At 30.5% G+C, this 57,671-nt stretch carries 65 protein-coding genes (1 of these 65 running past the window's edge); 39 read left to right on the top strand and 26 right to left on the bottom strand.

Annotation, left to right across the window (positions count from 1 at the left end; genetic code table 11):
- Positions 1–298: 298 nt before the first annotated feature.
- Positions 299–1,276: a hypothetical protein gene (locus tag HN587_03295; GenBank protein ID MBT7902863.1), complete on the top strand. Its 978-nt coding sequence runs from the start codon at positions 299–301 to the stop codon at positions 1,274–1,276.
- Positions 1,277–1,302: 26 nt separating this feature from the next.
- On the opposite strand, the gene HN587_03300 is transcribed toward HN587_03295, so the two are convergent.
- The 6 genes from HN587_03300 to HN587_03325 all read right to left on the bottom strand — a co-directional run bounded on the left by HN587_03300 (position 1,303) and on the right by HN587_03325 (position 4,266).
- A complete protein-coding gene (locus tag HN587_03300) occupies positions 1,303–1,653 on the bottom strand; it encodes a hypothetical protein (GenBank protein ID MBT7902864.1) in 351 nt (116 codons plus the stop codon).
- A 29-nt stretch (positions 1,654–1,682) separates the two neighbouring features.
- Positions 1,683–2,261, bottom strand: coding sequence for a hypothetical protein (locus HN587_03305; GenBank protein MBT7902865.1), 579 nt, complete (start codon positions 2,259–2,261; stop codon positions 1,683–1,685).
- Between the two features lie 5 nt (positions 2,262–2,266).
- Entirely contained in the window at positions 2,267–2,632 is a 366-nt protein-coding gene (locus tag HN587_03310) for a hypothetical protein (protein ID MBT7902866.1), read from the bottom strand.
- A 13-nt stretch (positions 2,633–2,645) separates the two neighbouring features.
- Complete coding sequence (locus HN587_03315; protein ID MBT7902867.1) at positions 2,646–3,134, bottom strand: hypothetical protein; 489 nt, start codon at positions 3,132–3,134, stop codon at positions 2,646–2,648.
- Positions 3,135–3,158: 24 nt separating this feature from the next.
- A complete protein-coding gene (locus HN587_03320; GenBank protein ID MBT7902868.1) occupies positions 3,159–3,482 on the bottom strand; it encodes a hypothetical protein in 324 nt (107 codons plus the stop codon).
- Positions 3,483–3,630: 148 nt separating this feature from the next.
- Complete coding sequence (locus HN587_03325) at positions 3,631–4,266, bottom strand: hypothetical protein (protein MBT7902869.1); 636 nt, start codon at positions 4,264–4,266, stop codon at positions 3,631–3,633.
- Positions 4,267–4,485: 219 nt separating this feature from the next.
- On the opposite strand from HN587_03325, the gene HN587_03330 reads away from it, so the two are divergent.
- The 8 genes from HN587_03330 (at position 4,486) to HN587_03365 (ending at position 9,909) form a co-directional block, all read left to right on the top strand.
- On the top strand, positions 4,486–4,833 hold the full coding sequence (locus HN587_03330; protein ID MBT7902870.1) for a hypothetical protein: 348 nt from the start codon (positions 4,486–4,488) through the stop codon (positions 4,831–4,833).
- 58 nt (positions 4,834–4,891) lie between these two features.
- Positions 4,892–5,617, top strand: a complete 726-nt coding sequence (gene psmA, locus HN587_03335; GenBank protein ID MBT7902871.1) for an archaeal proteasome endopeptidase complex subunit alpha — start codon at positions 4,892–4,894, stop codon at positions 5,615–5,617.
- Positions 5,618–5,642: 25 nt separating this feature from the next.
- Positions 5,643–6,380: a ribosome assembly factor SBDS gene (locus tag HN587_03340; protein MBT7902872.1), complete on the top strand. Its 738-nt coding sequence runs from the start codon at positions 5,643–5,645 to the stop codon at positions 6,378–6,380.
- A gap of 115 nt (positions 6,381–6,495) precedes the next feature.
- Entirely contained in the window at positions 6,496–7,200 is a 705-nt protein-coding gene (locus HN587_03345) for an RNA-binding protein (protein MBT7902873.1), read from the top strand.
- 12 nt (positions 7,201–7,212) lie between these two features.
- Complete coding sequence (locus HN587_03350; GenBank protein MBT7902874.1) at positions 7,213–8,040, top strand: exosome complex exonuclease Rrp41; 828 nt, start codon at positions 7,213–7,215, stop codon at positions 8,038–8,040.
- On the top strand, positions 8,037–8,816 hold the full coding sequence (locus tag HN587_03355) for an exosome complex protein Rrp42 (GenBank protein ID MBT7902875.1): 780 nt from the start codon (positions 8,037–8,039) through the stop codon (positions 8,814–8,816). The genes HN587_03350 and HN587_03355 overlap by 4 nt, the downstream gene beginning before the upstream one ends.
- A 151-nt stretch (positions 8,817–8,967) precedes the next feature.
- Positions 8,968–9,219 carry a DNA-directed RNA polymerase subunit K gene (locus HN587_03360; GenBank protein ID MBT7902876.1) on the top strand — a complete coding sequence of 84 codons (252 nt, stop codon included), beginning with the start codon at positions 8,968–8,970 and terminating at the stop codon, positions 9,217–9,219.
- Between the two features lie 39 nt (positions 9,220–9,258).
- On the top strand, positions 9,259–9,909 hold the full coding sequence (locus tag HN587_03365) for a TVP38/TMEM64 family protein (GenBank protein MBT7902877.1): 651 nt from the start codon (positions 9,259–9,261) through the stop codon (positions 9,907–9,909).
- A gap of 10 nt (positions 9,910–9,919) precedes the next feature.
- On the opposite strand, the gene HN587_03370 is transcribed toward HN587_03365, so the two are convergent.
- The 5 genes from HN587_03370 to HN587_03390 form a co-directional block, all read right to left on the bottom strand.
- Entirely contained in the window at positions 9,920–10,693 is a 774-nt protein-coding gene (locus tag HN587_03370; GenBank protein MBT7902878.1) for an alanyl-tRNA editing protein, read from the bottom strand.
- A 75-nt stretch (positions 10,694–10,768) separates the two neighbouring features.
- Entirely contained in the window at positions 10,769–11,494 is a 726-nt protein-coding gene (locus tag HN587_03375) for a hypothetical protein (protein ID MBT7902879.1), read from the bottom strand.
- A 52-nt stretch (positions 11,495–11,546) separates the two neighbouring features.
- Positions 11,547–13,487 carry an adenylate/guanylate cyclase domain-containing protein gene (locus tag HN587_03380; protein ID MBT7902880.1) on the bottom strand — a complete coding sequence of 647 codons (1,941 nt, stop codon included), beginning with the start codon at positions 13,485–13,487 and terminating at the stop codon, positions 11,547–11,549.
- A 30-nt stretch (positions 13,488–13,517) separates the two neighbouring features.
- Positions 13,518–14,393: a hypothetical protein gene (locus tag HN587_03385; GenBank protein ID MBT7902881.1), complete on the bottom strand. Its 876-nt coding sequence runs from the start codon at positions 14,391–14,393 to the stop codon at positions 13,518–13,520.
- Positions 14,394–14,514: 121 nt separating this feature from the next.
- Positions 14,515–15,189: a hypothetical protein gene (locus HN587_03390; GenBank protein ID MBT7902882.1), complete on the bottom strand. Its 675-nt coding sequence runs from the start codon at positions 15,187–15,189 to the stop codon at positions 14,515–14,517.
- Positions 15,190–15,379: 190 nt separating this feature from the next.
- Between HN587_03390 and HN587_03395 the strand changes: the two genes are divergently transcribed.
- The 8 genes from HN587_03395 (at position 15,380) to HN587_03430 (ending at position 22,722) form a co-directional block, all read left to right on the top strand.
- A complete protein-coding gene (locus tag HN587_03395; GenBank protein MBT7902883.1) occupies positions 15,380–15,922 on the top strand; it encodes an HIT family protein in 543 nt (180 codons plus the stop codon).
- A 151-nt stretch (positions 15,923–16,073) separates the two neighbouring features.
- Positions 16,074–16,607: a hypothetical protein gene (locus tag HN587_03400; GenBank protein MBT7902884.1), complete on the top strand. Its 534-nt coding sequence runs from the start codon at positions 16,074–16,076 to the stop codon at positions 16,605–16,607.
- Positions 16,608–16,610: 3 nt separating this feature from the next.
- Positions 16,611–17,975: a B12-binding domain-containing radical SAM protein gene (locus HN587_03405; GenBank protein MBT7902885.1), complete on the top strand. Its 1,365-nt coding sequence runs from the start codon at positions 16,611–16,613 to the stop codon at positions 17,973–17,975.
- A 17-nt stretch (positions 17,976–17,992) separates the two neighbouring features.
- Positions 17,993–18,691 (top strand): dephospho-CoA kinase, encoded by a 699-nt coding sequence (locus HN587_03410; protein ID MBT7902886.1) that lies wholly within the window; start codon positions 17,993–17,995, stop codon positions 18,689–18,691.
- A gap of 125 nt (positions 18,692–18,816) precedes the next feature.
- On the top strand, positions 18,817–19,803 hold the full coding sequence (locus HN587_03415) for a radical SAM protein (protein ID MBT7902887.1): 987 nt from the start codon (positions 18,817–18,819) through the stop codon (positions 19,801–19,803).
- Positions 19,796–20,875, top strand: coding sequence for a DUF3419 family protein (locus HN587_03420; GenBank protein ID MBT7902888.1), 1,080 nt, complete (start codon positions 19,796–19,798; stop codon positions 20,873–20,875). Before HN587_03415 ends, HN587_03420 begins: the two co-directional genes overlap by 8 nt.
- Positions 20,869–21,897: a hypothetical protein gene (locus tag HN587_03425; protein ID MBT7902889.1), complete on the top strand. Its 1,029-nt coding sequence runs from the start codon at positions 20,869–20,871 to the stop codon at positions 21,895–21,897. Before HN587_03420 ends, HN587_03425 begins: the two co-directional genes overlap by 7 nt.
- A 33-nt stretch (positions 21,898–21,930) precedes the next feature.
- Positions 21,931–22,722: a class I SAM-dependent methyltransferase gene (locus HN587_03430; GenBank protein MBT7902890.1), complete on the top strand. Its 792-nt coding sequence runs from the start codon at positions 21,931–21,933 to the stop codon at positions 22,720–22,722.
- Between the two features lie 10 nt (positions 22,723–22,732).
- On the opposite strand, the gene HN587_03435 is transcribed toward HN587_03430, so the two are convergent.
- Positions 22,733–23,590, bottom strand: coding sequence for a hypothetical protein (locus tag HN587_03435; GenBank protein MBT7902891.1), 858 nt, complete (start codon positions 23,588–23,590; stop codon positions 22,733–22,735).
- Between the two features lie 211 nt (positions 23,591–23,801).
- On the opposite strand from HN587_03435, the gene HN587_03440 reads away from it, so the two are divergent.
- The 3 genes from HN587_03440 to HN587_03450 are packed head-to-tail and all read left to right on the top strand — an operon-like array spanning position 23,802 to position 26,269.
- The gene (locus HN587_03440) at positions 23,802–24,668 is read left to right on the top strand and encodes a hypothetical protein (protein ID MBT7902892.1); all 867 of its coding nucleotides are present in this window, start codon (positions 23,802–23,804) and stop codon (positions 24,666–24,668) included.
- A 2-nt stretch (positions 24,669–24,670) separates the two neighbouring features.
- Entirely contained in the window at positions 24,671–25,159 is a 489-nt protein-coding gene (locus HN587_03445; GenBank protein ID MBT7902893.1) for an NUDIX hydrolase, read from the top strand.
- Positions 25,160–25,192: 33 nt separating this feature from the next.
- Entirely contained in the window at positions 25,193–26,269 is a 1,077-nt protein-coding gene (locus tag HN587_03450) for a hypothetical protein (GenBank protein ID MBT7902894.1), read from the top strand.
- A 46-nt stretch (positions 26,270–26,315) separates the two neighbouring features.
- Here the strand turns inward: HN587_03450 and HN587_03455 are convergent, their stop codons facing one another.
- Entirely contained in the window at positions 26,316–26,843 is a 528-nt protein-coding gene (locus tag HN587_03455; GenBank protein ID MBT7902895.1) for a hypothetical protein, read from the bottom strand.
- Positions 26,844–26,955: 112 nt separating this feature from the next.
- Here HN587_03455 and HN587_03460 point away from each other — a divergent pair, with 112 nt between their 5' ends.
- From HN587_03460 to HN587_03485, 6 genes are all read left to right on the top strand, one after another.
- Positions 26,956–27,150 (top strand): hypothetical protein, encoded by a 195-nt coding sequence (locus HN587_03460; GenBank protein ID MBT7902896.1) that lies wholly within the window; start codon positions 26,956–26,958, stop codon positions 27,148–27,150.
- A gap of 202 nt (positions 27,151–27,352) precedes the next feature.
- A complete protein-coding gene (locus HN587_03465) occupies positions 27,353–29,131 on the top strand; it encodes a 2-oxoacid:acceptor oxidoreductase subunit alpha (protein ID MBT7902897.1) in 1,779 nt (592 codons plus the stop codon).
- The gene (locus tag HN587_03470) at positions 29,128–29,985 is read left to right on the top strand and encodes a 2-oxoacid:ferredoxin oxidoreductase subunit beta (GenBank protein MBT7902898.1); all 858 of its coding nucleotides are present in this window, start codon (positions 29,128–29,130) and stop codon (positions 29,983–29,985) included. The genes HN587_03465 and HN587_03470 overlap by 4 nt, the downstream gene beginning before the upstream one ends.
- Before the next feature lie 72 nt (positions 29,986–30,057).
- Entirely contained in the window at positions 30,058–30,927 is an 870-nt protein-coding gene (locus HN587_03475) for a TIM barrel protein (protein MBT7902899.1), read from the top strand.
- Positions 30,928–31,065: 138 nt separating this feature from the next.
- Positions 31,066–32,586, top strand: a complete 1,521-nt coding sequence (locus HN587_03480; protein MBT7902900.1) for a ribulose-bisphosphate carboxylase — start codon at positions 31,066–31,068, stop codon at positions 32,584–32,586.
- Between the two features lie 134 nt (positions 32,587–32,720).
- Positions 32,721–33,428 (top strand): hypothetical protein, encoded by a 708-nt coding sequence (locus tag HN587_03485; GenBank protein MBT7902901.1) that lies wholly within the window; start codon positions 32,721–32,723, stop codon positions 33,426–33,428.
- A 120-nt stretch (positions 33,429–33,548) separates the two neighbouring features.
- On the opposite strand, the gene HN587_03490 is transcribed toward HN587_03485, so the two are convergent.
- Both HN587_03490 and HN587_03495 read right to left on the bottom strand, forming a co-directional pair.
- A complete protein-coding gene (locus HN587_03490; protein MBT7902902.1) occupies positions 33,549–34,856 on the bottom strand; it encodes a GTPase in 1,308 nt (435 codons plus the stop codon).
- 55 nt (positions 34,857–34,911) lie between these two features.
- On the bottom strand, positions 34,912–35,634 hold the full coding sequence (locus tag HN587_03495) for an endonuclease III (GenBank protein MBT7902903.1): 723 nt from the start codon (positions 35,632–35,634) through the stop codon (positions 34,912–34,914).
- 119 nt (positions 35,635–35,753) lie between these two features.
- Between HN587_03495 and HN587_03500 the strand changes: the two genes are divergently transcribed.
- The 3 genes from HN587_03500 (at position 35,754) to HN587_03510 (ending at position 38,975) form a co-directional block, all read left to right on the top strand.
- Complete coding sequence (locus HN587_03500) at positions 35,754–36,404, top strand: HAD family phosphatase (protein MBT7902904.1); 651 nt, start codon at positions 35,754–35,756, stop codon at positions 36,402–36,404.
- Between the two features lie 146 nt (positions 36,405–36,550).
- A complete protein-coding gene (locus HN587_03505) occupies positions 36,551–38,284 on the top strand; it encodes an aminoglycoside phosphotransferase family protein (protein ID MBT7902905.1) in 1,734 nt (577 codons plus the stop codon).
- A 1-nt stretch (position 38,285) separates the two neighbouring features.
- Complete coding sequence (locus HN587_03510; protein ID MBT7902906.1) at positions 38,286–38,975, top strand: HAD-IA family hydrolase; 690 nt, start codon at positions 38,286–38,288, stop codon at positions 38,973–38,975.
- Positions 38,976–39,023: 48 nt separating this feature from the next.
- On the opposite strand, the gene HN587_03515 is transcribed toward HN587_03510, so the two are convergent.
- The gene (locus HN587_03515; protein ID MBT7902907.1) at positions 39,024–39,953 is read right to left on the bottom strand and encodes a hypothetical protein; all 930 of its coding nucleotides are present in this window, start codon (positions 39,951–39,953) and stop codon (positions 39,024–39,026) included.
- 241 nt (positions 39,954–40,194) lie between these two features.
- Here HN587_03515 and HN587_03520 point away from each other — a divergent pair, with 241 nt between their 5' ends.
- Together HN587_03520 and HN587_03525 are read left to right on the top strand one after the other, a co-directional pair.
- The gene (locus tag HN587_03520) at positions 40,195–40,899 is read left to right on the top strand and encodes a hypothetical protein (GenBank protein MBT7902908.1); all 705 of its coding nucleotides are present in this window, start codon (positions 40,195–40,197) and stop codon (positions 40,897–40,899) included.
- A gap of 53 nt (positions 40,900–40,952) precedes the next feature.
- A complete protein-coding gene (locus HN587_03525) occupies positions 40,953–41,765 on the top strand; it encodes an RNA ligase family protein (protein ID MBT7902909.1) in 813 nt (270 codons plus the stop codon).
- A 70-nt stretch (positions 41,766–41,835) separates the two neighbouring features.
- Here HN587_03525 and udk read toward each other — a convergent pair whose 3' ends face one another.
- Complete coding sequence (gene udk, locus HN587_03530) at positions 41,836–42,477, bottom strand: uridine kinase (protein MBT7902910.1); 642 nt, start codon at positions 42,475–42,477, stop codon at positions 41,836–41,838.
- Positions 42,478–42,902: 425 nt separating this feature from the next.
- Between udk and HN587_03535 the strand changes: the two genes are divergently transcribed.
- From HN587_03535 to HN587_03545, 3 genes are all read left to right on the top strand, one after another.
- Entirely contained in the window at positions 42,903–43,061 is a 159-nt protein-coding gene (locus tag HN587_03535; GenBank protein MBT7902911.1) for a DNA-directed RNA polymerase, read from the top strand.
- Between the two features lie 5 nt (positions 43,062–43,066).
- A complete protein-coding gene (locus HN587_03540) occupies positions 43,067–43,231 on the top strand; it encodes a hypothetical protein (GenBank protein ID MBT7902912.1) in 165 nt (54 codons plus the stop codon).
- Between the two features lie 254 nt (positions 43,232–43,485).
- The gene (locus tag HN587_03545) at positions 43,486–44,028 is read left to right on the top strand and encodes a hypothetical protein (protein MBT7902913.1); all 543 of its coding nucleotides are present in this window, start codon (positions 43,486–43,488) and stop codon (positions 44,026–44,028) included.
- Here HN587_03545 and HN587_03550 read toward each other — a convergent pair.
- Positions 44,025–45,278 carry a hypothetical protein gene (locus HN587_03550; protein ID MBT7902914.1) on the bottom strand — a complete coding sequence of 418 codons (1,254 nt, stop codon included), beginning with the start codon at positions 45,276–45,278 and terminating at the stop codon, positions 44,025–44,027. The genes HN587_03545 and HN587_03550 overlap by 4 nt on opposite strands.
- A 98-nt stretch (positions 45,279–45,376) precedes the next feature.
- On the opposite strand from HN587_03550, the gene HN587_03555 reads away from it, so the two are divergent.
- Complete coding sequence (locus HN587_03555; GenBank protein MBT7902915.1) at positions 45,377–45,943, top strand: epoxyqueuosine reductase QueH; 567 nt, start codon at positions 45,377–45,379, stop codon at positions 45,941–45,943.
- A 199-nt stretch (positions 45,944–46,142) separates the two neighbouring features.
- The gene (locus HN587_03560) at positions 46,143–46,553 is read left to right on the top strand and encodes a hypothetical protein (GenBank protein ID MBT7902916.1); all 411 of its coding nucleotides are present in this window, start codon (positions 46,143–46,145) and stop codon (positions 46,551–46,553) included.
- Here the strand turns inward: HN587_03560 and queA are convergent.
- From queA to HN587_03595, 7 genes are all read right to left on the bottom strand, one after another.
- Positions 46,550–47,560, bottom strand: coding sequence for a tRNA preQ1(34) S-adenosylmethionine ribosyltransferase-isomerase QueA (gene queA, locus HN587_03565; protein ID MBT7902917.1), 1,011 nt, complete (start codon positions 47,558–47,560; stop codon positions 46,550–46,552). The two genes, HN587_03560 and queA, sit on opposite strands and share 4 nt — an antisense overlap.
- 28 nt (positions 47,561–47,588) lie before the next feature.
- Positions 47,589–48,770: a hypothetical protein gene (locus HN587_03570; protein ID MBT7902918.1), complete on the bottom strand. Its 1,182-nt coding sequence runs from the start codon at positions 48,768–48,770 to the stop codon at positions 47,589–47,591.
- Between the two features lie 85 nt (positions 48,771–48,855).
- Complete coding sequence (locus HN587_03575; protein MBT7902919.1) at positions 48,856–49,203, bottom strand: hypothetical protein; 348 nt, start codon at positions 49,201–49,203, stop codon at positions 48,856–48,858.
- A gap of 147 nt (positions 49,204–49,350) precedes the next feature.
- Positions 49,351–50,028, bottom strand: a complete 678-nt coding sequence (locus tag HN587_03580; protein ID MBT7902920.1) for a hypothetical protein — start codon at positions 50,026–50,028, stop codon at positions 49,351–49,353.
- A 79-nt stretch (positions 50,029–50,107) separates the two neighbouring features.
- On the bottom strand, positions 50,108–51,184 hold the full coding sequence (locus HN587_03585) for an FHA domain-containing protein (protein ID MBT7902921.1): 1,077 nt from the start codon (positions 51,182–51,184) through the stop codon (positions 50,108–50,110).
- A 124-nt stretch (positions 51,185–51,308) separates the two neighbouring features.
- Positions 51,309–51,818 (bottom strand): hypothetical protein, encoded by a 510-nt coding sequence (locus HN587_03590; protein MBT7902922.1) that lies wholly within the window; start codon positions 51,816–51,818, stop codon positions 51,309–51,311.
- 10 nt (positions 51,819–51,828) lie between these two features.
- On the bottom strand, positions 51,829–52,476 hold the full coding sequence (locus tag HN587_03595) for a hypothetical protein (protein ID MBT7902923.1): 648 nt from the start codon (positions 52,474–52,476) through the stop codon (positions 51,829–51,831).
- 269 nt (positions 52,477–52,745) lie between these two features.
- Here HN587_03595 and HN587_03600 point away from each other — a divergent pair, with 269 nt between their 5' ends.
- The 3 genes from HN587_03600 to HN587_03610 all read left to right on the top strand — a co-directional run bounded on the left by HN587_03600 (position 52,746) and on the right by HN587_03610 (position 56,493).
- Positions 52,746–53,108 carry a hypothetical protein gene (locus HN587_03600; protein ID MBT7902924.1) on the top strand — a complete coding sequence of 121 codons (363 nt, stop codon included), beginning with the start codon at positions 52,746–52,748 and terminating at the stop codon, positions 53,106–53,108.
- A 241-nt stretch (positions 53,109–53,349) separates the two neighbouring features.
- Positions 53,350–55,233: a hypothetical protein gene (locus HN587_03605; GenBank protein MBT7902925.1), complete on the top strand. Its 1,884-nt coding sequence runs from the start codon at positions 53,350–53,352 to the stop codon at positions 55,231–55,233.
- Between the two features lie 276 nt (positions 55,234–55,509).
- The gene (locus tag HN587_03610) at positions 55,510–56,493 is read left to right on the top strand and encodes a hypothetical protein (GenBank protein ID MBT7902926.1); all 984 of its coding nucleotides are present in this window, start codon (positions 55,510–55,512) and stop codon (positions 56,491–56,493) included.
- Positions 56,494–56,540: 47 nt separating this feature from the next.
- Here the strand turns inward: HN587_03610 and coaD are convergent, their stop codons facing one another.
- Positions 56,541–57,671, bottom strand: partial view of a pantetheine-phosphate adenylyltransferase gene (coaD, locus tag HN587_03615; GenBank protein MBT7902927.1) — the 3' portion only. 45 nt of this gene lie beyond the right edge of the window; 1,131 of the gene's 1,176 nt are visible here — the last part of the coding sequence; the start codon falls outside the window, past its right edge — the gene reads right to left on this strand; it ends in the stop codon at positions 56,541–56,543.

Raw genomic sequence — 57,671 nt, forward strand, 5'->3', positions numbered from 1 at the left:
AAGCTGTTAATGTGTCATTAGATACTGAAGAATAAAAAAGCAAAAAAGTAAATTTTCAATACTATGTTAATTGTCACCAATTTCTCATTTTCATTGATCATAAATTTACAAACTTTACAGTTTAAATTTTTTTTATAATTGTTTTTATCAATTCTATTTTATTATAATTATTCAAATGGTTAATATTTGGCCAATCAACAATATCGAGGATCAAATAATGGTTACCACTCGCAAATACTCCTTAAGCAAAACATTTATAAATGCCTGCACCTAAATCGACTATGTTGAGGTTGAATTTATGGCACATAGGCACGCAGCAGTACAAATGCATGAAATATTAGGAGCATTTACGCCAGATAAATTAACCCCCCAACAAAGAGCATTAGTTCTAACAATTTTTCACGAAAATCCCAATCAATTAAATTGTTTTGAATGGGTTGATGAACCAAATGGACAAAAAAGACAACCACCAGTTAATGAATTCCAATTAGAAACAGTTCTTACTCGTTTTGAAAATGATCCTGCAAATATTACTCATTTGTGGAATGAAGCAATTAGTTGGATTTTTGAACCTGAACGTCAACAAAGATATCTCAAAAGATCATTAGACTTTGAAGTTATTCTCGATCATAAATTATTCCCCTGTGAAGGAGATCACGTTAAAAAAGGAATTCCTTTGTGGCTTCCCGATGGATATACTGACATGGGTCAAAAAGAAGATGATTTTTATAGAGGAGATCGAGAAAAATTTAGGTTCAGAAAAGTTGAAGGAGAAGTAAGAAATTATCTAATTGCAGCAAAACAATTTGCAATTGAAAATTTATTCGAATTAGGAGTTCAAGGTGGCGAACACAAAGTTGTTCAACTAATTAATCAATATATCAATGACCGCATCCAATATGATGGTTGGTTTGTGACGAGAAAAGCAAGAGATGTAGGCAACAAAACAGTTTGTTTTAATGATTTGCGTGCAGAGGGAATGGACGATCAAACAATTCATAAAGCAGTATGTAGACACAAAGCAGTTATTTTTCAATTAATGTGTCAAGCAGCAGGAATAAAAAGTAGTCTCGTTAAAGGCAACATGTATTTGGATGCACCCCATTCAAGACATGCTTGGAATGAAGTAACTCTTGATGGTACAGTTTATACAGCAGACGTTACAAATCCGACTGAGGGAAAATTAACTTTGTATGCGTCAGGAGATGAAGTATTCAAAATGATGTATGAAACAACTGCCCCAGATAGAAATAATTATAAAATTAAATGGAGTTAAAATATTTAGAAATAAAAATTTAATTATTATTCTAATCCAAATGCTTTTTCTACTAACTTATCTAAAGGATGACAATTAATTCCTTGTGGAGATTCATCATCTTTAATAATATAAGCTCCAGATTCTTCTCGATCATAAATTCCAACATACCTTCTCGAATTAGATTTTACTGAAATAGTTCCTTGAGAGGGTGTTCCTCCAGCGTAGCCAAACAAGATTTTTTCTTGACGATCTAACGCAGACCAACCTCCTGCCATATTTTTTTTTAACACATATATTTTGCTTGCACACAAAAAAGTATATCTTTCTGCAAGTGGATCTACAGTTAAAAAAGATATTTTTGGTCCAAATTCGTCGGTAACTTGTTCATCATTCATATTTTTCACCTGTAAATAAATTAATCATTTTATTCTGTTCTCACACATTGTTCAATAAGATATTGTAGTGGATGAACTGGTTCAATTGTTGGCGCAAGATTTTTTAAATTCGAAACTGCCACAACATATTCTCCTTTTGAATCCTCGGCATAGGTTATTGCCATATCTGGACGAGAATTAACATATATTCCGCCTAATTTTTTAAAATTAGTTCCTTCAATAAAATCCATTTGACTGTCAGGATCTGGTCTATTATGAACTATGGTCTCCCCGGTCATATAAGTTGTAGTTGAAGTTATGCGTGCAGGCTTAAGTTTAGTCTCAATTTCTGGCACGAATCCTGTGAGATAACCCAATTCTTCTTCGCCAGATAATAAACTCCATTCAAAATATTGGTGCTCACTTAACGAAGTAACATCTAGTTGTAAAACAAAATTTTGTCCACCTCTTTCAAATTTGAATCTATGTTCGAAAAGTTCTGCAACTGTAAAATCCAATCTTTGTTCATTGCCCGTTTCTGTTAATTCGCAACCTTGCATTTCACTTGATAACCAACTGAGAGCAAGTGCATTCTTAACTGAATCACTTAAAAATTTTCTTCGCATCATTTTTTTTATACTCTCATTTCTAAAATTATTGGTGGTCTTTCTCTTTCACCTGCTGGTTGTGCATCGTAAGCTTCCATTAAATGATCTAAAGGATGCTCAGTTATTACATCTGCAATTAAATAGCTACCATCAGGTTGAATTGTATATGTTCCTAAGTTATTAGTATACTTAGATCCTAAAAAAACATTTCCTCCTCGAGCAGATCCAACAACGCTTCCAACAATAGCACCTTCTAAAGTGTGCACTTCTAGCACTCTTTCATTGTTTCCAGTTAATTCATATTTTTGTCCTTCAAATTCAAATTCATAGTTTCTTCGAACTGGATCGACATGTGTAAATTTTACTTTTGGTCCTTCTTCTTTATTCATCATTTTATTTTTCCTCCTAAAAAGTAGATTCTCCTTCAACCAATTTTTGCCACTCAAAAAAAAGCATTTTTTCTCTAGAATCTAGTAATCTAATTTGTGGGACATCATATTGGATGCACACGTATTCCCCTTCGGAAGCCACTGCTGCAGACATATGTTCAATTTCAAAAACTTCCTTTTCTTGTTTGCCCAAATAATCTCTTGAAGCAGCAACATATAATCCGGTGATGCAATAACTATAAACTCGGTCCAATTCATATCCAAAACTATTCAGAGATTTTGTCAACCTTTTATCCATAGACTGAGCAACTAAGTTTTGAGAATTAGTTCCACGCGCCATTGTATCGTCAAGAGTTAATCCATTTTCATTTAATAATTTTTTAAGTTTTCTTTGAACTTGATTCATTGGTCCTGCACAACCTTGTGCTATGTGTGCTAATCCTGCAAGGCCAGTTAATGTAAGTGCAAATTCTCCTGCGTCTTGTAAAAATTGTCTTCTTGTCATTTTTTTATTCTCCTAAATTTAATTTTATGGATCATTAAGTCGATCAGAAATATCTTCTAATTTTTTTTCAATCATATCCAATCTAGATGATAATTCTAATTGTCTGTCAGTAAATTCTACAGTTATGTCTGCATTATAAGCAGATTTTAACGCACTAGCGACGGCATAAAATAGGGCCAACGCACCAATGTGGGGAAAACTTAAGTCTTGTTGGGTAATTTGATACATTCCTTCAATAAGACAACAAAACTGAACTCCGCTAAATCCCATATTTGCTAAAGCGTAAGATTTACTTGAGTTATTATTTTGTTTAATCATCGATTGTGAATTTTCATTTTTGTAAGTCATTTTTTATTTACCTCTAAAACATAATCTAATTAAAATAATGACCATTACTAAGTAATGAAAAAGAACTAGTATTATATACTAACCAATATTTGTTATATAACTAAATAGAATAATTTAATAGAATATATAGAATTAAAATTTAATGCAATTATTTTTGGCCTGCTTTGTACCCTCGAGTCAGCCCATCAACAAATTCTCGTGGATTTTCTACGCACTCTTCACGTTCATAACCATATGTTTTCAAAACAATTTCAAACAAATCTCTTTTTGAACCAGGAATAAAATGTGCCGCATCAATTAATTTAACTACAGGCATATCCTCGTCAGACGCAAGTATGTTTCCGTCATGAGGTTCTTCAGTAAAAAGTCCAGTTTTCCCATAAGTAAATCCCATGGCATAACCAATTTGAAAAGCTAATGCTGATTGAATTTGATCATAACGAGGCGATTTCTTAACATCACTCATCATTTTTTGAGGTAATCTCTCCATCGCAAAAAGTCTATCTAAACTGGATTCATAGAAAAATTTAGGTTCTGGAAAAAAGTCTCCCGCATTTGCATGAAGCTTTTTGAGTAATTGGAATTCACCATAAAGATCATAGTCTTCTGAACGCGGACAAGCAATTGCCAATAACTCAGTTGGCCCATCATCAATTGAAAAAACCACTTTATTCATCCCAAAATCAGAAAGAAGAGTTATTTCATCAGGAGACACATCTCTTTTCAGCGGTTCTTTTAATAAAACTGCAATATGTTCCATCATCAAAGTATAGAGTTGAGACATAATTTAATGATTTTTTTTAATGATTTATAAACTTTTGCATATTGTAACCATCAACCAGTGGCGAATAACTAACACTTATTATAAATATATTATAAAGAACCGTAAGCTTTATAAATGACTCTAAGATGTATAACATTCGCGAGAGATAAGAGAAATAGACGGAACAAGGTATTTCTCAGTTGATATAAGGCCGAAAACCTATTTGAACAGAAAAGAAAGATGAAACCGCTTTTACCGAGCTTAAGAGAGAAAAAAAGATACATCGTATATGAAATAATCTCGGATAAGCCTATTAAAGACGTAAAAAGCATTTCTAAAGCATTTTGGCGAGTTTTTTCTGGATTCTTAGGTGAATTAGGGTGTTCCGAAGCAGGTATTATACTACTTGAAGACAAATATAATAAAAAAAATCAGAGAGGATTGATACGAGTGGCAACTAAGTTTGTAGATAAATTAAAAGCAAGTCTAGCAGTTGTAGAACAAATCGATAACGAAGATGTTATTGTAAAAACTATTGGATCTTCAGGAACACTAAAAAAAGCTGAAGGAAAATATATTGCAGCGTAAAAATAATATTTAAAATTTTTAATGATAAAACATTTAATTTCAAAGGAGGAAAATAAAAATGCAACCAATGAATCATCAAATGATGGGATATGATCGTGCGATTACCATGTTCAGTCCTGACGGACGTTTACTCCAAGTAGAGTATGCTAAAAAAACAGTTAAACAAGGAAGTACTGCTATTGGTATGATTTGTAATGATGGGGTTTTACTAGTTACTGATAAAAGAATAGTTGATCCTTTAGTTGTAGCAGATGCTGTTGAAAAAATATTTCAAATTGATGCACACGTTGGTGCTACTGCGTCTGGAATTCTTTCTGATGCAAGAGTTTTAGTTGAAAGAGCTCAACTTAAAGCACAACAACACAGAGTAACTTATGATTCTCCAATTGATATTCTTTCAATTGTTAAAAACATGTGTGACTTAAAACAAATCTGTACTCAAAGTGGAGGATTAAGACCTTTTGGTGTTTCTCTTCTTGTTGCAGGAATTGATCCTACTGGAAAACCAAAATTATTCGAAACAGATCCTACAGGAACTTTTTGGGAATATTATGCAGTAACAATTGGTGAAGGAGAAGAAGGAATTCAAGAAATTCTACATAAAGATTACAAAAAAACACTTTCTGTTGAACAAGGCTTACAATTAGCAATTAAAGCTATGAAAAAAGTCCTTGACGATAATTTTAATTCAGATCGTCTTGATGCAGCATTTATTAAAATCGCTGATAGAAAGTTTACAAAGTTTACTAAAAAAGAACTTGAAAAAGTTCTTAAAATAAAATAATTTTTTTATTTTTTAGGTGATAATGATGAGTGGTGGAAGACCAATAAGTTGTGATAAAGAACGTGTTTCGTTCAACCTAGCAAGATTAAGAAAAGGTGGAGAAACATTTGAAATTGTTATTGATGCTGATTTAGCTATTGCATACAAATATGATAAAACCGGCGACATTAAAGAAGTTTTAAAAGGAGAACAAATTTTTGCAGACGCAAAAAAAGGTGAACTAGCATCAGAAACTGCTATGAATTCAATATTTAATTCTCGTGAACCATTAAAAGTTGCAGAGATAATTCTAAGTACTGGAGAAATACAATTAACTCAAGAACATAGAGAAAAACTTAGAGAAATAAAAAGAAGAAGAATTGTTGAAATGATTCGTAGAGATGCAATTGATCCTAAATCAAAATTACCTCATCCCGCAGTAAGAATAGAAAATGCTATGGAAGAGGCAAAAGTTAAGATCGACGAATTTAAACGTGCAGAGGAACAAGTTGAAGATATTGTTAAGAAACTTAGAGTAATCATTCCGATTAAGTTTGCTAAATTAGTTCTTAAAATTCATGTTCCACCACAATTTGCACATCAAAGTTTCGGAACTTTGAAAAATTTTGGATCATTACTTCAAACAGTTTGGGGTAGTGATGGAAGTCTTGTTGTGAAGTTAGAAATTCCAGCAGGGCTTCAAGAAGAGTTATTAGATAAACTAAATAACTCAACTCATGGTTCAATAACCGTGGATATTGTTGATGAAAACAATTCCAACTAAAATATTAAATAAAAAAAATAAAACAAGATTGAACTAAATGAGAGATATATTAGTTACGTTAAAGAAATAAAGTGATGAACGAAAGATATACAAGAATATACAAAGGTGAATACATATGAGTGAATTATTAATTCAAGACAAAACAGTGGTTGTTCCCGGCGAAGTATTAGCTAATGGGATGGATTACCTTCCTTCCTTTGGAACATACCGAGAAAACGATAGAATTTTTGCAGGTAGATTAGGACTTCTAAATATTGATGGAAAAGTTCTAAAAATTCTCCCTTTAAGCGGTAAATACTTACCAAAAAAAGGAGATACAATTATTGCTTGCACAACTGAAATCCTAATGAATGGATGGAGAGTTGACACAAATAGTGCATATGAAGCAGTATTAACAGTTAAAGAAGCATCATCTGACTTTATTGAAAGAGGAGCAGATTTAACAAAATATTTTGACATTGGAGATTACATGATGACTAAAGTTGTTAACGTAACTTCACAAAATTTAGTTGATATTTCTATGAGAGGCCCTGGTTTAAGAAAACTTACTGGTGGACGTTTCATTAAAGTAAATACTCACAAAGTACCAAGAATTATTGGTAAACAAGGTTCAATGGTAACTTTAGTTAAACAATTTACTAATTGTAGAATACTAGTTGGACAAAACGGAGTAGTTTGGATTAAAGGAGACGATCCTAGCGACGAATTACTTGCAGTAACAACTATGAAGAAGATTGAGAAAGAAGCTCATCTTCCTGGTTTAACTGATCGTGTCAAAGAATACTTAGAAGGTTTAAGACCTGACAGAAAAAACGTATAAACGGTGATAACTATGGTAGCATTAAAAAGAATTGATGGAAGAAAAGATTCCGAAGATATCCGACCAATGGAAGCAAAAGCAGGAGTAATTCCTCGAGCTGATGGTTCCGGATGGTTTAAGATTGGAAAAACTGAAGCATACGCAGCAGTTTATGGTCCAAGATCATTATTTCCCAAATTTCTACAAGATCCAGAAAAAGGAGTATTAAGATGTAATTATAACATGATGCCATTTTCAGGAAGTGGAGACAGAGTAAGACCTGGTCCTAGTAGAAGAAGTAAAGAAATTTCAATGGTTACAAAAAACGCTCTACTCCCAGTAATTGATTTGAGTGAATTTCCTAACTCTGTTGTTGATGTTTTTATTGAACTTCCTCAGACAGATGCAGGTAGTCGTTGTGCAGGAATTTGTGCAGCAGCAATTGCTCTTGCAGATGCGGGAATTGCAATGAAAGATTTAGTTGCAGCAGTAGCAGTGGGTAAAGTTGGGGATGATTTAGTTGTAGATCTAGATTATGCTGAAGAAGCATTTGAAGGTGGCGCAACAGACATGGCAATAGCTTATACCAATATTTCTAAAGAACTTACTTTATTCCAAATGGACGGTTCCGTTACAAAAGATGAAGTAGCAAAAGTTTTAGAAATGGGTAAAGGAGCTTGCGATAAAATTAATGCAATTCAAAAAGCAGCACTTAAGAAAAGATTTGAGTGTACTGAAAAAAATTGCAGTGCAAAAAAAGTTGCTAAAAAAGCAGAACCAAAAACTGAAAAACCAAAAGTTGAGGCACCTGTAACTGAGCCAAATGCAAAAACCGATGATTTAGGAGGTGAAGCACAATGAATGGTGAATTAAGACAAGAAGTAAGAAAGTTATTACAACAGGATACTAGACTTGATGGTCGTAAACATAACGAAACAAGACCTATAAGTATTGAATTCGGAGTTACAAGAAACGCTGAAGGAAGTGCTAAAGTAACAATTGGGGAAACAGTAGTAATATCTGGTGTAAAAATGGAAGTTATGAAACCTTATCCTGACACACCTAATAAAGGTAGTATGATGGTTAATTGTGAATTATATCCTATGTCAAGTCCAGAGTTTCAATCAGGACCTCCTGACATTCATTCAATTGAACTTGCTAGAATTACTGATCGAGGAATTCGTGAAAGTGAAGCTATTGATTTCAAAAAATGGTGTATTGTCGAAGGTGAAAAATCTTGGATGTCAATAGTTGATGTATGTACTATTAATGATTCAGGAAATTTATATGACGCAGTAGCACTTGCTGCAATGGCAGCTTTGCTTGACGCAAAATATCCTGGATTTGATGGTGAAAAGATCGATTATAAAACAAAAACTGATGAGAAACTTCCAATTGATAAGATTCCAGTAACAGTTACTGTTTTTAAGTATGGAGATAATATTCTTGTGGATCCAGCATTCCAAGAAGAAAAAGTTTATGATTCCAGACTTACAGTTAGTATTTTAGAAGATGATTCTATCTGTTCTTTCCAAAAAGGCGGAGCAGGAGCAGTTTCAACTGAAGAATTACTAAGTATGATCGATCTAGCAATAGTAACATCAAAACAGTATAGAAAATTATTGCCTAAAGTTTAAATTAACTTTAAAACATAAGAAATTAAGGCATAATTTTTTAAATTTTTTCCTATTTTTTTATATTTTAATAATCTTTTATCATAAATACACGTAAACTTAATTAAAATTTATTTATTAAAGATTAATTATGAACCAATCATAAGGTGATTAAATGGAAAGAAAACATGTTAAAGTTGAATTAACTGAAAAAATCACTCGTTTTGAAAAAGCGAGAGTTTTAGGAAGTAGAGCTTTACAAATTGCTATGGGTGCTCCTTTTTTAATTAAATTAACGCAAGAAGATCTTGAAAAAATCAAATACGATCCAATCGAGATTGCAAAGATTGAACTTGATAAAGGTTTAATTCCTATGACAATTTTAAGACCATTACCTTCTACAGTTAAAGAAGAGAAGAAAAAATAAGTTTAATTTTTTTTATCTTAAATTATTTATATTTTTAAAATGAAAAAAACAAAATATTTATGGTACGCATTAACAATACTCCCAATCATTTTAATTGTATTGGGTTATATTTTTCCTTCTTCATTTTTTTCTAGCCAAGAATCAATTCGTTCTTTTGTTTTATCTTTTGGTTACTTAGCGCCTGTAGTTTTTATTGTTTTACAAATCTTACAAGTAATTATTACCCCATTCAGCCATTATGCAGTATCAATTGCAGGAGGATTCATCTTTGGAACTTGGGCAGGATTCATATACAATTGGATAGGACGAGTTATTGGAACCATCATTGCATTTTATTTGGGCAAAAAATATGGTAGAAAAATATTAGAAAAAATTGTCAAGACTAAAACAATTAAAAAATATGATTTTTATTTTGAAAAATGTAAATCATTATTATTTTTAGCTTATTTTTTACCGCTATTTCCTGATGATGAATTATCTTATTTAGCAGGAATGTCAAAACTAAATGCTAAATTATTTATTCCCTTAATTATGCTAGGGCATGTGAGTGGAAGTTTAGCATTAGCATATTTAGGCAACGGAATTAAATCAGTTAAAGAACCATTATTTATTATTTTATCAGTTTTAACTTTAGCTGCAGGTTTGGCATTTGTTTATTTTATGAGAAAAACAAATAAAAAAAAGAAATAAAAAACTTCTTTTAATCTTTAAGTTTGAATACAATTCTTCTATTATTTTTTCCTTTATTTTCAGCTTTTATAATTTCTATTAGCCCAATTTCTTTTGTGTTTTTGATGTGTGTTCCACCGCAAGCTTGAATATCTACAGAATTGCCACGATCAATACTTGAACTAACATCAACAATTCTTATAATTTCAATTGATGGAGGTAACACATTTTTTAACTTAAGAACAGAAGGTATTTGAAATGCTTCTTCTCGAGGTAATTCCCTGCATTTAACATCAAGTTCTCTAGTAATTAATTCATTTGTTTTTTCTTCATATGATTTAATTTGTTCGCGATCAAAGTTTTCTAAATCAAAGTCAACTCTTGATTTTAATACTCCAATTTGATTTCCCGTAATTAGTGCTCCTGTTGCGTTATGAACTATTGTGCTAAGTAAATGACATGCCGTATGATATCTCATATGTAAATATCGAGTATCCCAATCAATTATTCCTTTAATTAAATCTCCTTGTTTAAGTCCATGATCTTCAGTTTCTAGTTCATGACTAACATTTCCCCCCATTTTTTTTGCAAATACTACGCGAATATCAGTTGCACCATCAGTACTTTCACAATCACAATCTTCTACTGCTTCGAGTAATTTAATTGTACCAATATCTGTTGGTTGCCCCCCACTTTGAGGATAAAATAAGGTTTTATCAAGAATAATAAATTTACCTTCCACACTTACAATGGTTGCCTCAAATTCTTTTGCGTATGAATCTTTTAAGTATAATAATTCAGTCATAATTAATCACCTGACAATTAAATAAGAATTCATATTTATTAATTTTACTAAGATAATCTAAAAGTAACTTATTTATCATGCTACATCCTTAAATTCAAAACCATCATGAAGATCAACTAATTTTTCATAAAGCGCTGGAGCATCAGAATATTGAATTTGTATCGATTCAAATACATAATTAAATGAAACATCAGTTCCAGGAACAAGAATTGAGTTTATTAGTTGTTCATACTTATCATCAGTAAGTATAGCCAAAACTTTAGCTTTAGTTTGAGAATACTTTTGAGAATCAAGTTCTTGTTCTAATGAATTTAATTCTGCAGTTTCAGTTATGGAAAGATCTAATCTTCTTTTACTAAGATCATTTACTCTCGCCCAGTTGTGCCCATTAATTGGATCCTGTCTAACAAGATCATCTATTGTTTGATCATGAACTTTTGGTTGTACAAAATCAGTTGCAATTTCTCTTAACCAAGATTGCCATGCGAAAACAACACAATCATCTGGTTGTCGACGATCAACATAAGTTATTGATTTTAAATCATCTGAATTTATTCCTTGAGTTTCCACATAAGATATAACTTTAAAATTAGAAAATCTCAAAATATTTTGATAATGCCACATTCCTTTTTCAGTATGACGTTTTAATTCACCCATCACTTCCCCTAAAGATAAGTCGCCAATTACTGGAAATACATCAGGAGAAAATCTTTGTTCTCTTGCATTATCCGCAGCTCTAGTATAAAAATCAGCAATAACTCTAGGATCAATAAACTTTGATGATGGTAAATATATAGGCATATGAAAAATAAGAATGATTTAATTAATAAACATTTACCCAACAGAAACTATATTATTTACTTTTCATAATCCATTCTCCTTTCCAATTTTTTGGAGGAGAATTTTTAATAAAAAGTTTACATCGCTCAATAAATACTTTTGAGGGAGAATCACCATATTTTTTAACTAAATAAGTAAATTCTTTAATTGCTTTTTTCCAGTTTTTATTCAAATAAAAGTCCAATCCTTTTTCATATATTTCAACAATAGTTTTTTGTTTTAAATTAGCTTTTTCAAATTCACACATTAATTCATAAATCATTACTGGTTTTTTCTTTCCTTTTACTGCAACAAGATCTAGTTTTCTTGTTAAGAATTTATTTTGAATTTCTTTTTTTGTATCTTTACTAATAATAATTTCTGAACCATATTGTTTTGTTATACTTTCAAGTCTTGCACCTAAATTTATTACATCACCAATTGCAGTATAATCGAAGCGAGAATGAGATCCCATATTTCCTATTACTGCTTTACCCGTACTTAATCCTATACCTATTTTTATTTCGGGATATCCTTTTTTCTTCCAGGACTTACTAAGTTCTTTTAACTTAAACTGCATATCTAAACTTGTTTGACAAGCACGAATTGCATGATCTTTTTGTTCTAATGGTGCACCCCAAAATGCCATTACAGCGTCTCCAATAAATTTGTCAACAGTACCCTCATGCCCTTTAACAATCACAGTCATTTCAGTTAAATATTCGTTAAGAACTCTCACAAGTTTTTCAGGAGATAATTTTTCAGATATGGTCGTAAATCCTCTTATATCTGAAAAAAATACAGTTATTTCTTTTTTTTGACCGCCTAATTTTAAAATATCTGGTTTTTGCATTATTTGATGAACGAGTTTTGGTGAAACATATTTTGAAAATGCATCTTTTAAATGCAATTTTGCTTTTTTCTCTGTTGTATAAAAATAAACTGTTTCAGCAGAGTAAGTGAGTAAAATCGCCAATGGAACATAAACTAAATCCATCACCAACCCATATTTAAATAAATAAATTGATCCGAATAAATATCCAAATATTGCAACAAACGAAATAATTGTCGTCCAAATTAACGGCAGATAAAAAAATGCTAACCCAATTAATATTGAAACAAGTGTAAATAAACTTATGATAACTAATTTAGGAGCAATTGATAATGTTTTTTTTGTAATTAACGTTTGAAGTATATTTGCATGAATTTCAACTCCTGGCATCGCTTTGCCTTTTGATGTTGGTACAAAATATGAATCGTGTAAATCTGTTGAGGTTGCACCAATTAAAACTAATTTATTTTTAAATGCGCTAGGTGCTATTTTTCCTGCAAGAACTTCTTTTGCAGAATAACTTTTAAAACTTCCAGGCGCGCCAACATAATTTATTAAAAATCTTTTTTGTTTTTGTTTGGTTGTTAATTCTACATTCCAAAATTTAGAATATAATACTTCATCAAAACTTTTTTCGTCAGAACTAAGATCTAGATTTATTGCTCGAGTTATACCATCAAAATCAGTTAAAACATTAACATATCCAGTATCTGCTTTAGAAAATTGTTCTATTGGTTTGAGTAATCTTCCACCCACAAAATTTCCATCATCCGTTTTTTCAAACGTAAAAAATTCAGAAGGTAATACTAAATTAACATTTTGTATTGCATTTGATAATCTATTGTCTTCATCAGGAGTAGTTGATTCAAAAAAAGATATATCAACCCCAATAACTTTAGCATCTTCAATATTATTGATCAGATTTGCAAATACGCTTCGTTTCCAAGGCCAATGACCAATTGAATTAATACTAGAATCATCTATTTCAATAATAACTATGGCGTCTAATGCGTCACCTCCACCATATAATGCATCACTTAATTTAAGTTGTATTTGTGATAAAAAACCTATTGAGAAAAGTACAATTAAAACTATCGAACACAATAGTGCAATTCCAATGCAATGTTTTATGTTTAATTTCATTGTTCAAATTATTAATTTAACTTAATATCATTATCGTTTTGTTAACGAATTAATTCTTGTTTGTTCTTTAATTATTTCTTCAGTTGTTAATCTTATTTTTTTTATGGATTCTGTTTGAACAGGAATATTTTCTTCAATAACATCTAAATCTTTACTTCCAGAATCAACATTAGTTAACTCTCGTTCCATAGAAAATCCATACTTTCTTTCCATTTTATCTATTAAGTATTGATTTTTTGCAAGTTCTTTTGATCTTGATTCTTTCATCCTATTAAGTGATTCACTCATTCTTTCAACAACTCGAGTTCTATCAGTTTCATCAACAACTGTTCGCTCTAATTTTTCTGCTCGCAAATCAACTTTTTCTTCTTGTTTTAGAACTATTTTTTCAGCGCCTCTAGTTACTTCGACACTACCTTCTCCAACTATGACTTGATTTACTGTCACTCCAAATGATGTTCCTCGAACACTAGCAATAGATGTTGGTGTTTGTACACTCATACCATTAACTCCCATCATTGTAGTAAATTTATTCCAGGTTTCCCCTGTTTCTTGTTTGATCAGTAAGTGTTCTTTATTCAAATCTGCAATTGACACTTCAGTATTTGGTTCTAAACTTACAAACACACTTTCATATAGAATTATTGACGCTTTTCCATTCGCACCAGTTTTAACTTTATCTTCAAGTCCTAAATTCATATCCTGTTGTGCACTTTGCCAACCATTTCCTGTATTGACAGTTACATCACCTCGTTCTAGATGTAAATATGCAACAGTTACTGGACTTTTGTACAACTTAAAATATCCTGCAACTAGCACTAATAATATAATAACCACAACCGAAACTAAAACAATTTTTAGTGTGTGCTTATGTTTGTTCTCTTTTTTTTGATTTGTGAGCGTCATAACTTAGTTTATTTAGAATTGAGTATATAAATTATTTGGAGAATAAACTAATTTTTAATAAATACAATAACAAATTATGATATAAAAAACAAAAAAAAACAACCAAAAAAATATGTTTAAATTAAGTTCCTCTAAATCCTAAACCATGCCGATATGGTTTTTTTGCATGCGGTGGATTATACATACATTTTTTTTTACAATCTCCTTTCTTACCAGTCCAGTTCTTAATACATTTACGCTTAACATCATCTGAAACTATTTTAGCTTGACGAGTCGTATCTCCATGTAACCTTAATGATGCATATACTTCGTTTGCTTCCCCTCGACAACGATAATGAGATTCATTTTTTTTGCCACAATCACTAACACATACTCCATAGGATTCCCAAAGTTCAGGTATTGCGCGCAGTTTACAATTTGGTTTTTTTGCACTTTTAAGTTTTCGTTCAAGTTCTGCATATTTAGTTTCTAATTTTGCGTATTGTTTAGCAACTTTTTTGATTGCGGAATCTTTAATTGAAACTTTAGAATCACATTCGCCGTGAGTTAATAAATTTGTTAAATCAACTGAATGTTGCGCCCAAAATAATTCGGGAGGAGGTAATTCTTTTTCTAATACTTCTTTTTCTAAATCAGCACTTTGATCTGAAATCACATCGGGGTTATTTCCAAAATATTCTCCAATTAATTGATTAAAAATATTTTTTCCAGATGTACTCCAAAAAGCTGCAACAGTAACAATTCCTGCGCCTACTACAACTACTTTTCCTGCTGTAACTACGTGTTTATTTACCATTTTCTTCCTCCGCTAAAAAAACTTACGAACGCCTAAATATGATAAATAAACCATTTAATGATTGTTCTTATGCTTCTTAAGAAGGTTATACTTCAAAAAAATAAGTATTACTTCATAATCCCCTCAATTTAACTCCTAACTAGTGATTAAAACCAAAAGATTTAAAAACTACGACTGAATTTGAATAAGTATGAGTTTAGACATATTTTGTAAATTATACGAACCTTGGAAAAAAGCAGGAAAAATCATTTATGAAAATGATCATGCTTACGCAATATTATCAGTCACACCTGCAACTCCTGGACATGCAATAGTTATTTCTAAATCTCATGTTGAAACGTTAGACGAATTAAGAGGAGAATCATTAGAAGGATTCGTGGACGCAATACCTGCAACATTAAGTGCAATTCAAGATCTATACCAAACAAATCCTGCAGCACTAGTTGAATTCTATCAAAATTTAAGAGATAATCCTCCCGTACCTGTATCTGCAAAAAAAGCTAAAAAAATGCTGAGACATAAACATTTACTCGCATCACCCGATTGGTCACATAACGTAGGATATAATGTTGGAGAATATGCAGGTCAAATGGTTAATCACTTACACGCACAATTATTTCCTCGCAGAGAGCGCGGTCCTGGAATTGTAACTGCAATGGAAGATTTCTTTAGTCCTGAAATTAAAGCTCAAGCTAAAAAACTTCTGCACACAATAGCACAATATTTTAGATAAATTTCTTTTGACCAATACAACAATAGCCAATTAAAATTAATTCTAATCTATAAGTACAACTACATTGACAGTTAATTGCCAGATATTTCTAAGTAAAATACAAGTATACTTCTATAGTAAGAAAAGCGAAAATTAATCGCGGAGGCATAAAATGAAATCAATTCGAGACTTAAAAAGCACATACGACGGAGCAGATATAGCTAATTTAGTAGAATTCGCAAGCAGAGCTCCAATTATGTTACCCCCAGGAAACTATCATCTTGAAAAAAAAGGAAATACTGCCCACGTATATGAACAAACAGGAATTAATAATTATAATATTGTAGACTTACCTCCTGGATTAAGTATTACTGGATTAAAAAATACAACTCAAGGTACTGAAATTAGATTATCTTCAGGAGAAGGCTTAGGTGGAGTTGAATTAATCATCCTACATTCTATGCCTCATAGCAGGACAACCAATACAGGCACAACATATTCTCAAAATAGATCTGCACCTACAAACTATGGCGAAAGTAGACCTAGTAGTTTAGGCGAAAGTAGACCAAACACCAATTTAGGAGAAAGTAGAGCAAGTAGTTTAGGCGAAAGTAGAGCAAGTAGTTTTGGTGAATCTCGACCAAGTAAACCTTCACGAAGTTATGGATGTGGCGAATCAAGAAGTAGTGGAGAATCTAGGTGGTAAAAAATGAAAGTTCTAGTTATTAATCCACCAAACATGCCATTTAGTGAAAAAAGTTTGCTAATTGAACCAATCGATGTTTTAACAGTTGCAACTTTTATTCAATCATCAAATAACACAGTAAAAGTAATTGATATGGATGTAAAAAAGTTAGCACCAAAACAAATAAAACAAATAATAAAACAATTCCAACCTGAATTAACTATAATTCCTTTTGATTATCATATTCCTTTGCACACATCAAATGCAGTTAAAGGAGTTAATATTATTTCAAAAATTGCAAAAGATAATAATTCCAAAGTTATTGTAGGTGGAAAAACTCCAAAACATAAACCAGAATTATTTTTAAGAAATTATGCAGACATAATTATCAATACAGAAATGGAACCTGTGTTAAAACAATTAATCGAAACTAATTTTCAAAATTTAAAACAAATTCAAGGCATCAGTTATTTAGAAAAAAATAAATTAAAAATCAATATTTCCTGCTGTAAAAAAATAAACTTAGATTCCTTGCCAGTACCAGATAGATCTTTAATTGATATAACTGATTATATTGAAGTTAGAACTATTCTTTCAAGCAGAGGTTGTTTTGGGAAATGTGGTTTTTGTGCGACACCTAATTTTTGGGGATGTTGGAGAGCAAAATCTGCTGAAAATGTAGTAAAAGAAATTGAATATTTAATACAAAAATTTAATGCGAAAAAAATTCTTTTTCTTGACGACAATGCAACTGTTGATAAAGACAGAATGAAACAAATATCTAAATTATTAATTCAAAAAAATATCAAATGTAAATTTGGTTGTTTAGGTACAATTTCAACTTTTGATATAACTACTATGAAACTTATGCATCAAGCAGGTTTTAGGTGGATTCATTATGGTTGTGAATTTGCAAGTCAAAAAGTTTTAGATAGCTTAAAAAAAGGAATAACTCCAGATCAAATCAAAAAAACAATAATAGAAACAAAAAAAATTGGTTTTCGAGTAAGAACTAGTTGGATTTTTGATCTTCCCAATGCAGATGAAAAAGGATTAAAAAATACAATAGAATTAATTTTAAAAACTCAACCTGATGAAATTCGTGCTCATTTTTTAGCATTAAGAGTTGGAAGTGAATACAATTCAAAAACTAATTGTTTAAAACAACAATATATCCACAACTCAAAACCTAATGAAGAAATTAAAAGAGATCTCAACATAAAAACAATTCAAGAAAATTTAGACATTTTAATCAAACAACTCATAAATAAAAATTATGTGTTAGTTAAAAATGTTAAAGATTGGAGGAATGTAAAAAAACTTCAAAACAAAAATAAATCAGTAAAATTCATTTCATTATGTCCATCACGATATGGAGTTTGTTGGTAAATTTAGGTTGAAAAAAAATGAGATTAGATTCAGAATTAGTTCAAAAAATAAATTCAAGTAAATATGTTTTAGGCGTAACTGGAAGTATGTCTTGTGGAAAAAGTTATGCATGCGATCAACTTGAACAAATAGCAAAAGATTCAAACATTCAAGTTTACAAAGTTAATTTTGATTTAATGCGAAGAGATATTTTAGGAACAAATCCTAAGTATGAATCTGCAAGACAAAGTTTAGAAGATGTATTTGGCCCGCAAATTAGAAAATCAGATAATAGCATAGATAGAACAATTCTTTCGCAATTAATTTATTACGATTCGAATGCAATGGCCCAATATGGCGCACAATTAGCTCCTCACCTCAAACAATATCTGGATTGCGAACTAACAGATAGATCGGGAATAATTCTCGTTGAATGGGCATTACTAGTAGAAGATCAACTTCTAGATTTAGTTAATTATAATGTTCTATTAGTAACCTGCACGCATAATGCTCAGATGAATAGATTAAAAGATGGAGACTTATCGCAAAACGAAATTAAAAAACGCATTGCAGCTCAATTAACTAACGAACAAAAGAGATCAGAAATATTGTTACAACAAAAAGAAGCGCAAAAAAATGGAATGAACGGGGAGTTGCATTTATTTGACACAACCAATGATCCTTCTACCCCCAATTATGAGTCATTATTTGGTAAAATTCTTTCAAAAGTAGCTTAAACACAAGTATGTTGCAGTTTCAACACATATAACCTTGATTTAATTCTCAAAAACATAATACAACTATACGGACACATTTACATCAGAAATTTCTAAGTAAAATACAAGTATACATATATATTAAGATGGAACTTAATATACAAACAAACGACACTCAAACCAACCAACCAAGTTTGGAAAATTATTCTTTTTGTCTTTTCAGAATACCTAAAGAAGGAGGCAGAGTTTTATGGGAAATAACCAACTCTTGCAATTATAGTTGCTCTTATTGCATATTCAGTGCAAACAAAGGAAAAGTTAATGGAGAACTATCAACAGAAGAAGTTTTTGAAGTAATCGACGGTTTAAAACAAAGAGATTTCTCACATCTAAAAATATCAGGAGGCGAACCATTCATTAGAAAAGATATGGTCGACATCCTAAAAAAAGCTTCCGACTTAGGTTTTATTGTAGATATTTCAACTAATGGTTCATTAATTACAGAGAAACGTGCTCAACAATTAAGTGAATTAGAACTAAATATGGTTCATGTAAGTTTAGATGGTCCTGATGCTAAAACTCATGAAGAAGTTAGAGGTCCAAAAACTTATGAAAAAACAATTAGAGGAATTCAAAATCTCGTAACCAATAATGTTTATGTTAGACTCGGAACTGTAATCCACAAAGGAAATGAACACCAGTTAGAAGAAGTAGTAAAAAAAGCTGCAAGTTTAGGAGTTAATGAAGTTATTTTTTCTTACATGGAACCTGTTGGGCGAATGGAAGGAGACAATAGTCAAGTTTCATACAAACCAATTGAAACAACAAAATCAGAAATTGAAATATTAGCACAAAAATATCAAGATCAGGTAAAAGTTAATTATAGTTTTACAGAAGATTCTCAATCTGAAGAAACTGGAACTTGCCCTGGTGGAAAAAAATTCTTGTTCATAGACAATCTGGGAAGAATTTCACCTTGTACATGGGTTACTGAAAAAGATCCAACTTACCAAACTAGCCTGACGGTTAAAGATGCTAGTTTCGACGAGGTTATGACATCAAATCCAATGCAAAATTATGTGGAAAGCTGTAAAGATTGTAAAGGATGTCCTGCAAGAATAAGATATGAATAAATTTTCAAAAAAAAATACCCAAAAAAAAATGGAATCAAAAAAACAAAGTTTAGAAATGAGAATAAATCAAGAAGAAGTTTCAGCTCAAGTTGAATCATTATTTCAAGGAAATCTTGAAAAAAATCTGATGTCAAGTGGTAAGTTTAGTTCTTTTTGTCCAACTTATTCATTCGCTACTGAAAATCTTACAGGATACATGTCCCAAATAGACTTACAAAATAAACGAGTTTTAACAGTTAGTGCTTCAGGAGATCAAATAATTGAAGCTTATGCAATGGGCGCTACAGAAGTAGAAAGTTTTGACATAAATATTTTAAGTGCGTTTGTTACCGACTTGAAATTGACCGCAGTAAAAACATTATCTTTTGAAGAATATCAAAAATTTCTACTAAGACAAGATCAAAATAATCCAAATCAATTAAATTCTCAAGCACTAAATAAAAAAACATATTTAAAACTAAGATCTCAACTTAATGATTCAACTCAAACTTTTTTTGATAATCTATATCAATTATTTCAAGATGGATCTCAAATAAGAGAAAGTCCCATTTTTAACAATCAATATGACACTAATCAACTAAAAACATTCAGCAACAAATATTTACAAAGCAAACATTACTACGAACAAGCACAATTAAATTTACGAAAAGGACAAATCCCTAGTTGGACTTGCTCAAGCGTTACTGAACTTACTAAAAATTTTACTGACGAAAAATTTGATGTGATTCTTCTTTCAAATATTGCAGATTATGCAGAGGCAATGTTTCCAAATAATTCAAATTATATTCAAAAATTCATAAAACAAGTAATTCAACCACTAGTTCCAAAACTTAATCCTCGAGGAATTATTTGTGCGGCTTACGTTTATGACATAAAAACAAAACAAACTCAAGATACAAATCAAACATATAGGAGTCAAATTGATAATCCTTCAATTCGAAGGCAGGAATTACAGTCAACAAGATTAGATTATCAAGAACTTGTTTTTCCAAGTGTACTACCACTAGTTCAAGATGGAGTAATCATCTTAACTAATTCTGAATTAATGTATCAAGGTGAACTACGATGTTAAATGAAACTGAATTACAAGGATTACACACAAATCAAAGATTATTAATTATTGAACTTCAAAACAGAGGAATTAATGTTAACTCTCTTGTTCCCGAAATGGAATTAGTTGAAGCAGAATATCACGGCCATAAAGAATTCATTCTTGACCGAGATTCATCAATTAATCCCTATCCTTCAACAGTCATTAGTGGAGACAAATATTTGTCAAAAAAGTTATTAGCTCGAGAAGGAATTAGCGTTGTTAGTGGTGAACAATTCGATGGAATTCACCAAAATGAAGCTTTAGTTTACGCACAAAAATTAAACTTTCCTTTGGTAGTCAAACCAGTTTTTGGATCACATGGTCATGGAGTTTACATGGATTTAGATAATCTGTGCGATGTTAAAGATGCAATTGATAAAATTAGTGGAGAATATGGATCTAACAAAACATACTTGGTTGAAGAACAATTTGAAGGAAAAGAATATAGAGTTTTCATAACTCAAAATGGAGATTATGCAGTTCTTCACAGAGATTGTGCGCACATCATAGGAGATGGAACTAAAACAATCGAACAATTAGCAAATCAAGAATCTGAAAATAGAATGACTGAATCAGACGATCCATCATTTCCAAGAAAAAATTGTCTTTGTCCAGTTCAACTTGATGAGGTTGTTAATAATTATCTTGCACGCCAACAAAAAGATACAAATTATGTTCCGCCAGAGGGTGAAAAAATTTATCTTAGACATAATTCAAATGTGGCAGTCGGAGCTACTTGTGAAGATTATACTGATATTGTTCACCCCTCAATTATTGAAATTGCAAAAAAAGCGCTAAACGCATTTCCAGGATTACCTTATGCAGGATTAGATTTTTTATCAAAAGATATTACTAAACCACAAACTGCAGATATGTATAGATTATTAGAAGTAAATTCAATTCCAGGAATACATATGCACATGAGACCTGGAACTGGAAAATCTCAAAATGTTGCAAAATACCTTGTGGATATGATGTTTCCAGAAACTAAATATTCATAAATTAATATAATTAAATATGAGGCTAACAGAAAAATGAACGAAAAAACAAACAACGAAAATAATAATAATAAAAACTCTAATAAAACTAAAGATTTAATCAAAAAAAATAAATTAGATTCAGAACCACAAAATCAAAATAGTAATCTCGGTGAAGGTTCTAAAAGTTATCATGAAGAAGCAGATATTTATGAACGTTTTAGTCAAGTTGAAGATTCTCCTAAAAAAATTCTAAACTTCTTAAAACCACTAATTGAAGGTAAAAAAGTTCTAGATCTTGGTTGTGGTACTGGAAAATTCATGATTGATTTAGCGCACGTTTCAAAAGAATATGTGGGACTTGATATTTCAAAAGATCAATTAAACATTGCAAAAAATAAACTTATTAAAAATAACATAAATAACGTAAAATTAATTCAATCATCTGCGGAAAATATACCTCTTGAATCTAATCAATTTGACGTAATTATTTCAACGTGGGTTTTAGGCACAATTCAAGATGAATCTCGTCGAGAAAAAGCAGTTTCAGAGGCGCTGCGTTTGTTGAAAACAGGGGGATCCACCTATTTAGTTGAAAATAACAGCGGAGGGGACTTTGAAGTAATAAGAAATAGATTCCCAAATAAAGAAAGAACAGAAAAATATAATTCATGGTTGTTAAATCATAAATTTATTGTTGAAATTGAGTTTAATACCTATTTTGAGTTTAATAATTTAATTGAAGCTCAAAAGATTTTTGAACATATTTGGGGTAAAACTGCTATGTCCAAAATTAAATCAAATAGAATTAAACAAAAAATAATAATTTTTAAACAAGAAAAAAAATAAAACTAATTTTTTATTTCATCCCAGTATATTTATGTAATCCTTCCAAAGAATCAATTCTTTTTTTTGCAGGAAGGGCTAATTGAAATTTTTTCCAAAAAACTTGTTTGATCCATTCAACCCACTCAGGATCATAAATAGAATAATAAACTCCCAAAATCTTTTTATCTTCTCCTTTTTTCCCTGCAGGTACTTTTATTTCAGAAAATTTTGCAATTTTTCCATCAATAATGTATGCGCGCAAAGGAGTTATTTCGTGTTTTACTTGAACCATTTCTTTACCCATTTGAATATTGATTGCAAGTATATCTCTTAAATTTTTCAAATCAAGTAATGCCACATTAGTAATTATTTTAAAAATTACTCCTCGCTTCACTGCATCGCGAACAGAATCAAGTAATGTTCGTCCATCATGTTTTAAGTGAATCCAAGAATTGTTTCCAGAAAACGCTAATACTTCTTCTTCTGCATTATCTATCAAGGGAAATAATGTTTCTGCATTGTATTGATAATTAGGAGTTATTTCTTCAAAATATCCATCTCTTTTTTCAGGATCTACATATTGATAAATTTCTATTGGAGAAAAATCATTTTTTTCTATTCCTTTTTCCATTTGAGCAAAAAGTTTTTCTTGTATATCCGTTGCATAAATTTTTTCGAGATTATTCCAAAAAACAATTTTAAGTGCGCCTCTTGATCCTTCTCTAAATACTCGCATTTGTATGTGACCAGTTCTTTTACTTATTTCTTCAATATACCGATCAGCAGTTCTCCAGTTTTTCCCAAGCATTTGAGCAATTTCATTTACTGCTCTGGGTTTTGCATAAACAAACGCTTTGATTTTATCTATAGTTTTATTATCAAGGACCATTTAAAACACCTCAGTTAATGCATTTCAAGCACTGTTTATATATAAATCTTTCTTTAATACAACTACATAACTAATTCTTAACCAATAAATATTAACATAAATACAACTATACTAACATAACATGAACAAAAAATCACAAAGTAAAAGAACTTACTTAGGAGTGGTAAAAAACGTTAAGTTTATAAATAGAAGATCACTGGAGGAATATAAGATGGCATTACAAGAAATAATTCAATCACAATCAAAATTAGTTAAAAGCTACGCACATAAATTAGGTGCAGCTCACAAAAACGGATATGATTTAGCGCAAGAGCTTTTCAAACCATACACTGAGGAACTTGCAACAAGAGTAGAAGATCAACTTGCACAAAAAAAAGAATCAGGAGAATGGACTGCATTAATTGACGCAGCAAATGCAGATTTAACCGCTTGGAAAGAAGAATCTGGAAGAATTCAAAGATATACTCCCGAAGAACTTGCACAAGCAAGATTACAAAAAGAAGTTGCAAACGAATACTCAACTGAAAAAAGTGGAGAACTAGCACTAGTAAATCAATTTCATCAAGCAATTATTTCTTATGCAATTCAAAATTTAGGTGTTGCAACAGAATTAATCAAAGAAGGAAAATCTAAAAGAAAGTTTGCAATTGTTGAATTAATTTCAAGACTTGCACCCTCACTTAATTTTCCAGGATCATCAAGTTATTTAACCGGCGCATTTGTTCCTTATGCAAGAGAAGCAAGAACTGTTTTAGGAGAATCAACACCTACTGGATCTTATGTTCAACCAAGCGTTGCAGTTGAAAGCGCACATAATTTAATTCTTCAATTTGAAGTTAGTTATGCTCTAGCAGAAACTAGTGCAGCACCGCGTTCTGATGTTCCAAAATCAAAAAGATTACCTGAAGTTCACATTTGTAGTGTTGCTAATGGAACTAATGACCCGGAAGCTCAAGCCATGCAAACTCAAAAACATGAAATTCCAACTCACTTTAGAGAAGAATTCGACTCTGCAGTAAGAGAATTAATGTTCAAAGAATTAGTTTCAATGTATCAAATTGAATTAAATGTTGATTAAAAATGGCAAATCGAAAAAAAGTTTATGATTCCAGGGGACATGATAATCCAGGAAATGGCGTTGGAGTTATAATTCCAAATCCAAATAATCCTGATGAAATTGTTATGACTCTTAGAACTGCAGAAACAACAAATAGTGCAGGAATGTGGGAACTTCCAGGAGGAAAACAAGATCTTTTTGAAACAATATATCAAGCAGGATCTCGCGAAACATTTGATGAAGTAGGTTTAGAAGTTTGCATAAAAGGTTGCATAGATATTTGCGATTTACGAATTGAAGGACAACATTGGATGAACTATACTGTTGTTGCAGAAGTTAAAGGTGGAGAATTAACTAATAAAGAAGACTTAAAATTTGATGAAGTAAGATATATGAATATTCACGAACTTCCAGAAAATACTGCTCTCCTTGCAATCAGAGGAATCAGAAATTATATTACAAAAAGACAACATTTAGAATATATTTTAATTGAAACAGTTGTTCAAGATTAATAAAAAAAAAATAAAAAATAAAACAGACCCAAAATGAGACTATCAAAAACAGATGTATTAAGATCAATAAAAAGGTACAACCAAGAAGTTAGGTTAAAAGAACTTAGTGCACAAGGAATTCATAAACTTGTACTTACTACAGAACCTGATCGAGAACGAGATGAAGTTGGAAAAGTAGTTATTGCTTTCGGTTCATACGATCCATTAACTATAGGGCATGTTAATTTATTTCTAAGTGGTCTCGACGCAGTAGAAGATAAAGAAGCCACTCGCGGATCTGAATCATTAGATGAATTAGTTATTGCAACGAGTACATCACATATAGATAAACAAATCAATTTAATGCGAAATTCAACAATTTCTGATAGAGTTCATGCACAAGAAGGTTTTGCTGATGCACTCGATAATGTTAGTTTAGCATTTACAAACACTCCTTTTTTCATAGATTTAATCCCATTATTTGAACAAAAATATGGAAAAGATGTTGATCTTTATTTTTTAGTGGGAGCAGATGTTATGGAAAAAATTGTTGATCCAAAATCATACGAACGCCACGACAAATCTATTGATGAAGTTTTACCCTCATTATTTAGACATAATTTTATTGTTTGTGAACGTCAAGTTCAATACAAAAATGAAGAAGGAGAAGTAACATCTGAAAGATATCTTAACCGAGATCTTATTCTTGCAGAACATCCGGAAATATCTAAATATACAAAAAAAATGCTTCCAGTAGATCTTAGAGATAATGAATACCCTGACTTAGAAATTTCTATTTTGGAAGTGAGTTCGTCACTTGTTAGAAAATTAAGGGGAAACGGAAATGAAACTCAATCAGATGAAAATTCTGCTCCTTGGAAAAAATTAGAAGCAGTAGGAATTAGTGATTTTGTAGATAAACGTTCATTGTATATGAGAGGAAGTGAAAAATACAAAGCAATTGTGGCCTTAACTCGTGCGTATGCAGATCATTTTAGACCTAAAGGAGTTCAACCATTACAATATATTAATGCATTAATGCAAGATCTAAGACACGCAGACGAAGATAGCGAATTTAGAGATCATGTTATCAGAAGTTATGACGCAGGAATTCCATTAGTTAAAAAATAAACCTCTCAATAAACATCATCACAACTAATAAACTCAAGATCAAAATTTATGTTTTTCTTATTTTATTATTATTTTTTCTTTTTTTCTGAACAACAAATCCAATAAAACTACCCGCTCCAAAATAAATTACTGCTAAAATAAAAACTAACAATAGAGTTCCCACAACTTCAACTTTTTCTACGCAAGAGTATTTAGGCTCATAAGACAAACCTGTACAACAACCTTTAGCATTTGTTTCTTTTGTAACCCATTCAACACAATCAGGAACTTGTTCTCTTGTCCAACTATAACAAAATGGTTCAGTTTGGGCGCAAAATGTTTTAGTTAAACTTGATCCTTCAATAATAAAATGAGAAAGTAATGGGAATAAATGACCCGTAACTCCCGGCAATATTAAAGTTGAGTCAGGCATTTGATCAGGATAAATTTCAATCAATACAGGATAATATGCGAATAAATAAAAAAAATATAATAATGCACAAATTCCAACCGCAATAAGTCCATATTTTAACCAAAGTTTACCTGATACGTATTTTAACCAAAAATTTTTAGCTAAATATTTTATAACTCCCATAATCGAACATAAATCATATCCAATTTAAATATGTTATGCAATGAAAATTTAATTAAGTATTGGTAACAAATATTTCAAAACAATTAAATACCATAACTCACACATACATCACATGACAATTTGTCCCAAGTGCAAATCAAAAAATGTAAAAATTATAATTTATTGTGAAACTAATTGCATGATTTGTAATGATTATGGTTACGATACCCGTAATGAATTAGATATAACCCCTGAACAAAAATCAAATCAAAAAGTTAAATCTCAATTTTCACCTTACAAAACTGGCGGAAAAAATAGAACTAACTAATAAACCAACAACCTAAGCAATATACCCCCCATCCTAATTCTAACAATCCAACACACCAAATTAACACATTCTCATTATATTCTATAACCATTTTGCCTAAAATATTCTATATTATAAACAGAAAGTTTTTAATAGAAGTAATTTTCTAATTAATTTAAATTAACTAATCGTTTATTAAACAGTTATTAAAAGAAGTGATTAAATGAAACAACTTAGCTGGCTCATGGGAGGCCCTGCAGGTGCAGGCATTAAAATTTCAGGACTTATTCTTAGTAAAACATTCTCCAGACTAGGCCTAAATGTATTTGGTTATACAGAATATCCTTCCCTTGCAAGAGGAGGTCATAACACTTTTGCAATTAATGCTAGTCCTACTGCTAAAAGTGTAAAAAAAGAAATTGATATTCTTATTGCTCTTGATAAAAAAACTATGGAGTATCACAAAAATGAATTAAAAGAAACCGGATTAGTAATTTATGATTCAGATACTATTGAACTAGAAACTCCTTCTGCAAATTATATTGGAGTTCCATTTGATTCTATTGCGAAAGAATGCGGAACAGTTCTTGCAAAAAATACTGTAGCTTTAGGCGCAACAATTGCATTAATAAGAATTCCTTTTGAAAATCTTTCTGCAGCAATTACTTCAGAATTTAGTCATAAAGAAAAAGTTATTCAAGTAAACATTGATGCAGCTCAAAAAGGATTTGATTTTATTAAAGATAAAGCAATTCAATTAGATCAATTAGAATATCCCTCTAATCCAACAAAAAAAATGCTTATGACTGGAAATGATGCAATTGCAGTTGGAGCAATTCAAGCAGGATGTAAATTTTATTCAGCATATCCTATGACTCCTGCATCAAACATATTACATTATTTAGCAAATAAAGCAAGAGATTTTGATATTATTGTTAAACAAACAGAGGATGAAATAGCATCAATTAATGTGGCTATCGGATCATCATTTGCAGGAGTAAGATCTATGACTGCAACATCGGGAGGTGGTTTTTGTTTAATGACTGAAGGTTTAGGCCTTGCAGCAGTAACTGAAACTCCATTAGTAATTGTTAATGGTATGCGCCCAGGTCCAAGTACTGGAGTTCCTACATGGACCGAACAAAGCGATCTTGATTTTGTTCGTCATGCATCACACGGAGAATTTCCTCGAGTAGTTATTGCTCCAGGAGATATTGAAGAAAGTTTTTATGAAACAGTAAATGCATTTAATATTGCAGATATTTATCAATTACCAGTTATTATTCTTACAGATAAACTTGTTTGTGAAAGTCATTTAACTTCTAAAGATTTTGATTTATCTAAAACTAGCATTAATAGAGGACTACTTGAATCTGATTTATCAAATTATGATACTGCACACATTGGTAAACGACATTTATTTACTGAAACTGGAGTTTCTCCTCGATGGAATCCAGGAACTAAAGGTGGAATGTTTACGACTGCAGGCAACGAACATGATGAATTCGGCCAAGTTGATGATACAACAGATAATAGAATTAAAATGATGGATAAACGATTTAAAAAACTTAAATCTTTAGAAAACATTATTCCTCTGCCACAAATATATGGCGATTCCGATGCAGTTATTAGTTTAGTTTGTTGGGGCAGTGGAAAATTAAGTTGTTTAGATGCATTAGAACTTTTAGAAAAAGAAGGAATATCAGCAAATATTATTCATTTCAAATACTTAATTCCTTTTCCAAATAAAGAAAAAACAATTAATTTACTAAATAATCAAAAACAATTATTATTAATTGAAAATAATTTTACTGCACAATTAGGATCATTAATTAAAGAAAATTTATTACTAGACATACCAAATAAATTATTAAAGTATGATGGAAGACCATTTTACCCGTCAGAAATTGTAAAAAAGGTTAAAGAATTAACTAAAATTAATCCTAAATCTTTAGACAACTTTCAAGATCCAAAAAACTCAGAGGAGGAACATACAAAATGAGCGAATTATCAGATTATAATTCAGAATGTAGTCCTCATTGGTGTCCCGGCTGCGGTAATTTTGGAGTTTTAATTAGTTTAAAACGAGCACTAGTTAATCTTTCTCTTGAACCTCATAATGTTTTTATTACATCTGGAATTGGTTGTAGTAGTAAAGCACCTCACTGGATTAAAACATATGGTTTTCATGGAGTTCATGGAAGATCACTACCAGTTGCAACAGGTGCAAAACTTGCAAATCATGATCTCACAGTTATTGCTGAAGGAGGAGATGGTGACGGTTATGGTATAGGACTTAACCATTTTGTTCAAAGTTGTCGTCGTAATGTTAATATTAATTATTTTGTTCACAATAATATGATTTATGGTTTGACTACTGGACAAACTTCTCCAACATCTGATGAAGGTATGAAAACAAAATCTACTCCGTTTGGTAATCCTGAACCAGCAATAAATCCATTAGCAGTTGCAATTGCGTCAGGTGCAACTTTTGTTGCAAGAGGTTTTGCAGGAAATCCTAGTCAGCTTCAATCATTAATGGAACAAGCAATAAAACATAAAGGATTTGCATTCATAGATATTCTTCAACCATGCATTGCATTCAATAAACTTAACACATTTAAATGGTATAAAGAAAGATGTTATACGCTAGAAGATCATGATCCAAAAAATAAAGAACTTGCAATAAAACTAGCGCTTGAATGGAGCGGTGAAGATAATAAAATTGCAACAGGACTTTTTTATCAAGAAGAAAAAAGAACATATGAAGATCATTTACCTCAAATAAAAGATACTCCTCTAGTAAATCAACCAGTAAATCCAGATATTTCTAAAATTTTAGAAGAATTTAGATAATAAGTTAATTATTCTTTTTTCTTATGACTCAACATACTAATATTTATTAATAAACTTGATTTAATATAATTTATGACTTTATTTAAACCAAATAAACTTCTTTTTGGAACTGCAGGAATACCTCATTCTACAATCAAACCAACAACAATTAATGGAATTAAAAGAGTTCGGGAATTAGGTCTTGATTGTATGGAACTCGAATTTGTAAGACGTGTAAACATTAGTTTAGAAAAAGCACCAGAATTAAAAGAAGTTGCATTAAAAAATAATGTGGAACTTACGTGTCACGGCCAATATTATATTAACTTACATAGTTTAGAAAAAGAAAAAATTGAGGCATCAATTCAACGAGTTTTAAACGCTGCAAGAAGTGCTTGGTTTAGTGGCGGACACAGCGTTACTTTTCACGCAGCATATTACATGAAACAAGATCCTAAAAAAGTTTACGAAGTTGTTAAAGAAAAAATAAAACAAATTGTAAAAACATTGCAAGATGAAAGTATTCCTATTTGGATTCGTCCAGAAACAACTGGTAAAGGAACTCAATGGGGAACGTATCAAGAAATAACAAAACTTTCTGAAGAAATCGAACAAGTATTACCTTGTATTGATTTTAGTCATGTTCATGCAAGAATTGCAGGACCTGAAGAAAATTCAAAACGTTACAATAATTATGAAGAGTTTTCTAAAATTCTTACGCATGTTGAATCAAAACTTGGAAGAACAGCTTTAGATAATATGCATATTCACGTCTCAGGAATTAATTATGGCCCTAAAGGGGAACGTAACCATTTAATTTTAAAAGAAAGTGATTTGAAATATCAAGAACTTATGAAATCTTTTAAAGATTTTAATCTTAAAGGGTGCGTTATTTGTGAAAGTCCAAATATTGAGGAAGACGCATTACTTCTTCAAAAAACATACAATGAACTAAAACTATAATTTACTAAAATGTATATAAAAATTAAAAAAATCTAATTTCAAACGAAACATTTAAATCTTTTATAAATACTTAATATAAAATATAAATAATATTTTTACATTTTAAACTTAATAATTCAAAAAAAAGAGGTGTTTATCATGGCTACAAAAAATTCTACTAAAAGTACAACTAAATCAAAAACTTTCACTGCTCAACATAAGAAATTAGTTGATTCGCTAAATCCTAAACAAAAAGCTTATGTTAATTTAAAATTAAAAAATCCACAGAATGGAGAATATCTTCTAAGTGTGTTTCATTTAATTCCTGGAAAAAAACACAATATTTTACAAGCAGCATCAGAAGTTGCAGCAGAGTCTTCAACCGGAACAAATTTTAGAGTTCAAACAGAGACTCCATTTTCTCGCACAATGAATGCATTAGTTTACCAAGTAGATTTAAAACGAAATCTTGTATGGATTGCATATCCGTGGAGATTATTTGATAGAAATGGTAATGTTCAAAATATTTTAACATATGTTGTAGGCAATGTTTTAGGAATGAGTGATGTTGATGCACTTAAACTTCTTGACGTATGGTTCCCTCCTGCAATGCTTGAACAATATGATGGTCCTAGTTATACTATTGATGATATGAGAAAATACTTAGATGTTTATGATCGTCCAATTTTAGGAACTATTGTTAAACCAAAAATGGGATTAACTTCTGCAGAATATGCAGAAGTATGTTATGATTTCTGGGTTGGTGGAGGAGATTTTGTTAAAAACGATGAACCTCAAGCAGACCAAGACTTTTGCCCATATGATAAAATGGTAAAACATGTTAAAGAAGCAATGGATAAAGCAGTTAAAACTACTAAAAGAAAAAAAGTTCATTCATTTAATGTTTCATCTGCCGATTTTGATACTATGATCAAACGTTGTGAAATGGTTTGTAATGCAGGATTTGAACCTGGAAGTTATGCATTTTTAATTGATGGAATTACTGCAGGGTGGATGGCAGTTCAAACACTTCGTAGAAGATATCCTAATGTATTTATTCATTTTCATAGAGCCGCGCATGGAGCATTTACTCGGCCAGAAAATCCAATGGGTTTTACTGTTTTAGTTCTATCAAAGTTTGCTCGTCTTGCAGGCGCATCAGGAATTCATACTGGAACTGCAGGAGTAGGTAAAATGAAAGGAACTCCTAAAGAAGATATAATTGCAGCACATGTAATTCAACATTTTAAAGATAATGGCCACTTTTTCACGCAAGCTTGGAGTAAAATTCCAGGAAAAGATAAAGATGCAATTCAGTTGACCCATAAAGATATTGCACATCAAGTTATTTTAGAGGATGATAGTTGGAGAGGTATGAAAAAATGTGCACCAATTGTTTCAGGAGGACTAAATCCAACGCTACTAAAACCATTTATTGATATTATGGGTAATGTTGATTTTATTACAACTATGGGTGCTGGTTGTCATGCACATCCTAAAGGAACAAAAGCTGGAGCTGCAGCACTCGTTCAATCATGTGATGCGTATAAACAAGGAATAAGCATTCACACATATGCAAAAAAACATAAAGAACTCAAACAAGCAATTGACTTTTTTGAAAAGAAGAAAACAGATCATGTTAAATTAGTAAAAAAAGCGCATAATACTGAAAAAAATTAATTTATTTCTTTTTTTATTATTTTATATTTATTTTAAACATTCCGTAAATTTTACAATAATTCTCATGTTTTTGCATCAATTACCAAAATAACCAGGAGTTAATTTTATAAAACCCAGCTCCATTTCTAACATTTATGGTTTCAAGAGCTGAAAAAAACAAAATGATGAAATTTATGGTTCACAGACTCGAAGAGTCAGGATTATACGTAATTATGAATCAAGATCATGAACATTTAGTTGTTCGCGAAAAACCAGAGGAAGTAGAAACTCCTAAAACAATTTATGTTGTAGGTCATAATCGCAGAAGAACTTCAGATGAACTTGCAACACTTCAAGGAACTAATAGAAGTCAAGGAGTTTATACTGCTCACGTATTTCATAAAAAAACAGTCCATACAGATCCAAAAAAAGATTTCTTTATTCGATTAATGGATGTTTCGGCTGCAAGATATGATAAAAGTTTGAAAAATTATACTTGGGATGCAATTCAAGCAATGCTTTATCTAAGAGGTTTAGAAAAAGATGTAGGTCAAGCATATCTTCAAATGCTTAATTATTATCAACCAGAAACTGCAAGATTAGATGAATCAGTTAGAGTTTTTAAATTAGATCCAGTAAATCTGGATTATAGTCATCTTGACGGCAAAACAAGAATTGATAATCTTGGACGAGAAGTTCCAGTATTTAGACCTCAAGATGGTCCATCTATTGATTACAAACTACCTAATGAAACAATTGATCATCGAGTTATAAGTACTTCTCCTGCAAAATTAGTAATTCTAAAACCTGAGCACCAACCAGATCATCGTTATCGTGCTTGGATGGTTCGTGTTAAAAATTAAAAAAAACAGAAAAACAACAAAAATATTAAAAATCAAAAAAAAAACATAAATCAAAAAACATGAAATATAATAAAAAAAATAATTAAATAATTTTTTTAAATTTTTTCCCATAAATTAATTTTATTTTAAAAACTCGTCTAAAACTTTAATTAAATTAAATTCCCCTTTTTCGAAAAGATCATAGCGAATTCTAGTTGCAGGTTTGGATACGCTCATTAATTTTTTCAAATCAAATGGAGTTCCAATAACTACTCCCTCACAATTTGCGCGATCAATGGCATCAGTTAATTCTTTTATTTGTTTATCACTATAACCCATTGCAGGAATTATTTGACTTAATCCAAATTTTTCCATAGTGTGTTTTAATTCTCCTGAAACAAATTCGATAGGATTTATTATTTCACAATTATATTTTTGTGCTGCAACAAATCCTGCACCAATTTTCATTCCTCCATGAGTGAGTGTTGGTCCATCTTCTATAATTAAAACTTTTTTTCCTTCAATAAGTTCTGGTTCTTCAGCTCTAACTGTGGAATCTGCATGCATTATTTTTGCAGTTGGATTAACTAATTTAACATTATCTTCAACAATTTTTATTTGCCCATCTTCTGCTGTATCTTCTTTGTTAATTAAAACAATATCAGCCATCCTAAGATTTGTTTCACCAGGATAATACGATAATTCATGACCTGGCCTATGAGGATCTGCAACAGTTATGAACAAATCAGGTTTGAAAAATGGAGTATCATTATTCCCCCCATCCCATAAAACTACATCTGCTTCTTGTTCTGCTTGTCGAAGTATTTTTTCATAATCGACGCCCGCATAAACTATAATTCCTTGTTCAACTAAAGGTTCATATTCTTCTCTTTCTTCAATAGTACATTCGTGTTTTTCAAAATCTTCATAATTTTCAAATCTTTGTACTGCTTGTTTTACAAGATCCCCATATGGCATAGGATGTCGTACTGCAACAACTTTTTTTCCTTTAGAAATTAAAATATCACATATCTTTCTTGTTGTTTGACTTTTACCACATCCTGTCCGAGTAGCACAAACAGCAATCACAGGTTTAATACTTTTAAGCATGGTATGAGTTCCAATTAATTTAAAATCTGCACCAAGTGCATTTGCTTGACTTGCTTTATGCATGACGTATTCGTGAGGAACATCAGAGTATGAAAAAGTAATTTCTAAAACATTTTCTTTTTTTGCAAACTCTGCTAATTTTTCTTCGGCAATAATTGGAATTCCTTCAGGATATAATTGCCCTGCAAGCTCAGCAGGATATTTTTTATCTTCAATTCCAGGTATTTGCGTTGCAGTAAAACAAACTACATTATAATTTTCATTATCCCTATAATACGTATTAAAGTTATGAAAATCTCTTCCTGCAGCACCCATAATAATTACATTTTTCTTATCCATAGATATCACCTTTTTAATTAATTTTAGATTATGATTATTTTTACTTAATTTATGATTATTTTTTTATTAATGTATTAATTAAAAAAACTGTTGTGTAATATTTACAATATTTTGTAATTGGACATAAATCACATTTTGGCCCGATGGGTTTACAAATATTTTGTCCAAATGTGACAAGCGCACTACCAAATTCAATCCATTTTGATTTTGGAATAATTTTTATGAGTTCAGTTTCAGTTTCTTCAGGAACATTAGTATTTACGAGACCTATGCGATTTGGAATTCGATGGCAATGAGTATCAACTGCAAATGCAGCAATATCATAACCATGAGATAACACAATATTTGCAGTTTTTCTCCCAACACCCTTAAAATTCAATAACTCAGTCAAAGAATCAGGAACTATAGAATCATAATTATCAATTAATTCTTGAGAAATATTTTTAATACGTTGAGATTTTGTTTTATAAAAACCCACAGGATAAATTATTTTTTCTATTTGACTAAGATTTAATTTTACTAAGTCTTTTGGTTTTTTAATTTTTAAAAATAACTTGGCAGTTGCTTTTTCTGTTATTTCATCTTTAGTTCTTAAACTAAGCAAACAACTTATTAAAACTTTATACGGATCTCGTTTTGATTTTTCTAAACTTAGTTGATCCATAAGTGGCCTATTAAATTGCAGTATTTTTTTAGAAATCAGTTTAATTATTTGAGTTATTTCTTTTTTTGTTAATTTATTTTTAGTCAATTCTAAGTTATCTCTTTTTTTAATCATAAAAAACCCCTAAAACCTTAGTAAAAAACACATAATAAATAGGAAATAGTTACTTATTTTAATTGTTTGGGTAATTTTATTAAAAAAATTTATTAACTATTAGCACATTTAACAAAATAATGATTAAAGGAATTTTATTTGATATGGATGGAGTAGTAGCAGATACTGAATATCTTCATTACAAAAGTTATATTGAAGCACTAAAACCCTATGGAGTATTTATTGAAGAACAAGATTATTATGATTTTTGGACAACTAAAGGTGGCAGGTTTACTGAATACATTAAAATTCATAATTTAGAAGCAAAAGGTATCGAATATGAAAAAATCATCAAAGTAAAACGAGAATTATTTAAAAAATTTGTTAATACTGAGATGGTTATTGATCAGAAAAGAATTACTGCAATAAAACTTTTAGCTCAAAATTTTCCGCTAGCACTAGTAACTGGTTCAAGCACAAATCAAGCAAAACAAATTCTAAAACTAACGAATCTAACAAATTGTTTTAAGTTTATTATTGGAGGGGAAATGCATTCTAAACATAAACCAGATCCCGAATGTTTTTTAATGGCTAGTAAAAAACTAAATATTCTTCCAACAAATCTAGTTGTAATTGAGGATGCGCAAAAAGGAATTATTGCAGCTGCAAACGGAGGCATGAAAAGTATAGCAATACCAACAAAAGCGACCAAAAATGATGATTTTTCACTTGCAACAAAAATTGTATCCCATTTATCCGAAATAACCCCTGAATTTTTAAATAAATTATAGCCCCAAACAGCACAAAAACACCACTCAATAGTGATTACAAAAACGAAACATTTATAAATAATCTAAACGACTTCTCGCAGGACACCTTATATTTATTAAGAAACAACAATATAAGGCGCACAACTCAAAAATATCCTGTGAAAAAAATGAGTGAAAAGAATCCTTCTCCAAAACAAAAACGTAACCTAACTAGGAGAATTATCAATTTAAATAATATAATTTTCAATCACCCTTGGTTATACACCATAACCTATGCAGGGATGGGCACTGCAATAACTGCTCAAAACCCAGCTAGCTATGAAATTGGAGCAGGATTTTTAGGTGCAGGATTATTAGGTGACATGGTTAGACGCGGAGTTAATTGGGCATCAAACAGAAAATGGCACAATGAACTATCAAATATTAGCAAAGTAATGGGCCTAGATTGTTTTGATGACATAGTAAAACAAATAAAAACAGAAAACAATTACCGCGGCAAATTTGTCAAATTAGAAGTTAGAGGAAGACAAGAAGGAACTGGATTATTCAGAGGCGGCTATTTTACAAAATTAGATTTATTATTTGGAGATGGAAATAGAAAAAAATTAATTTACAAATATAATGATAAACCAAATTTAAACGTGGGCGGCACAGTAACTACTTACTTAAGAGAACTCGGACACAAATTTGTTCCAAAAAGATATGCGCACGAATTATTTGCTGCAAAAAAATTAGGTGCTGCAGGACGACAATTAAGTCGAGGTCAACTTTATGAATATATTGAAGGCGACACACTAGAAAATTTAGTAATAAAAGGTGAAAAACCAACTCAAGAAAAATCACAATTAGAAATGGCACAAGTAGCAAGACTTTTTAAAAATATGTTTAGTATTTATTCTCATAAAACAACCAATCAATTAAAATCTGGTGAGCAATTCATGCCCTACCCTGCACAAGATTTAGATTCAACCACAGGAGCAAGTAGTTTTAATCAATCAGAACATAGATTCCATCAAAAACTTTTAAGTTCAATTGATGATTCAGATTTACATAAAATTCTTTCAACCACATACAATCAAGCAACACAAGATCAGAATTTATGTTTAATTCACGGAGATTTACATCAAGGAAATTTAATTGATACAGGCGAATCTCTCGATTTAAGAATAATCGATTGGGACAGCGCACAATTAGGAATTCCTTATCAAGATTTTATTCATTTTGCAACAATTACTGACTTGGAAAAAGAACCTAGTTTTGAAGCAGCACGTGCTCAAATAATTGCAGCTCAAGAAAAAATTATTGGACCAGTTAAACCTGAATATCTCAAATTAATTGAATTCGAAACATATTTTAGTCTACTTAACAGATATTTTTCGACAATGGAGCAAGGCCAAATTAGAGAAGAATTCTGGCCCAATTTACTTAATTCTTGCGCATATTTGCTAAACAAAGCAAAACAATCACTAGCAGATTATTCAGAAATTACAAGGACAGATCAACTCGCAGAAGAATTTGCTAAATATAGCGAAAATAGATTTGGTGATTTAAATAATTTAGAACCTGATGAAAAAACTAGTGTTGCATATGCCCACACAACAAATCACCAATATAGAATTGATGCAGATAATATTGCAGAAGAAAATTTTCAAAAACACCTACTAAATGTTGAAAATATAGTTGTTAGTGAAACTAATAATAGAAATATGATGTCAGGTGATGTCGCAATTAATGCAACCTTCATAACTGGTGCAGCACTTGTTGGAAAATATCAAGGAATTGAAATTCCTCCCGAACTAATTGGAATGGGAATTACAGCAGTAGCTTTAGCAGTCGCAATAAACCAACAAGAAAGAATCATAAATGGAATTACGAAATATGCAAGAAAATTAATGAATTAAAATGACCCATATAAAACCAGTTTCAGAAAAAAAAGCAATCATTCTAGATAATGAATGGGTCCTTGTTAAAAATGATTGGAATTTAGTTGCAAGATTATTCTCAGAAACATTTGGCACAAAACCTTTAACTGGAAAACAATTCAAACAAGCATTAAAATTATATGATCAATCTCAAACCAATCCATTATACCAACACAACAGAGGAAATATTAGTTCTGACGAATTTTGGTTACAAGTTCTTAATTATCACAAAATTCCAACAACTAATGAAAATATTGAATTTGCAAAAGGAGTTTTAGAACAATTAACAACCAACGTAGAAGAAACATCTATCGAGGCAGTAAAAAATATATTTGAGTCTCAAAATTATGAATTAATTATGCTTTCAAATTCAACTCCAGATATAAGATGCGGAAACATGAAACGACACAATTATTTTCAGTGGTTCGCCCAAATATATTTTTCATTTGAAACGGGATATAGAAAACCAGAAAAAGGTGCATACGAAAATATTCTTCGCGCACGAGATTTAAAACCACAAAATTGCATATTTGTGGACGATAAAGAAGAAAATTTAGAAGGTGCAAAAGCAGCAGGAATTCATGTTGTAAAATATAAAATTGGAGATAAAAAAACTTTGCAAGAAGTGGTTAATGAAAAACTATGCGAACTTAGTTGGGAACAAATTTAATCAAAATTTAAAAGAAAAAAATTTAAAAGAAATTCTAAAAATATTTATTTACTTAACTTCTTCATCAACAAACCCAAACAATACTGTTGATGCCATCTGTGTTGTTCTAATAACTTCACCAATATGATATAGTGCAACTGCATTAACTCCCGTATTTTCTGCAAGAAGAGGATATAAGTATTCGTTTACTAATTCTTTTTTCTTAACTTGAATATCATGAGCTAAATTTAAATCCCCTTTATAGAATGAATCATAAAACAAACAAAAAAGCTTATTTGCTTGTTCTAATAATTCAATAACTTTTAAATCAAGATTATTATTTTTTTGTTTTTCTAAATACGCACACATGTAATAATATGCGTGATGTATCAAAGATAATTGAGAAATTAAATAATAAAGTAAGTATGAGTCTCTTGACCCTTTTATTTTATTTTTTAAAACTAATCGCCTAATAAAATTAGTATAATTATCTACAAAGTTTTTATTATCTTTTCGTCGCTTTAAATTAAATTTTTTATTTTGTTGTATTTCGCCAAGTATTTCTTCAGCTTCAGTTTTAATTGTTAAAAATAATTTTCTTAAAAGAACATCATATTTTTCAGGAGAGGGTTCTGCAATATTTTCTACAACACAAAAATTTTCATCTTCACGAACAATTTCAAAACCAAGCATTGTATCTCTAACTAATTCTCTAACAATATCTAATTGATCAGTTTTAGAAATTTTTAATCGAATTACATCAAATCCTTTCCTATAGGTTTGATTCAAAACATTCCTTATTGTTCTTTCATTATAGTCAAATAAATCAACAAATACTTCAGTTCTAGGAGATATTTTGTTCGTACTAATTATTAATGAATCATCTTTTTGTTGCATTTCAAGATAATCTCCTTTTTCCAAATTATATTCCCTAATCCACTTACTTGGCAGACTAGTTACATACGTTGCTTGACCGAGTTTGATAATTTTTCGTTTCATAAGAAAGTAGCATCACACCCCAAATATATAAATGTTTCTAAAAAGTATAATAATATAAGGTACATTATATTTCTTAAGAATAAGATATATACTAAAAATATATAAAATATAATAATATCAAACTAAAAATAAACCAAAAAACAAAAAATATATAAATGATGAAATTTTTACTACTACTAAGTAAAATTAATATGGTTTCTTAGTGTGTGAAAATTAATACCCTAAGGAAGGAAAAAATAAAATGACTCAAGAAGCAATAGAACTCGAAGAAGAATTGGATCAATCTTTTGATCACTTAACAAATCCTGGAAAAATGTATTTGCTAGATACAGGTGCAGTGATTAATTTATACCACCAATTCGGATTAAGTGCGTTTGATAAAATGCTATCAACTCCTGAAAGTTGCTACATCCTACCAGATCAAGTAGTTGAAGAATTAGAACATCAATACAATCAAGCTAGATACGCAACACTTTCAGAACCCCAATGTAAATCATTCGGTGTTGATCTTGGAACAAGAAAAGTACCTTTTGAATTAATGACTTATCTTTGGACAAAAATAGGCATGAATGAACTTTTACGAGAAAAAGTTGAAGTACCAGAAGGTGCTGCAGATAGACTTAGATCATACCAATCAGAAGGATCCGGGGAGAAAAAAAATACTCGATTAGGTAAAGGAGACATCGGACTCATAATTCTTGCAGAACAAATGGACAATCCAGATGAAACAACAATAATTGTAAGTCCTGACAGCGACATAACTGATGTATTAAAAGCAATGCCAACTACCAGCAATGTCATTCACTTAAAAGAAACATATGCAGATCAAAGTAAATCCTTAGAACATGCAGCGAGCGTATGTGACGTTATTGAATTTTCTCAAAGATTCACCTTATATCCAGGAGTATCAAATACAATATTCAGGCAAGGCCCAGGATATCAATAGATGAAAAATTTTTTATTTTTATGATTTTTAACAAAAATATACACAGATAAAAAATGTCAAATGATCAACTAAAATTTCCAAGGACCCCTCACGTAGATGGACCTATTTCTTACAGAGGAGATTTACAATTATTACATTATGAAACTGACGCAATTCTTGAACAAGACCTAGTAGTACAAGAAAAAGTTGATGGGGCAAATGTAGGAATTTGGTTTGATGAAGAGGCAGATTTAATTCTAAAAAATAGAGGAGGTTTGATCTCATTTGACGATCCTCAATTTAATAAATTACGTAATTGGATGGACATACACACCGAAGAATTATTTGATCTTTTAGGCATTGAACGAGCATTATTTGGAGAGTGGTGTTTTGCACAACATTCAGAATATTATGATCGACTTCCTTCTTATTTTATGGCATTTGACATATTTGATTTTGGTGCAGACCAATTTTTATCTTACAAAAGATTACAACGAGAATTAAAACCCACCGGAATTAAACATCTTCCAGCAATATTTGAAGGAAAATTACCAGAGCCAACACGAGATGAATTAGAAAAATTAATTCAACAATCATCATTTGGCCCAAATCCAATGGAGGGAGTTTACGTTCGCGTCGACTCAAACGGATATAATGAATCAAGATGCAAACTTGTACGTCCAGGATTTTTACAACAAATTGATACCCATTGGAAAAGTTTAAATTTCAAAGCAAATCATTCGCTAGATTATATAGAAACTTATTGGGACAGAGGCTACGAAGGTCCACGAATCGTTGAAACAACACAAGCACCAGAAAAACCACAAGAACCAAAAAAAGAAATCCCAAAACCTCTTGGAAGACCATACATGCAACCAAGAGACTAAAATTAAATCAAAAATAAACAAAATATTAAACAAATAAAAAATTAATAATTAGTTCTAAAAATTATATTTCTCAAAAATAACTTCTAACTAGTCTTACTAAACCCTCCATCACAACTTCATGATGTCCTTCTTTCCAATCAATTCTATATGGAGCATTATTTGCAGTTAATTTAACATGTTTATGATATGCAGGAATAACATCTCGCCTCAATCGTCCAGAAACTTCTTTTAAATCTCTTCCTCTTTCAGCAATATCTCTCTCCATTCGCCTTATAACACATTCTTCTATTGGAGTATCAACAAAGTAAGCATAGTCTGCAAGTTTTACAATTCTCGGATCAAATAATGCATAAATTCCTTCAAGAATTATTAAATCACAAGGTTCAACTTCTAAAACATTATCAGTTCTAGTGTGTTCTTCAAAAGAATAAATTGGCTTATCAATTCTTCGCCCACGTTTCAAATCAGCTAATTGCCTATAAAGTAAATCATAATCAAATATTTTTGGATCATCAAAATTTAACTTACATCGATCTTCAAAAGATAAATGTGAATTATCTGGATACCAATCATCCATACTCAGATGAATCGCTCCAATTTCACGACTAACCTGACCAACTAAATTTTTCGCAATAGTTGTCTTCCCAGAACCAGACGCCCCTCCAATAAGCATTAATAATCTTTTTCTCCCATTACTTGCTTGATCACTCATTTAAATCACCCGAATAAAGAGATAAATAACTAGTATATTAATTTTCGTTGTTTTAAATGCCACACTGGCTCAAGATCCCAATAATATTTATAAATAAGTCAAACACACACATTACTCGTGTGTTGAGAAGTCCGATGAAGACATTTGCAGGGATCTGAGACTTTTTCGTCAATGACTACAATGCTTACCTGAGGGCTTCTCACTTAATTATTTAGCCTAATTTACCTAAAAACTGCCTCAATAACAATCTTATTTATAAAGAGGAATGCATTATTCCCAATTATTAAGATGTAATCATCTTGTTTTATGTTAATATTTACTATAATTCAAGCAGACTATTTCTTACTATATTATTAGGAGAGGATATTATGAGGAATGATTTTAAAAAATCTAGAAGAGACCAAGGGTCTTCAAATTTTGACAGTATGCAAAAATTTAGCAGAAATTTTGATTCACCGAGAGAAATGCATAAAACAACTTGTGCAGATTGTGGTAAAGACTGCGATGTTCCATTCAAACCTACTGAAGGTAGACCAGTTTATTGTAGAGATTGTTTTGCAAAACACAAACCTAAGAGGTTTTAATAAAAATGAGAATTTGTAAATCTTGCAAAGGAACGGATATTAAATCTCGTAAAAATTATTCACATGGCAGTAAATCTAAAGCAATGATTACATATACTTGTAAAAAATGCGGATCTAATAACATCGAAACTAAAGAAGATCCTAGAAATAAACGACGTCAAAGAAAATAATTTAATTTTTTCATTATATTTTTGAATATTAACCAGATTAATTTTAGTATTCAACGATTTTCTTTTTTATTATTACTAATGCATACTTTACTGCACATCACAAATTAACTCATAACTTAGTTCTAAATCCAATTATGTGTAAACCTCAATTAAAAAAAATAGTTCATCCCACCAACAATAATCCCGCAGAAAAATACTACTAACTAGTGATTAAAAACGAAACATTTATAAACTAAACAAGTAGAACTAGCTTCATGGGAACTGAGTTATTAGAATTAGCAAGAAAACTAAGTCAAGCAATTCTTACACAATATATGTTTGCGAATAGAGACGTAAGAACCACTGACTATTTACAGAGTCAACGAGATATAACCCCAATATTAGAAGACGCAGGCTTTGATAGTTTACTTGATCCAAATTTAACCCTAAAATTAATGCAAGAAGGAATTTTTTATCAACCATTAGAAAAACAAGTAGGACACGTAGTTATAATTTCTGCATACTTAGGAACAGTTGAAGAAGTACAAGAAAATTACCACATTTGCAAATTAGATGGAAATTTTAATGGAATTGACTTTTATGATGGACACACAAATAAAGACCCAACAATTATTAAAATTTTGCCACTGCGAATTCTAATTAATAAAACTTCAATCGAACAAGCATTTGAAGGACTAGAACCTCAGAAAGATACAGCCGAATTAACAAAAAAATATATGGGCGAAGTTTTACAAACTCCCGATCTTAGAGTACATCCAGACACACAAAGATTAAAAGATTATTTAAAAAATTGTTAAAGGTCCATTGATTTCTTAATTCGCATCACTTCTTTAAGACTATTTTTAGTTAAACAATCAGTAAGTTTAACCGGTGATTTAAATTTATACCAAGGATATTTTTTTATATCAATTAACGTATGTTCAGCAATCATATTAACAATTTTCACAGCATCATCATGATCTTGAAGTTCTACTAACCTAATTTTATTTAAATTAAATTCTAATATTATCTCATTAAGATCAGGTTCAAAACCACTCTCACTAACTTTTTTAGACACTTTTAAAAAACCAATTCCATTTCCTACTTCACCTCTAAAAGCTAAATCAAGAGTAACCGAAATTTCATCTCTTGGAGCTCCAAACATAAAATTATGTAAAATAGCATATTGAACAAACAAAATTTTAGTGGCATGATAACCAATTTTTTCTGTTTGATGATCTAATTTCTTTTTAAAATGTAAAAGATTCCACTCAACTTCAGATAATTTTTGATTATCCAAAACTTCTTGATTTAACTCAATTTCAAAACATTTCATAAGATTAGATATTTCTTCAATTAATTCACCAACTCCTGGCAAGTATCTAGGTCCCATAACTGAAAGTAAAGCATCTTTAATCTGTTTAAGCTCATATAATTTTCTTGCTTCAGAAACTGAAATGTCTTCTAATTCTTCTTCAAAAGAATGCAACATCCCCAAAACAAACAAATATATTTTTCTGCCAGTTCCATGCGAACACACCAATCCTTTAAGTTGAATTTCACCCATTAACTCATCAAAATCAAAATCAACTTCATTTAATTGATCAATATTTTTAACAAGTCCTAAATCAGAAACAAATTTTTGAAAAAATTTTTCAAAAGATTTTTGCATATGAGCAGATTTCTGAGACTGAGATTTAATATATTCAGCACTTTTTCTTAACGATTTTGTTTCCAAATTTATTTGATCTACAAATTTAATTTCTTGAGGAGAAAAATACCCAAATACTTTTTTAATTTTAAAATACTCAAACAGCTCTGAAAAAAATCCAAATAATTCCAAGGACATTAAATCTCTCAAATCATGTAATTTAGAAAAAATATGTTTGGAATCTTTAATTAAATCAGACACTGATTTTAGATCAAATTTACCTTCAACAGATATATGTCTAAGAACTTGCTTAATTAAATGATCATAATGCATTTCATCTTTTATTAAATCTTTTAACTCAAGATGAATATGATAAACTATTTTCCTAGTATGCAATCTCAACTTAAAACCGACCATATTAATGCAGTAATCAATTTAATTTATATAAATTACTCTAAATCGCAATACATTTTTCTCAATAATTATATAAACTATTTACTCCTAACAACAAACTCATGACTAAACCTAAACTTTTACTCCATATTTGTTGTGCACCTTGTTCTACTACAGTAATCGAACAATTAAAAAAAGAATTTGAATTAACTTTATTTTTCTACAACCCAAATATCCACCCTCAGTTTGAAAAAGATAAACGTTTAGAAGAGTGCGAGAAATTATCTAAACATCATAAAATTCAATTAATTGTTGGAGATTATGATTATAAAAACTGGTTTAATTTTATTAAAGGTTTAGAACAAGAACTTGAAGGTGGCAAACGTTGTGAAAAATGTTTTGAATTTAGATTAAATCTTGCAGCCAAAACTGCCAAAGAATTAAGTTTTGACTCGTTCACAACATCCTTAACTGTATCCCCTCACAAAAATTCTAAAACAATCCATAAAATCGGAAAAAATTCTTCAAAAAAATATGAAATAGATTTCTTTGAAGGCGATTTTAAGAAAAATGAAGGTTATAAAAAAAGTATTGAGTTATCTAAAGAACTTAATCTTTATCGTCAGAAATTTTGTGGTTGTATTTTTTCTTTTGAAGAACACATTGAAAAAAGCTTTGATCATGAATAACCCTCATTCGAAAAAAGCACCAAACAAATTAGAATTTTTCCAACAATCTCCAAGTAAAATATATAAATCTATTAAGCTATTAATACCTCTTGCAAATTATTGATAAAAAAGCACAATGGGCAACCAATTTTGATTGGTTAATTATGTTATTTTGCATTGTTTTATTAACATATATAATTTTAAGAATAGGCGCATTTTAATGGATCCGAAAACCCAAATAAAACATGGAAAGATAATTCAAATAGTTTTTGGAACAATTTTTGTCATACTTGCAATTATTTTTTTTATTCAGATATTTCTTAAATTAACTAATCACAGCCCAACAGAACTTCAAATTTTGTATATTTCACTGGGGGCAATAATTACAACGTTAATAATTATCACAGGCAAATTTTCAGAATTTAAAGGTAGCATGACTCAATTTGCAAAAACATCCGAAAAAGAATTCAAATACATTAGAATAAAATTTAAAAATATTGATACTCACATAGAAAAAAATGCAAAAAAAATTGATAAAAATTCAAAAAAAATCGATGATAACTCAAAAAAAATTGATGAAATTAATAATAAATTAGATCTAGTTCTTAAAAAATTTAAAATCTCAAACTAATCTTTCTTACTAAGCAACATACAATCCCCCAAACTATAAAATCTATAATTTTCTTGTTTTGCGCACTCATATGAATTTAACACATTTTCTCGACCAGCAAATGCACTAACAAGTAAAATTAAAGTTGATTTGGGTAAATGAAAATTGGTTAATAAATAATTAGCTCCGCATTTAAATTTATAACCTGGGTAAATAAAAATATTAGTATATTTACAAGTTGGAATAATCTTACCTTCAGAATCATAATCTGCAGATTCTAGTGCTCTGAGACTAGTTGTTCCAACAACAAATAATCTGCCTTCACGATTATTTATGACATCTGCTGAATGAGAGTTTATTTCAAAATACTCTTCATGCATTTTATGTTCTTTTATATTGCTTCGAACAGACATAAATGTTCCAAAATCAACATGCAAACAAATCTTTACAAGTTTAACTCCTTTATCAACTAATGCAAATAATATTTCATCAGTAAAATGAAGTCCTGCAGTAGGTGCTGCTAATGATTTTTTCTTTCGATCATTTGCATAAGTTGTTTGATAATCTTTTTCTTTTATTGCTTGTTTAATATAAGGTGGAGTTGGAAAAGTTGCAATCTCAGCTAATATTTCTTCAGGCGGTTTATTGAATTCAATTTTAAAAAATCCCTCTTCTGCAAAAATTATTTTACAAACAAGTTCTTTTTCAAAAATACATTCTTGACCAACATGAGGATTCCGAGTTTTAATTCTACATTCATATTTTGTTTGATCAATTTTTTTTGTTAACACAATCTCAGCAGGACTACCAGTTTTTTTGCACCCAACAATTTTTGAATGAACTACCTTGGTTTCATTAAGAACTAAAACATCTCCTGATTTAAATAAATCAATTATATCAAAAAACTTTTTATGAGAATAATTACGATTAGAATCAACAATCATTAGTTTACTGTGATCTCTTGGTTTTGCAGGCTCTTGAGCAATGCATTTTTCAGGCAATTCATAATTAAAATCTTCTAAATTCATTTTTTAAAAATTATTTAACAATAGAACTTTAATATTCTAAAGAAGGTAAATCACCATATATCATTGGCACCAATAATTTTGGACCTCTACTAATTTCAATAACTGTTGAATGATTTTTCAATTCAGCATCTAAAGTATAACGTCCAGGAACAGTAGTTTCAAGTCGCATATGTTGAGCCAATTTTTCAACTCCCCGTTCGAAATTAAAATTATAACGTCCACTCCAACCTTTTAAAAATGTCCAAATAAGTCCACCATAACTTAAATCAGCAGCATAAACGTGTAAATTTCCTGCATCATTTCTCGAAGGTAATCTATAAAACGGCTTTATACCAATAGAATTTATTGCAAGTGAACCTGCACCCAGTGCATTAAATTGAGTATAAGGTAATTCTTCACCATCAATTGTTACTTTTGCATTTTTTGGTCTAAGAAGCGACCTATGAAAATTAGTTCTAGCAGCAAAAGATGTTAATCCTTTTCCAATAATTCTTAATGCTTTAATTACTCCTGGCCTGTCAATTTCATATGCTGTTTGATCAACTAATTTATCTAATCTTTTGGTAACAAATTGAGTTCCAGTAACAAAATCTTCTGCATGTCTTCCAACAAACGATAACATTTGCCAAACAAATTTTGCAGTTTCAACAGAATCACCATTGCCATAATATTTTTCTAAAAAGTTAGTAACTCCTCCATCACCAAATACAAATCCATATTCTTCACCCAAAATTGTTGAAGGATCATTTTTATCATATGTTATTATTTTTAAAGTTTGTAATGGAAATGTTTCAAATGCAACTCCTCTTTCACATGCAAAAACCAATCTTTCAAGATTTTCTTCAGGAGTTCCATTAATTTGAGCAAGTTTTGCAGTAAAATTTATTGTTCCCGCATTTGCAGGATGAACATAAGGAAAATATAATAATTCATCAGAAGATACTCCCTCAGGATATAATGCTTTAACTTCTTTAATCATGGCAGTCATACCAACTTGCGCAGTTCCATCACCACCCATATAGACTACATGTAAAACTCCTTTTTCAATAAATTCCCTCATAACATCAGCCAAATCTTCCGGACGATGCGTTAGCCTAACTAAACCTAAATCACCAACAATTTGCCTAACCGAATGTTCTCGATCGCCATTCCTAATATTAGATTTAGCAAAAGGATTAATTACTACGCCTATAGGGACTCTATTCACCATATTACCCAGAAATAACTATTTATTTTTATATGTTGTGCTTCAAAAATACGTTAAAAAAGCAATTGATATCAATAAAAAAACCAAATCATTTTAGTGCATATCGCTCCAATTCAGAATTTGAAGAATTATTTATGCGTACTAATTTATTTTCTGAAACTAACTGTTCAAGATATGCGCAAACATCAAAATTAAATTTTGGCTGAGAGGTTTTAACATCTAACTCGCAAACATCAGAAACATCAGGTTGTTGACAAAGAAGCCAAGTTGCTCTTATCACAGCATATTTTCTTGCATCATAAACACTCAAAAACCAAGCCATAAGTCTACTTCGTGAATCTCCTGAACTTAATGCATCAGGAGTTCCCCCCCTCATAAAAAATAATTCATTAAGTTCACCTTCAGGTTTATGTTGTTCATATATTCCAGTATACACTATTCATCACACCAATTAATTCATAAAAGAATTAATTGTAAAAGAATTAAATCAGTCCTAATAAATCTAGGTTATATAATTGTATATTTAATTTAAACTTATTTTAATTAAAACTAAAAATTTATTAAAAGATAAAAAAAATAAAAGTTAGTGCATAATTACTTTACCCATTCCATCTCGAGGAAGCGTACTTTCAAAAAGCTGAGTGTATTTAGCAACTAAAATTGGAACTACTGTTTCTTTAAGAGGATATTGTAGTGCATTCTCAACTTCAAAAACTTCACCTTTAAACTGATGAACTAATTGCTCCACTGACGCTGCAGAGTATGAATCAGAATACATTGTTCCTTCAAATCCCGACTCAGTCATCTCAATTTTTAAAACTTTATAAAACTCAGTAGATCCTTCAGGCATCAATACAAATGCAGAACCAACATATGTAGCTCCCAAATTACTCAAAGTATAATCCAACAATTTCAAATCAAGTTTTTCAGAAATTGCTTGTTCGCCCATATCAAAAAAAGTAACTAATTGAGATAGTTCATCAATTCTATCAACAACTATATCTTCAAAGCCAGGTATTGATTCTTGTCTCAATTTAAAAGAATAAGTATTCCCCGAATAATTTATCGAAAGATTAACTGCGTCTTCTCCTGATTCAATTTCCCTAACATAACTTCTCATTGTTTGAAGATCAACTAATAATTCTTGTGCAACTTTTTTTGGTAATGCAACTTTTCGCTGCGCCAATTGAGTTCTAAGATTATCTGAAGTTTGTTTCATAATTTCAAATAAAGATAATTGAGTTTCAAGATTTACATCCATAATTCCTAGAAATATATAACTCATTTTTAAATATTGAGCTTGCATTTATAAACAAAATAGATAAAATAAGCAAGCTTCATTAAACTTCATGCAATGCAGCAGATTGAAGCAATATTTGAGTCATAGGATGATAAGTAACTGCTTGCTGTCTAAATTTTATTCGATCATCTTCTCGCACTATTGCAACTAATTCATCCACAGACATAGAATTGGGATGTGCTTTTAACGCTTTATAGATTGCTCTACTACAATATCCCATTACATTTAATTCCCCTGCAACGACTCCTTCTGAACTTGGACCCACCATTGATTGTGCAGGACCTTCGTAGGCTTTACCTTCTGATCCGATTAAAACTGTTCTTGCAGGCAAGTCATATTTAGCAAATTCTGAAGTATAACACCCATCTAAAATTAATAATTTTTGTCCCCTAAAATCAGATAATAATTCTAATAGTTTTTTAGGATTTAATTTTTCAGAAAGTCCAACAGGACCACCTAAACAAAGATTTCCCTCATAATCTCCATGGCCCGAAAAATAAAACATAAAAATTGCATCATTTGTAACTAAACCCCTAAATTTGTCTAGATTAGCAAATACTCCTTCAACAGTTGCATCATTTTTTAATAAATCTTGAATATTGCCATTAAATCCTCTTTGTTCAAACATCTTTTTAAGTTTTTTAACATCATTAACAACCCCATTTAAATTAAAACCAGGATGTCCGACCATCAGACCATAATTTCTTGCAGGAGCAACTCCAGATTCTAAACATTGAGTAAAAACAGGAGATTGTGGAACATAATCAAGTGGCCTATATTCAAATGCGTTAGATCCAGGAAATTTTAATATATCGCCCTCATTTAATTTTGTTTTTATTCCAACTGGCAATCTACAATTATTTAGAAAAGTACCATTATGTGAATTAAGATCAAGAAGAAATCCAGTTTCATCTTCAGTCGGAGGATAAATTATTGCATGATTTCGAGAAACTCTTGCTTCAAGAATTTGAATTGCAATTTGAGCATCATGTATTTCTTGAGGAGTTGTTCGCGCTTTTGCATCTTTAACTTCAGCAAATCTTCCTAGATGAGTTATTCGATCAATTACTAGCGCATCACCAGAATGCGTTCTTATTAATTTAACAGGTCGTATCATAATTTTCTTAATTTATTCAACCTAAAGAATATATAAAATTTTCTGTAATGTAACTACTATTAAAACGTAAAAAAACACAAAATAATAAGAAATTAAAAAATTAAATTAAAAATTCATAATCAACTTACTCTTTACGTAGTTCTTCAGTAAACATTTCAGCAAATTCATGTTTAAGTAATTCACCAAAATCAGAAGATAATAATTGAGTTAATAATCGAATAGCAACACCTGTTTTTGGATGAACCAAATATTCAGTTGTTATTGTTTTATTCACTTTTGAATCTTCTTCTAAAATTTTAGCAAAATCAGTTATTATAATTTTTGCAACAGTGTCTAAATTCTTTTTTGATCGCTCAGCTCCTAACAAAAATTTTAATGAACTAAACAAAGTTACTTCTTCTTCTTTAATTAATTCTTCCGCAAGTAAATCTAAAAATTCTTTACGAATTTTTGCATCTTGCAAAATTAAAGACAAGTTTTCTTCTAAATCAGAATGTTTTCTTCTAACTTCAAGAACTGAATGAACTAAAGCGAGTTGTGCATGTTCAATAAATTGATCTAATTTATCTACATGCTCGTCGAGTTTTTGTTTAAATCCTTCGACAACGTGATTTGGAATTTGAGTATCAGTCATTTTGTTTCACCTATTTTTTCTTTTTTGGAGGTTTATATTTTTTCAAATGTTTTGGAAAACCTTTCATATATTTTTCAGAATCCCCAATTCCTTCAGATACTTGTTTAAAATGATCAGTAATTTCTTCAGGAGATTTAACTTTTCCAAAGTCTATTTCAATACCTGCTTTGTTAAATGCCGATTTCAAATGACTCTTTAAAGATTTATCATCCTCTTGCCAACCAGTTCTAACATCCTCTAAAACTTCATTCTCTCTCACTTGTTTATGACGATAAGCCATATTTCCAGTTTGCCTAACCATAAAGTCATGATCAACTTCTGTATCTCTAAAATCATTATACCAATCGTTTTTTCCCTTACCAGTATAACCTTTAACAAATGTTGCAAGCATCCCTTCTTCATAACCATTTAAACCTTTATACTCGCCAGTAAGTTTAGTCATAAAATGTTTTGCATGTTCATCCCACACTTTGTCAGAAAGTTCTTTTGCTTGATTTTGCTTTAATCTAAAATCTTTTACATTGCCATGATCATCTTTTGTAACAGAACCAGATTTCATATATGTTGTCCACGCATGTAATGTGTCCAACTGCAAATTATTGGATTCGTTTGGAATGCCGTCTTTTAATTTCTTTGAATGTTTCTCATACTTTGACACTACGATCGCCTCCTTTAATGTGTCGTGAAATTTTAAAAAAATAATAAAAATTAATTAAATTATTACAAATATTATACAGTATTTAAATAATCAGTAATTTACCTATATAAAGTTTTCTATAATGCTCGATAAATTACAGTTTCAAAAATTTAAAAAATTTCAGAAATCCTAATACAGCATAAGTCAAATTAATATAATTAATATGACTCAAAAATAAATAATAGTCGTTACTACTAATAGATAACTAATTAAGAAGAGGTTAAAACAAAATGAAATCTAACGAATTAATTGAATGGAAAGAAAAAGTAACGTCTGCAACATCTTGGACAGAACTTATTGGAAAAGAACAAGCTAAACTATATAGATCAAGCATCGAAATGGGTTTACCAATTAAAATTGGTCAAGATCCTAAATTTCCTTTAGTACTGGGCACAACTCTAGACTATGGTGCAACATACCGTTTTGAAGAAATGGTTCAAACAAAAACTCCTGATCAAGAAAAACAACCTGATTGGTGTGGCAATTATATGAATGAACAAGGCAAGCACTTTCAAATTTTATCTGCAGCAGGAGTTCCAGTCATACAAACACCAAAAGGAACTAGAAGCTTCTACTCGGCGAGAAACATTTAACATGAAAAAATCAAACTAAATCATATGTAACTCCTCAACAAGTTTACGAAATTTTACAATAAACCAATCAAATTTTTTCTTTTCAATCATTTATGACTTTTTTGTCCCACTTTGTTCTACTGAGTTACAGATTTATTTAAAAAGGAATTTGCCTTATTTATAAATAGAGACTATTTAAATCACAGTCTTAAATTCATAAAATTAAACAATTAAATCAAAACGCATGAGAGGTTGATTAAATATGGCAAAAAAAACAACTACTAAAAAAGAAAAATCAAAAACAAATGAAGAAAAAGCACCTGCCGAATCTAGCGCACCTAAAGCTCCAGTGTCACCTGAACAAGCAGAAGAAATGATGAAAAATTTACCGCAAGATGTTCAAGACAAATTAGCAAACATCAAAGTTAAGTTAGACAAATTCCAAAAAGATATTGTGAAAAAATTTGATCAATATATCATGGGAGTTTCACTTCTTCCACCACCCCAAGATAAAGAGGGAAAAGTTGACAAAGATAAAATTAATGTTTTAGTTCTTGTTGACGATACAGATTCTAAAAAAATGAGTAAGTTTGAACTAAAAGACAAACTTTCAGCAATCATGATCAAGATGGGTCAAGAAATTGACAGCAATATTGTTGTTCAAACAATTATTCTTAGTGAAGTTTGGCAAAGTTGTTATGATGGAAAATATGATGTTTTAAAACTTATTGCAATGAGTGCTCCAGTTTATGATACAGGTATGATGTCTGCATTAAAAATTGGTGAAATTCACAGAACAATGGTTTTGAAAAAATTCGAAAAATATATTGTTTCGTATATTTTATTTGGATCATTAACTCGAGGTCAAGCAACTTCAGAATCAGACATTGATGTAGCAATTGTTGTTGACGATACAGATGTTAAAAAAATGACTCGTGCAGAACTTAAAGATAAACTTAGAGCAATTATTATGGGAATGGGAATTGAAGCAGGAGAAATGACTGGCATCAAAAACAAACTCAATATTCAAGTTTATATTTTAACTGATTTCTGGGACAGTGTAAAAGAAGCAAATCCAGTTATATTTACAATTTTAAGAGATGGTATTCCATTATATGATCGTGGAATGTTTATGCCTTGGAAACAATTATTACGAATGGGTAAAATAAAACCAAGCATGGAAGCAATTGACATGTTCATGAGTAGTGGAGAACAATTAGTAACAAGAGTTAAAGGAAGATTAAAAGGTCTGGTTGAAGCAGATATTTATTGGTCAACTCTAACACCATCTCAAGCAGCTTTAATGTTATATGGAATTCCACCACCAACTCCAAAAGAAACCGTTAATTTGTTAGAAGAAGTTTTTGTTAAAAAAGAGAAACTTCTCGAGCAGAAATATGTAGATATCATGAAAGATATTGTAAAATACTACAAAGGCATTGAACATGGTACAATCAAAGAAGTTAGTGGAAAAGAAATTGATGAGCTACTCGACAAATCAGAAAAATATCTTGCAAGAATTAAACGTCTTTTTGCACAAATTGAAAAACAAAAAGAACAAGAAAGTGTTTTACATGTTTATGAAACAGTTGTAACAATTGTTCGTGATGTTTTAAAACTTGAAGGTATTGAAAGATCTAAAGATATCGAAATTATGAAACTTTTTGAAACTGAACTTGTTCATAATGGTAAAATTCCTGAAAAATATCACCGAATGTTAACTGAAATTATGCAAGCTAAGAAAGATTACGACGAGAAAAAACTAACCAAAGTAGAAATTGAAAAAGTGAAAAAGACTAGTAAAGAAATGGTTAAGTTTTTAATTGAGTACATGCAAAGAAAACGTGGAAGAGAATTAGAAAGAGCAAGAATTAGAGTCAAACACGGAGATAAATATGGTGAAGTAATAATGCTAGGAAAACAAGCTTTCGTTTTTATTGACATTGATTCAGAAACTAAAGAAGTTAAAAAAGCAGACATCAATCCTAAAGGAAAATTAATTAATTATAATGAATCAACTTTAGAAGAATATGAAAAAGCTCTTGCTGAAATTGATATTCCCGCAAAAGTTTTCTTAAAAGAACCAATCTTTGAAGATCTTAAAGAAATCTTTGGAAAAGATGTAGAAATTTTATGGAATTATTAATTAAAATTACAAATTAATAATCAACCAAAGAAAATCAAAAATATTTTTTAAATTTTTTATTATCTTCTTTTTCTTATTTTTACAACACACATTTTTCTTTTTGTTATAATCGTATTATCCTACACACAATTAACAACTAATAACTAACAGAATGAATGATGTAGAAATCACCCCCAAATAGTAACAATTTCAGGAACATTTATAAATAAACAATTAAATAATTAAAAATCAGAAGAAAAAATCATCAAAAATTTAACAATTTTAACAATACACAAAATGGGCGAAGGAACAGTAATACACACAGACCTAGCAGAAATTACTGCAGGAGAATATACTCGAGTTAGTCTTGGACTCAAACCTTCCGGCTTAATTCATCTAGGTACTGCAATCACATTTTTACAAGGAGTACTTGCAGCCCAAGCGAATGATTCAGGAATTGTGGATGTATCAATAATGGATCTTGATTTTGATTATCAACGCGGACGTAGTTTTATTTCTTTTCTTCAAAAACCAGATAGTGAAGAATGTCACGAATTAATGAAAGAACACACATTAGAAGAATCAAAACAAATGCTTGGCGAAATGTGCGCAGTTTTAGGATTTGATCCAAAAAAAATAAACTTAAACTATTTTAGTGAAGTTACAAACACAGATGCATTTCAAGAATTACTATCATCATTATTTAGAGAAGATACTAGTCGAAGAATTTTAAGACAACACTTAATTGGAAATAGAGCAAAAAGTACGAGTCTTTTAGCCCCAATTTGTGAATGTGGATATGCATCAACAGTGCCACCAGTAATAACAACTAATGAGACTGAAGTAAATTTAAGAAGTACTTGTTATAATGAGTTATGTGATGTCAACAGATTTATGGTTAATTTAACAGATCCTAAAAAAGTAAATTTATTTTATCTTCTTGATCCAATTAGAGATTTAATTCCTAATGGATTTGGACAAGTAACTGATTTACACATGTTCGGAGGAGATTATGGAAATCCTTACGGAGAATCAAAAACTTGCAAAGCAGATAGAGTTATGGGTTTAATGAATGCAATATCTGATATCCCTCCCGATGTATATGTAGGTCCACTACTAAGATTTAATGGAACTAAACTAGGAAAATCTCAAGGAGGAAGTTATGAAATTACAAAAATGAGAACACAATTTCCCGATTGGGTTGAAAGACTTTATGATCTTCTTAAAAAAAATCCCGACAGAGTAATTGAAATGGATAAAAATGAAATGTATTTTAAATAACTAACAAATAATAAAAAAAATATTTAATCTAAAAAAATATTTTTAATTCACAATCCTAATTCGCTTTGTAAATATTCAACACATGCCCCAACTGAACGATCAAGATCTTTTAATGACCCACTATTATCAACAACATATTCAAATCCAGTTCCTGATACTGCAATTTCTGCATTTATTATTCTACTCCTATCAGAATCACTCATTTGTGCACCAACTCTTTTTCTAAAAACTGAAGCAGGAATTCCCCTATAATCTAAACATCGTTGTTCACGAATAGCTAAATCACCAGTTACATGAATCACATTATTATTTCCCATGTAAATCATACCTTTATCAGCAATTAATGCAGCATTAACTAATACCAATCCTTCAAAGCCCTCTTTTTGTCGTCGATATTCTCGATCGAGTGCAGGATAAATAATTCCTTCTAATTTTTCACGATATTTCACTGAAGAGAATGCGACCTTTCCAAGTTTTGCTTTATCAATTGCACCATCCGAACCTAAAACTGCAGGACCAAACGCTTCAATCACATCTGCAACAACGCGATTATGATATGGACATTCTGAATTAAAGTAAAGTCCTTCAACCAGCACATCAAGATCTAAATCTAAAACTGGAAACCTGGCTTGCGCAGCAATTAATTTTCCAACTTTGGTTTTTCCACTACCCATTCCACCAGTCAACCCAACAATTCTTTGATGTAATAATTTTTCTTCAAGTGCTTGTTTAACATTTAATGGAACAAACTCATGAACTGGTCCGCCTGCAAGTAATGTGTCTTTAATATATGAACTTGATAGTGCTTTTTCATTTTCCCCAGATTTAACAAAAATTGGAGTGGATTCAGATCCTAATTTTTTATACCACCAATCAAGATCAACTTCGAAATCAAAATCTGTCGAATTTCTAAGTCCTCTCAATAAAAAATCGACTCGATTCGCATACAAAAAATCAGGCAATAAATTCCCAAATCTAACAACTTCAACAGTAGGAAATTTTGCTAAAGCTTTCGTGGTTAACTCAGCTCGCTCACCACCACTAAATGCATATCTTGATTTTTTTCGGGGATTATCAGCAATCACAACCCATAATTTTTCAAATAGAGGTGCGAAAGTTTCAACTACACTAACATGCCCATTATGTAATGGATCTGCAGATAATGGATATACTGCATT

Source organism: Candidatus Woesearchaeota archaeon (assembly GCA_018675335.1).
Taxonomy (GTDB): domain Archaea; phylum Nanobdellota; class Nanobdellia; order Woesearchaeales; family UBA11576; genus JABJCP01.

Excerpts from the sequence above, each read along its gene's own strand:
- HN587_03295 (MBT7902863.1), top strand. The coding sequence starts at position 299 with ATGGCACATAGGCACGCAGCAGTACAAATGCATGAAATATTAGGAGCA.
- HN587_03300 (MBT7902864.1), bottom strand. The coding sequence starts at position 1,653 with ATGAATGATGAACAAGTTACCGACGAATTTGGACCAAAAATATCTTTT.
- HN587_03305 (MBT7902865.1), bottom strand. The coding sequence starts at position 2,261 with ATGATGCGAAGAAAATTTTTAAGTGATTCAGTTAAGAATGCACTTGCT.
- HN587_03310 (MBT7902866.1), bottom strand. The coding sequence starts at position 2,632 with ATGATGAATAAAGAAGAAGGACCAAAAGTAAAATTTACACATGTCGAT.
- HN587_03315 (MBT7902867.1), bottom strand. The coding sequence starts at position 3,134 with ATGACAAGAAGACAATTTTTACAAGACGCAGGAGAATTTGCACTTACA.
- HN587_03320 (MBT7902868.1), bottom strand. The coding sequence starts at position 3,482 with ATGACTTACAAAAATGAAAATTCACAATCGATGATTAAACAAAATAAT.
- HN587_03325 (MBT7902869.1), bottom strand. The coding sequence starts at position 4,266 with ATGTCTCAACTCTATACTTTGATGATGGAACATATTGCAGTTTTATTA.
- HN587_03330 (MBT7902870.1), top strand. The coding sequence starts at position 4,486 with ATGAAACCGCTTTTACCGAGCTTAAGAGAGAAAAAAAGATACATCGTA.
- psmA (MBT7902871.1), top strand. The coding sequence starts at position 4,892 with ATGCAACCAATGAATCATCAAATGATGGGATATGATCGTGCGATTACC.
- HN587_03340 (MBT7902872.1), top strand. The coding sequence starts at position 5,643 with ATGAGTGGTGGAAGACCAATAAGTTGTGATAAAGAACGTGTTTCGTTC.
- HN587_03345 (MBT7902873.1), top strand. The coding sequence starts at position 6,496 with ATGAGTGAATTATTAATTCAAGACAAAACAGTGGTTGTTCCCGGCGAA.
- HN587_03350 (MBT7902874.1), top strand. The coding sequence starts at position 7,213 with ATGGTAGCATTAAAAAGAATTGATGGAAGAAAAGATTCCGAAGATATC.
- HN587_03355 (MBT7902875.1), top strand. The coding sequence starts at position 8,037 with ATGAATGGTGAATTAAGACAAGAAGTAAGAAAGTTATTACAACAGGAT.
- HN587_03360 (MBT7902876.1), top strand. The coding sequence starts at position 8,968 with ATGGAAAGAAAACATGTTAAAGTTGAATTAACTGAAAAAATCACTCGT.
- HN587_03365 (MBT7902877.1), top strand. The coding sequence starts at position 9,259 with ATGAAAAAAACAAAATATTTATGGTACGCATTAACAATACTCCCAATC.
- HN587_03370 (MBT7902878.1), bottom strand. The coding sequence starts at position 10,693 with ATGACTGAATTATTATACTTAAAAGATTCATACGCAAAAGAATTTGAG.
- HN587_03375 (MBT7902879.1), bottom strand. The coding sequence starts at position 11,494 with ATGCCTATATATTTACCATCATCAAAGTTTATTGATCCTAGAGTTATT.
- HN587_03380 (MBT7902880.1), bottom strand. The coding sequence starts at position 13,487 with ATGAAATTAAACATAAAACATTGCATTGGAATTGCACTATTGTGTTCG.
- HN587_03385 (MBT7902881.1), bottom strand. The coding sequence starts at position 14,393 with ATGACGCTCACAAATCAAAAAAAAGAGAACAAACATAAGCACACACTA.
- HN587_03390 (MBT7902882.1), bottom strand. The coding sequence starts at position 15,189 with ATGGTAAATAAACACGTAGTTACAGCAGGAAAAGTAGTTGTAGTAGGC.
- HN587_03395 (MBT7902883.1), top strand. The coding sequence starts at position 15,380 with ATGAGTTTAGACATATTTTGTAAATTATACGAACCTTGGAAAAAAGCA.
- HN587_03400 (MBT7902884.1), top strand. The coding sequence starts at position 16,074 with ATGAAATCAATTCGAGACTTAAAAAGCACATACGACGGAGCAGATATA.
- HN587_03405 (MBT7902885.1), top strand. The coding sequence starts at position 16,611 with ATGAAAGTTCTAGTTATTAATCCACCAAACATGCCATTTAGTGAAAAA.
- HN587_03410 (MBT7902886.1), top strand. The coding sequence starts at position 17,993 with ATGAGATTAGATTCAGAATTAGTTCAAAAAATAAATTCAAGTAAATAT.
- HN587_03415 (MBT7902887.1), top strand. The coding sequence starts at position 18,817 with ATGGAACTTAATATACAAACAAACGACACTCAAACCAACCAACCAAGT.
- HN587_03420 (MBT7902888.1), top strand. The coding sequence starts at position 19,796 with ATGAATAAATTTTCAAAAAAAAATACCCAAAAAAAAATGGAATCAAAA.
- HN587_03425 (MBT7902889.1), top strand. The coding sequence starts at position 20,869 with ATGTTAAATGAAACTGAATTACAAGGATTACACACAAATCAAAGATTA.
- HN587_03430 (MBT7902890.1), top strand. The coding sequence starts at position 21,931 with ATGAACGAAAAAACAAACAACGAAAATAATAATAATAAAAACTCTAAT.
- HN587_03435 (MBT7902891.1), bottom strand. The coding sequence starts at position 23,590 with ATGGTCCTTGATAATAAAACTATAGATAAAATCAAAGCGTTTGTTTAT.
- HN587_03440 (MBT7902892.1), top strand. The coding sequence starts at position 23,802 with ATGGCATTACAAGAAATAATTCAATCACAATCAAAATTAGTTAAAAGC.
- HN587_03445 (MBT7902893.1), top strand. The coding sequence starts at position 24,671 with ATGGCAAATCGAAAAAAAGTTTATGATTCCAGGGGACATGATAATCCA.
- HN587_03450 (MBT7902894.1), top strand. The coding sequence starts at position 25,193 with ATGAGACTATCAAAAACAGATGTATTAAGATCAATAAAAAGGTACAAC.
- HN587_03455 (MBT7902895.1), bottom strand. The coding sequence starts at position 26,843 with ATGGGAGTTATAAAATATTTAGCTAAAAATTTTTGGTTAAAATACGTA.
- HN587_03460 (MBT7902896.1), top strand. The coding sequence starts at position 26,956 with ATGACAATTTGTCCCAAGTGCAAATCAAAAAATGTAAAAATTATAATT.
- HN587_03465 (MBT7902897.1), top strand. The coding sequence starts at position 27,353 with ATGAAACAACTTAGCTGGCTCATGGGAGGCCCTGCAGGTGCAGGCATT.
- HN587_03470 (MBT7902898.1), top strand. The coding sequence starts at position 29,128 with ATGAGCGAATTATCAGATTATAATTCAGAATGTAGTCCTCATTGGTGT.
- HN587_03475 (MBT7902899.1), top strand. The coding sequence starts at position 30,058 with ATGACTTTATTTAAACCAAATAAACTTCTTTTTGGAACTGCAGGAATA.
- HN587_03480 (MBT7902900.1), top strand. The coding sequence starts at position 31,066 with ATGGCTACAAAAAATTCTACTAAAAGTACAACTAAATCAAAAACTTTC.
- HN587_03485 (MBT7902901.1), top strand. The coding sequence starts at position 32,721 with ATGGTTTCAAGAGCTGAAAAAAACAAAATGATGAAATTTATGGTTCAC.
- HN587_03490 (MBT7902902.1), bottom strand. The coding sequence starts at position 34,856 with ATGGATAAGAAAAATGTAATTATTATGGGTGCTGCAGGAAGAGATTTT.
- HN587_03495 (MBT7902903.1), bottom strand. The coding sequence starts at position 35,634 with ATGATTAAAAAAAGAGATAACTTAGAATTGACTAAAAATAAATTAACA.
- HN587_03500 (MBT7902904.1), top strand. The coding sequence starts at position 35,754 with ATGATTAAAGGAATTTTATTTGATATGGATGGAGTAGTAGCAGATACT.
- HN587_03505 (MBT7902905.1), top strand. The coding sequence starts at position 36,551 with ATGAGTGAAAAGAATCCTTCTCCAAAACAAAAACGTAACCTAACTAGG.
- HN587_03510 (MBT7902906.1), top strand. The coding sequence starts at position 38,286 with ATGACCCATATAAAACCAGTTTCAGAAAAAAAAGCAATCATTCTAGAT.
- HN587_03515 (MBT7902907.1), bottom strand. The coding sequence starts at position 39,953 with ATGAAACGAAAAATTATCAAACTCGGTCAAGCAACGTATGTAACTAGT.
- HN587_03520 (MBT7902908.1), top strand. The coding sequence starts at position 40,195 with ATGACTCAAGAAGCAATAGAACTCGAAGAAGAATTGGATCAATCTTTT.
- HN587_03525 (MBT7902909.1), top strand. The coding sequence starts at position 40,953 with ATGTCAAATGATCAACTAAAATTTCCAAGGACCCCTCACGTAGATGGA.
- udk (MBT7902910.1), bottom strand. The coding sequence starts at position 42,477 with ATGAGTGATCAAGCAAGTAATGGGAGAAAAAGATTATTAATGCTTATT.
- HN587_03535 (MBT7902911.1), top strand. The coding sequence starts at position 42,903 with ATGCAAAAATTTAGCAGAAATTTTGATTCACCGAGAGAAATGCATAAA.
- HN587_03540 (MBT7902912.1), top strand. The coding sequence starts at position 43,067 with ATGAGAATTTGTAAATCTTGCAAAGGAACGGATATTAAATCTCGTAAA.
- HN587_03545 (MBT7902913.1), top strand. The coding sequence starts at position 43,486 with ATGGGAACTGAGTTATTAGAATTAGCAAGAAAACTAAGTCAAGCAATT.
- HN587_03550 (MBT7902914.1), bottom strand. The coding sequence starts at position 45,278 with ATGGTCGGTTTTAAGTTGAGATTGCATACTAGGAAAATAGTTTATCAT.
- HN587_03555 (MBT7902915.1), top strand. The coding sequence starts at position 45,377 with ATGACTAAACCTAAACTTTTACTCCATATTTGTTGTGCACCTTGTTCT.
- HN587_03560 (MBT7902916.1), top strand. The coding sequence starts at position 46,143 with ATGGATCCGAAAACCCAAATAAAACATGGAAAGATAATTCAAATAGTT.
- queA (MBT7902917.1), bottom strand. The coding sequence starts at position 47,560 with ATGAATTTAGAAGATTTTAATTATGAATTGCCTGAAAAATGCATTGCT.
- HN587_03570 (MBT7902918.1), bottom strand. The coding sequence starts at position 48,770 with ATGGTGAATAGAGTCCCTATAGGCGTAGTAATTAATCCTTTTGCTAAA.
- HN587_03580 (MBT7902920.1), bottom strand. The coding sequence starts at position 50,028 with ATGGATGTAAATCTTGAAACTCAATTATCTTTATTTGAAATTATGAAA.
- HN587_03585 (MBT7902921.1), bottom strand. The coding sequence starts at position 51,184 with ATGATACGACCTGTTAAATTAATAAGAACGCATTCTGGTGATGCGCTA.
- HN587_03590 (MBT7902922.1), bottom strand. The coding sequence starts at position 51,818 with ATGACTGATACTCAAATTCCAAATCACGTTGTCGAAGGATTTAAACAA.
- HN587_03600 (MBT7902924.1), top strand. The coding sequence starts at position 52,746 with ATGAAATCTAACGAATTAATTGAATGGAAAGAAAAAGTAACGTCTGCA.
- HN587_03605 (MBT7902925.1), top strand. The coding sequence starts at position 53,350 with ATGGCAAAAAAAACAACTACTAAAAAAGAAAAATCAAAAACAAATGAA.
- HN587_03610 (MBT7902926.1), top strand. The coding sequence starts at position 55,510 with ATGGGCGAAGGAACAGTAATACACACAGACCTAGCAGAAATTACTGCA.